We start from the raw sequence: 57671 nt of genomic DNA on the forward strand, positions 1-57671 counted from the left end.
GCCCGTCGTGCGCGGCGAGCGACAGCTCGTCGGCCTTGATCCGGACCTGGCCGGAGGGACCGGCGATCCGCGCACCCTCGGTGCGCAGCACGTCGCCGTCCAGATGCGGCCCGTAGAGCAGCACGGCTGCGTTGTCGTACTCGTCAGGGCCGAGCATGCGCAGTTCGGCGGCGTCCACCAGCAGCAGCGGGCTGCCGGCGGCCACCGCCGTACGGCTGTCGCCTCCCTCACCGCGCCCCGCGTCCCGCTGGTCGATGCTCAGCAGCGGTCCGAGCGCCGGGTCACGCCGGGCGGCGTCCGGCAGCCGGCCCACGACGCGGATGGAGACGGTGCGGCGCCGCAGGACCGTGCTGTACGTGTCGCCGATCGTGCCGCCCGCGAAGTCGGCGCTGGCCAGGGCGGGCAGGACGTAGTGGCCGTCGACCGGCGCGGGCTCGGGCCTGCCCGCCAGGCCGGCTGCGGTGAGCGCGCGGGCGGCGGCGGAATCCGGGGCCTGGGCGGCGAGCACGCCGGCGTCGAGGCCTGCGACGCGGGCCGTGGTGTAGCGGGCGCCGTCCGTCGTGCTGGTGAGCTCGTTGACCAGGCTGCGGACGACGGTGGCCTTGCGGACGCCCTGGACTGTCGCCAGGGCCTTGTCCACGGTGCCGTCCCGGCCCGCGCCGATCACGACCGCGTCGGCGCCCGAACTCCACACCGCCGCGGTCGCACTGCCGTCGGCGACGGTACGGGACACCAGGCCGCCGAAGACCGCCGTGGACAGCGTCATGACCAGCACCAGCAGGGCCAACGCGTGCCCGGGCGCCTCCCGGGCCGCACGCGAGAACGCGATCAGCGGCACGGTCCCGCGGCGGCCGCGCGCGGCACGGGACACCAGCCGCAGCGGCAGCGGGTAGAGCCGCACCAGCAGCACCACGGCGGCGGCCCCCAGCAGGGCGGGCACCACGGCGAGCCGCACGTCCTGCCCGCCCGCCCCGGCGCCGTGGGCACGCACCATCAGCACCCCCGCGACGGCGAGCAGCAGCACCATGCCCTCGACGGCGAGCCGCCGTACCGCCGCGGGGCGGCTCTCCGATCCGCTCCGGTCGCGGGCCGCGGCCAGCGTGAGCAGCGGCAGCGTCAGCCAGGCCACAGCGGCGACCACGAGCGCCGGCAGCAGGCTGCCGTGCCCTGTGCCCCCCGCGGGCGCGAACAGGACGGCGGCGCCGGTGCCGAGCACCGCCCCGAGCAGCGCGGCGGGAGCGGTCTGCAGGAGCCGTACGAGTGCCAGGTCGGTCGCGGAAGCGCCGCGGGCGCGTTGCAGGGCCTGGGCTGCGGCCCTGCGGTGGACCGCCAGGCGTGCGGTGACGACGACGGTGGCGAGGCCGACCGCGATCAGCCCGGCCAGGGCGAAGGACTCCAGGGTGCGGGCCTGGTCGCGGGCCCGTGCGAAAGCCACCAACATGTCGGGCACGTCGTCGTCGGTGGTGAGCGGGGTCGTCGCGAAGAACCCCACAGAGCAGGGGGTGGCCATGTAGTCCTCGGCGGCGGGGCAGTAGACGTCGGCAACGGCTGACGCGAAGCTGTCGGCCTCGTCGCGCAGCGTGCGCAGCCCCGCAGGGGTCGCCATCCGGGTCGCCTGCCCGGGCGTCATCCGGATCGAGTCGCGCCACTGCACGGTGACGCGGGGGTCCTGGCCCCGGCTGCCTTGCAGCAGCGCGTCGATCGAGGCCGCGTCGACCACGGCCTGGGCGCGCCACCGGCCCTCGGTGCGGATCGGCCGGGCGAGCAGCGCCTCCTCGTGCCAGAGCCGCGCGGCGGCGCCGGTCGGCGGCGCGAAGAAGCCGGTGACGACGGCGTCGGTGTCGTTGCCGCCGACGTCCGGCCAGAGGTGGAATCGCTGACCCACTCTCAGGTGCAGGACGTCGCGGGCGGCGATGGAGAAGCCGACCGGGATCGGCGAGGTCGCTGTCGCCGGGCCGGGCATGCTGCCCTGGGTGTAGGCGGAACCCGGCGGTGCGTCGTCCGCGTACAGCAGCCCGAGCTGGAGGGGGCCGGCGGCGGTGACGGCGGCAAGCTGGGGCACCTCGACGCGGGTGGAGCCGTGCACGAGCATCGCCTTCAGCGGCGGCTCGGCCGCGGTGAGCAGCTCCTCCCCGGTCCCCCGGAGGTCGTGCGCGAGGGTGGAGCCGGAGGGATCGCCGGCGGACAGGGCCTCGTTCCCCTTCATCGTGAGGGTGTGCCGGATCTCCGCGTCGTTCTGCTGGGCGACCGCAAGGCGGCTGCGCAGCGCGTCGGCCGCCCACCGGTCGAGCAGTGGCGGCCCGGCGGCTGTGACCAGCGCGAGCAGCGCGACGACCAGGGTCAGGCACGCCAGCAGCGGCGCCTCCGCCCACGCCTCCCGCCGCACCCCCGGATCCCGTACCGCGCTTCCCGGCCGCAGCCACCGCAACACCCCGAGCCTTCTCACGCCCGCCCCCCCGACCCACCTCGACAGAGCGCCTGGACGGCCCCGGCGCCCTCGGCCGGGAAGCCGCACGCCGCTGCCCGCCCCCGGCCGTGCGCACGGCGTATCCGGCCCTCGTCGTCCGTGCGCGCCGCGCGGCGCACCGGCCTCATCCCTCGTCACCCGCGCGCAGGACGCGGACCAGGTCGACGCGGGCGAAGACCCGGGCCAGGGCGGTGACCACGGCGACGATCAGCAGGGCCGTACCGAGGGCGACCGCGCCGACTTCCGGCCAGGGGACGCTCACGGCGAGGCTCGGGACGATCGCGGCGCCGGTGGCGTCCACGCTGACCAGCGGGATGATCGCGGCCGCGAGAAGGGCGCCCAGCGCACTGCCCAGCACGACGGCGAGCAGGGCGAGGCCGAGTTGCTCGGTCCACAGCAGCGCGGCCAGTTGGCGTCTGCGGACACCGATGGCGCGCAGCAGCGCGAACTCGCCGCGCCGTGAGCGGGCCGACATCGCGGTGTGCAAGGTGAAGCCGATGACCGCGAAGGCCGGGGCGAGCACCAGGGCGAGCACCAGGGCGGCGCGGGTGCCCCTCTGCAGGGGGTCGTCGCGGATCTGCCGGGCGGCCTGCCGCACGGTGGTTCCGGCGCCGGCCGCCGGATCGGCGCGCAGGGCGGCCGCGGCGGCCGTCGCGTCGCCATGCCGGGCGGACAGCAGCCAGAAGTCGTCGAGCGGTGGTGCGTTGCCCGACGCGACCTCGGCAGCGGCGAGTGCACGTGAGTCGACGAGCAGCCGGCCCAGGGAGCGGTCGACGCCGGGCACCGCGGTGATCCGGCCGATGATCTTCACTTTGATGGAGACCCCGTCCCCGGCGTCCAGGGCGACCACCGCCCCGGTGTCGAACTCCCCCGTGGCCTGGAGGGTGGCGTCGGCGAGCGCGGGCACGGGCGGCTGGTGGGGCGCTGCGACGGGGCCGAGGGTCATGTCCCACTGCGGCGGGACGGATCCGGGCGCGGGGCCGCGGAAGGTGCCGGAGAAGAGCGCGCCGGGCGTCCCCGCGTTGGCGCACAGGTGCGGATTCGCCGTCGTCTCGGAGTCGACGGTGCGGGGGTCGCACCCGGCGTCGTCGTAGACCGGGTCGGTCAGGTCACGCCACAGGGCGCCGTGCGGCGCCGCTGCGGAGTCGATCCGCAGGTGGTACGTGCGGCGCTCATAGGGAAAGCGGATACTCACGCCGAGCCCGATGACCCGCAGCGGGTAGCGGCGGGCGGCCGGGGCGCGCCCGGTGAAGCCGAGCGGCAGCCGCACCGTGTACGGCGTGCCGTCGGTGACCGGCAGCGAGGTGGCGAGGTGGTCGGGAAGCCCGTCGGCGTCCTCGGTCGTGACGGTCAGCTCCACCGGCACGTACGGCCCCTTGCCGCCTGCGGACAGCCGTACGGTGAGCGTCAGTTCGTTCGGGCGGCCGGGCAGGGTGAATCCGTGGTCGGGGACCGCGGCGCCGAGGCCGGCGAGCAGGTCGGCCGCGGGCCGGTCGGTGAAGTCGGAACGCAGCGCGGGCACGGGTCCCGTGTCGGCGGACGTCTGGGTCGCGAGGACCGCCGCGGTGTTCACGCCTTCCACGGTCAGGGTCTGCTCGCCGCGGCTCACCCCCAGCTCGGTGACCGGGGTGACGGCGGTGGCACCGGGCAGGGCCGCGTAGACGTCGTGCCGCTGGGCGGTGGGCGGAACCTGCCCGAGGGTCTGCAGCGGCGGGGCGACCCGCAGGTCGCCGCCGACGCCGAAGGCGGCCTGGTCACTCGCCCCGCGATCGAGGATCGCCAGCGAGGTCACGCCGAGCGAGCCGACGGCGAGAGCGAGCGTCATGAGAAGCGCGGGCCCGGTGTGCCGGGCCGCCCGGCGGCCGATCTGCCAGCCGCCGAGCGGCAGGACGAAGCCGGCGGCGCGGCGCGCGGCCCGGTCGATGAGCGGCGCGGCGAGCGGCAGCAGCCGCAGGCTCAGCAGCGTGGCGGCCGCGGTCATCAGCACAGGGGTGAGGATCAGTACCGGGTCGACGGAGGTGCCGCTGACGCCGCCGCCGACCACCGGGCTGCGGTAGTGGCGCAGTTCGAGCCAGCCGGAGACGGCGACCGCGGTGAGTGCCACGTCGGTGCCCGCCCGCTGGAAGGCGGCGGCGCGGGCGCCGCGCAGCCGCAGCCGCATCCCCGCCCGGCGGTCGGCGGCCGTGCGCGCGGTGGGGAGCAGTACCGCGGCCCCGTGTACCGCGAGGGCCAGCAGGGCCGCGGTCCAGCCGACGGCGTTCGCGCCGGACGCGGGCAGGGCGCCGTGCAGCAGCCCGGCGCGGTGCAGGCCGGCGAGCAGCGGACCGGCCAGGAAGGGCGCGGCCACCGCGGCGGGTACCGCGGCCACTGCCCACTGTCCGGCAGCCCCGGCGACCAGCCGGCCCGTTCCGGCGCCCCGCGCACCCTTCAGAGCGACCTCCGCGGCCCGCGCCTGGGCGAGTTGACGGGCGGTCAGCACCAGGGCGGCGGCAGCGAGGGCGGCGAGCAGCGCGGCGGGGATGTCGATCCCGGCGCGTGCGACGGCCATCGGCGCGGACAGGGCGGCGAGCGTGTCGGGCAGGCGCGACGAGGTGTAGACGCCGCCCATGGCCGGCGGTTTGCCCTGGAAGACGGAGACGGCGGTGTCGCTGCCGGCGAAGCGCGCAGCGCGGTCGTGGAGCGGGCCGATCGCGCCGAGACTCAGCCGGGAGCTGTCGGGGGCACCGATCCAGGCGGCGAGCGCGTCGGCCGCGAGCGCGGGCTGAGCCGTGAAGGCGCCGGGGGCGATGACGGCGAGGCTGTCAGGGGTGCTGGAGGAACTGCTGAGCCCGGCCAGGACGCCAGGGCCGCCGGGCGCGGGGCGGTAGGTGCCGGTGAGTCGTACAGCGAGGCGATGCGGGCCTGCCTGGAGACTGAACCTGTCGCCGACGCGCAGGCCGACGCGGGCGGCTGCGGGCTGGCTGAGGGCCATCTGGAGGGGGGCTCCGGGCCTGCCCGCGGTGGCCTGTGGCCAGCTGCCTGCGGTGAGCCGGGCGTGCGCGGCGGGGTCGGGCAGGGCGACGACCGCGGACGATGCGCCGCTGAGATTGCCGTCGGCACGGATCAGGGAGTATTCGGCGCCCAACGAGGCGGGAGAGCGCAGCGCGGTGTAGGTGTGGTGCGGCACCTCGCCGAAGACCCGGTCGAGCGCCGCGCGGGCTGCCTTGTCGCCGCCGGCCAGGTCCTGTGGCCGGTAATTGCCGAAGATGTCGACGCCGGTGTCGGTGTCGCCGGCCAGCCGCTGCTGGACGGCGCTCTGCACGGAGCGGTCCGCGAGCGCGGCGAGGGCCGACAGCACGGTGGCGGACAGCAGGATCGCGAGGGCCGCGGCGAGCAGTACGGCGAGGTAGTGGGTACCGCCGCGGACAGGGCCGGGCGCGGCGGGGCCGCCGGTTCTGCGGCGCGCACGCCCCGGCCGTAAGTCCGTTGCCATATGCCGACCCCCCGCGCTGCGGGCGACCGTGCGGGTGCCCGGCGGGGACGCTAGCCCCGGAGGCAGCAATCCTGCAAGGCTTTGCGGAAAAGCGGACGGAATTTTTCCGGTTCATGCAGGGTTTTTGCGCCACCCTTGCGGGAAACGCGAGGCGGCGAACCCGGCACGTATGCCCGGTGGGCCATCGGCGCCTCGCGGGTGCGGGTCCGGATCCGGCAGCTGCCGGATCCGGACCCGCCGGCACCGCTCCTACCGCGCAGCGCCCGGCGTCAGTGCAGCTCGGTGATCTCCGGGCCGCGGCGCATCGGGTCGATGCCGTCACCGAACTTCGACGGCTCCTGCTGCTCGGCCGCACCGTCCGGCACCATCTGGGCGTCGCTCGGCAGCTTGAGCACGATCGGGTCGCGCGGCGCCATCGGGGAGTCGCCGCGGAGCACCACGGTGTCACGGAAGACCGACTCCAGGACACCGGCGGCGGCAGGCTGCACCGCCCCCTGCCCGGAGATCACCCCGCGCAGGAACCAGCGCGGTCCGTCGCACCCGACGAAGCGCACCAGCTGCACCCCGTTGGTGCCGTCCGGCAGCTGCACCGGCACCTGGGCACGCAGCTCCCAGCCCAGCGGTCCCTCGACCTCGTCGACGACACCGCCCTGCTGGGTGATGCCGGAGGCGATCTCCTCGCGCACCTCGCCCCAGATCCCCTCGGACCTGGGTGCGGCGAACGCCTGGAGCTGCACGGCGCTGTCACGCAGCACCACGGTGGCCGCGACGATCGACTCGCCCGCCACCTCCACCCGCAGCTCCATGCCCTCGACCCCGGGCACGAACAGTCCGCCGAGGTCGACCCGGCCGTCGCCGGGCTCCCTGACCTCGCTGATGTCCCACGGCCCGTCGGGCCGCGGCGCGGGCGGGAGGTTGTACCGGTTGGAGTCACCGGAGTCGTCCGACTCCTCAGCGTCCTCGGCCAGCTCTTCTTCGGCCTCGACGGCCTCATCGAGCTCGTCGAGGGCGTCTTCGCGCTCCTTGCGACGACGGAACACGGTCACTGTCCTTCCCGGTCTGCTACGACCGATGCGTATCCGTATCTGGACGTGTCAGCCGACGGCGTCTCCACCGCGGCATGACCCCCCGTGGAGCCGAAGCCCCCCGCGGCCCTGGCAGAGCCGGGCAGCTCCGCCACTTCGTGGAAGCGGACCCGCTCGACCTGCTGGACGACCAGTTGGGCGATCCGGTCGCCCCGCTCGAACCGCACGGACTCGCGCGGGTCCAGATTGACCACGATCACCTTGATCTCTCCACGGTACCCGGCATCCACCGTTCCCGGGGCATTCACCAGTGCTACTCCGCACCGGGCGGCAAGACCGGACCGCGGGTGCACGAAGGCCGCGTAGCCGTCGGGCAGCGCGACGGAGATCCCGGTGGGCAGCACGGCCCGCTCGCCGGGTGCCAGCTCGGCGGCCTGCGTGGTGGTCAGGTCGACGCCGGCGTCCCCTGGATGCCCGTAGGAGGGCACGGGCACCGACCCGTCGAGCCGGCGCAGCAGCACGTCCACCGGGGGCCGGGTCACGGGTTCACCTCGAAGGCGCGGGCGACCTTGACCTGGTCGGGGTCCTCCATGGCGGCCCTGATCTCCTCGGGCCTGCCGTTGGCCGTGAAGTGGTCGAGCTTGACCTCGACGAAGAGCGCGTCGGCGCGGACGGCCACCGGCCCCTCGGGGCCGCCGATCCGGCCCTCGGCGCTGCTGTAGATCTTGCGGCCCGCCACCGCGGTGCAGCGGGCGGTCAGGTGCAGGGTCGCTCCGACCGGCACCGGGCGGACGAAGTCCGACTCCAGGCGCCCGGTGACCGCGATGACCCGCAGCAGCCAGCCCAGCGCGCCCAGCGTCTCGTCCAGCGCCGACACCAGCACCCCGCCGTGCGCGAGCCCGGGAGCCCCCTGGTGGGCGGGCTGCACGGTGAACTCCGCGGTCACGCTGACGCCTTCGCCCGCCCTGGCCGCCAGGTGCAGCCCGTGCGGCTGGGCATCGCCGCAGCCGAAGCACTGGTCGTAGTGGGCGCCCAGCAGTTCGCCCGGCGCGGGGGCGTCGGGGTGCCGTACGGGCGCGGCGGCGTCTGGCGGCGGCTTGAGGCCCTGCCGCCCGTCCCCCGGGGGTGTCGTTGCTGCACTCACGCCCGAGACCCTACCCTCCTGCGCTGTCCCCTCCCGCCGTGCCCGCGGCCCTCTCGGCGGCACATGGCAGTCTGGTGCCATGCAGCCTTACGACGAACGGCTCACCGTCCCGCGTTCCTGGTGGTTCCTGGCCATCGCCGTGGGTGTGGCGGTGGCGCTGATCCTGCTCCCCTTCGGCCCGCTGCCGCTGCTGGCCGGCCTGGTCGGCGGCGCCGCCCTGTCCATGATGGCCGTCAGCTCCTACGGGTCGGCCCGGATCAGGGTGGTGGCCGGTTCGCTGGTCGCCGGCAAGGCGCGGATCCCGGTGGCGGCGCTGGGCGCGGCGACCGTGCTGGACCCGGAGGAGACGGTGGCCTGGCGGTCGCACAAGGCGGACCCGCGGGCCTTCATGCTGATGCGCTCGTACGTACCGACCGCGCTCAAGGTCGAGGTGACCGACCCCGCGGACCCCACGCCTTACGTGTATCTGTCGACGCGTTCGCCGCAGCGGCTCGCGGCGGCACTCGACGCGGTCAGGACCGCGGAAGCCGCCTAGATCCCGGCGTCAGGGGCCGGGTAGGGGCCAGGTCCCGCCTCTTCCACCGGCAGCTCGGGCCAGGGGAACTGCGTCGCGCGCAGGTCGCGGCGAACCCGCTCGGCGAGTTTGCGGGTGTCGCGGCGGTTCATCACCGCGCCGACGGCCGCACCGATCATGAACGGCGTCAGGACGGGCGCATTGCGCAGCGTCCTGCGCAGCAGCCGCTGCCGCATCTCGCGCTTCATGGTGCTGCCCAGCGCGACGTTGACGGTGGACAGCTTCAGCACGTCGATACCGCGCTGCTCGGTCCAGGACCACAGATAGGCGGTGGCCCGCTCGCGGGCACCACCGGGGACGCGCAGTCCGTAGACCTCGTGCAGCTCGGCGATCAGCTTGTACTCGATGGCCGCGACGCCGAAGGTCTCGGTCACCAGCTCCGCCGGCATGGCCGGCGGGGTGGGCAGCATCGCGGCGGCGCCGACACCGGCGCCGACCGTCATCGTGCCCTTGACCGCGGTGGCGATCAGCCGGTCCGCGATCGCTTCCGGGCCGAGCCCGGGGAACTGCCGGCGCAAGGTGGCCAGGTCCCGCACCGGGATGCGGGGTGCCACCTCGATGAGCCGCTCGGCGGCAGAGCCGATACCGGCACGTGCGGCACTGCCGCCCTTGCGGGCGCCGCCGCTCACACCGCTCACACCGTGCCTGACGCCCCGGCCGAGGCCGCGGGCGGTCATGGCCGCGAGCGAGGCCGCACGGCCTCGCTCGGCGCCCTCACGGCCTTCCGGCGTGCCGGTCACCCTGATCAGGCCGCGCAGTCGCGGCAGATCGGGTTGCCGTTCTTCTCCGAGGCGAGCTGGCTCCTGTGGTGCACCAGGAAGCAGCTCATGCAGGTGAACTCGTCCGCCTGCCGCGGCAGCACGCGGACCGACAGCTCCTCGTTGGAGAGGTCGGCGCCGGGCAGCTCCAGGGACTCGGCCTGGTCGAACTCGTCGACGTCGACCGCGGAGGTCGACTTCTCGTTCCTGCGTGCCTTCAGTTCCTCGATGCTGTCCTCGTTGACGTCATCGTCGGTCTTGCGTGGAGTGTCGTAATCCGTTGCCATTTTTCGCTCTCCCCCTGTGGGTGTCTGCGGTGTCTCCAGCGCACGTAACGCGCGGGAGGCCGGACTTGTGCCCGACCTGAGGCGGAGATTTTGCCTCACATCAAGGCCTGTTACTCAATCGACACCCAGCTACACCCCCGAAGGGGTGATCGCACGGGTGGCCGATCATGGTCTCCGATGGCCGGGAACCGTTCCGCCGCGGCCGCCAGTACCTGTACTTCCCGTGATCATGACCTGCGGAAACATGGATTTTCCGGTCTTTTCCCCAATGTCTTGATCACTGAGTGTAGGCGATGGGGAAATCGTGTGTGCGATCGATCACAACACATCCGGGCGCGGCACAGATCGCAGAATTACTCGCAAAGCGAACAGTGGTCGGGCGGGCCGCCACACTCCGTGATCAGCGGCGTGACACGGTTCACACCGCACTTCGGCATCTTGCGGCCCACCTGGTCAGACCGGGATCGCGACCCTCATGACCAGGCCACCGCCCTCGCGGGGCTCCGCGGTGATGACCCCGCCGTGCGCCCTGGCGACCGAGCGGGCGATGGACAGGCCGAGGCCGACGCCCTTGTCGCTCCCGGTGCGCTCGGTGCGCAGCCGCCGGAAGGGCTCGAAGAGGTTGTCGATCTCATATGCCGGGACGACCGGTCCGGTATTCGCCACGACGATGAGCGCGTGGCCGCCCCGCACCTCGGTGCCGACCTCGACCCAGCCGTCCTTGGGCACGTTGTAGCGCACCGCGTTCTGCACCAGATTCAGCGCGATCCGCTCCAGCAGCACACCGCTGCCCTGCACGACCGCCGCCTCCAGGGCGGCGCGCAGCTCCACGCCCTTGGCCTGCGCCTCGCCACGGGTCTGCTCCAGCGCCTGGGAGGCCGCCTCCGCCAGGTCCACCGGCTTGCGGTCGACGATCTCGTTGTCGCTGCGGGCCAGCAGCAGCAGACCCTCCACGAGCTGCTCGCTGCGCTCGTTGGTGGCCAGCAGGGTCTTGCCGAGCTGTTGCAGGTCGGCCGACGCCTCCGGATCGGACAGCTGGACCTCCAGCAGCGTCCGGTTGATCGCCAGCGGGGTGCGCAGCTCGTGCGAGGCGTTCGCGACGAAGCGGCGCTGGGCGTCGAAGGAGCGCTCCAGCCGGTCCAGCATCTCGTCGAAGGTGTCGGCCAGCTCCTTGAGCTCGTCGTCGGGTCCGTCCAGCTCGATCCGGCGCTTGAGGTCGGAGCCGACCACGCTGCGGGCGGTGCGGGTGATCCGCCCCAGCGGGGACAGCACCCGCCCCGCCATCACGTAGCCGAAGGCGAAGGCGACCATGGCCAGGCCGATCAGCGCCAGCAGGGAGCGTTTGAGCAGCGTGTTCAGCGCCAGGTCACGCTGGTGCCGCATGCAGGTGTTGAGCGCGGCGTTGAACTCGTCCTGGCTGGCCTGGCCGGTGGAGGGCAGCGCGGGGCAGCCGTTGTTCTGGATGTTGGCGCTGATGATCTTGAAGGGCAGCTCGCTGCCCTCCTTGATGGCCTGCGCGGCCAGCAGGTAGATGATCCACAGCAGCAGCACGCCGGCGATCAGGAACATGCCGCCGTAGAGCACGGTGAGCCGTATCCGGATGGTCGGCCGCAGCCACGGCGGCTGGCCCTCGGCGGGCTGCGGGTCCCACGGCGGGCGCGGCGGCGCCTGCGGTGCGGGGGGCGGGGGGGACGAGGGGGATGCCACGCGATCAGATCCGGTAACCCGAGCCGGGCACGGTGACGATCACCGGCGGCTCGCCCAGCTTGCGGCGCAGGGTCATCACCGTGACGCGCACCACGTTGGTGAACGGGTCGGTGTTCTCGTCCCAGGCCTTCTCCAGCAGCTGCTCGGCCGAGACCACCGAGCCCTCGCTGCGCATCAGCACCTCGAGCACCGCGAACTCCTTGGGCGCCAGGTGGACCTCTGCGCCGTCCCTGGAGACCTCGCGGCGGTTCGGGTCGAGCCGGATGCCGGAGCGCTCCAGGACCGGAGGCAGGGCCGCGGTCGTACGCCGCCCGAGCGCGCGGACCCTGGCGGTCAGCTCGGTGAAGGCGAAGGGCTTGGGCAGGTAGTCGTCCGCGCCCAGCTCCAGGCCCTCGACCCGGTCGCTGACGTCGCCGGCGGCGGTCAGCATCAGCACCCGGGTCGGCAGGCCGAGGCCGACGATCTGCCGGCACACCTCGTCACCGTGCACGACCGGGAGGTCACGGTCCAGTACGACGACGTCGTAGTCGTTGACCCCGATACGCTCCAGGGCCGCACCGCCGTCGTAGACCACGTCGACGGCCATGGCCTCGCGGCGCAGGCCGGTGGCAACCGCATCGGCGAGCAGTTGCTCGTCCTCGACGACCAGTACGCGCAAGGCGCTGTTCCTTCCGTGAGCTGTGGGAATGCTCCCCCATCCTGCACCGGACCCCGGTAAATCGGCGGTAAGTGCGCGGCCCGAGGAATTTCCCTCGGCCGGATGAGGTTTCCGGTGCTGGCCTGACGGGGAGGACGACTGCACACCCACCCACCACGCCTGTCGCGCGTTGCCGCGCGCGGCATCTGGCTTGACACATCCCCGTGTCAACGGAGACGACGAGGGGGCGCCACATGGACGCGTTCACCACCGGAATCCTGCAGCGCATACACACGACGGAGTCCGACCTGCGCAGGGCGCGGGAGACGGGCGACGAATTCCTCGCCGAGGTCGAACAGGGCGAGCTGGACGACCTGCGCAGGCTCGCAGCGGAGCACGGCGTGGACGTACGGCCCAAGGTCGCCTGACCCCCAAGCCGCACGCCCCGGCCCCAGGAGGGAGCCGGGGCGTTCGCATGCCCGCCGCCGTACCGGCCCGGGGGTCAGTCGTGCCAGGCGCCCAACTCCTCCAGGCACTGCTGCAGCGGCTCGAAGAGCCCCGCGGGCGCGGCCACCGTGAGGTCGCCCGAGGCCCGCTCCCCCGGCCGCCCGCCGGTGAGCGCGCCGGCCTCGCGGGCGAAGAGGTCGCCGGCGGCCAGGTCCCAGGGGTTGAGCCCGCGCTCGTAATACGCGTCGAGCCGCCCGCAGCCCACGTCGACCAGGTCGATCGCCGCAGACCCGGCGCGCCGGATGTCGCGGACCTGCGGCAGCAGGGCGCGCACCACCTCCGCCTGGGCGGCCCGCCGCTCGGCGACGTAGCCGAAGCCGGTGCCGACCAGCGCCTGGGCCAGCTCGGGGGCCGGCCTGCGGCGCGCCTGGACACCGTTGACCAGGGCGCCGCCGCCCAGCACCGCCTGGTAGGTCTCGCCGCGCATCGGCGCCTCCACGACGCCCACCACCACCTCGCCGTCCAGCTCGGCGGCGATGCTGACCGACCAGGACGGCAGGCCGTAGAGGTAGTTCACGGTGCCGTCCAGCGGGTCGATGACCCAGCGCACCCCGCTGCTGCCCGCACGGCTGGCGCCCTCCTCGCCCAGCAGGCCGTCGTCCGGGCGCAGCCGGGCGATGTGGTCGGTGATCAGCTTCTCCGCGGCGATGTCCATCTCGGTGACGACGTCGACCTGGCTGCTCTTGGTGGCGGCGACGCCGAGGTCGGCCGGGCGGCCGTCCCGCAGCAGGGCGCCGGCCCTGCGGGCCGCGTCGAGGGCGACCCCGAGCAGCTCGGCGTACTGCGCGGTGCGGTCGGGCGGTGACGCTTGGGTGCTCACGTGACTCCTCAGTCGGTTCCTGCGGCGGCGGGCAGCGGCTTCCTGGCGGGACAGCAGCCGGCGGGACACACGTCGTGGCTCGGGCCGAGGGCGCCGAGCGCGCAGCGGGCGGGGGCGGCGCCGCGTTCGGCGGCGGCCCGCTCCAGCACCAGGTCGCGCACGGCCGCGGCGAACCGCGGGTCGGCACCTACGGTGGCGGCCCTGCTGACCGGCAGGTCCAGCTCGGCGGCCTTGGCCGCCGCCTCGGTGTCCAGGTCGTACTTCACCTCCATGTGGTCGGAGACGAAGCCGATCGGCACCATGACGACGGCCGGGGCGCCGTCCGCCTGCACCGCTTCCAGGTGGTCGCAGATGTCGGGTTCGAGCCAGGGGATCTGCGGGGCGCCGCTGCGGGACTGGTAGACCAGCTCCCAGGGGCGCTCCACGCCGTCCGCGGCCTGCACGGCGGCGGCGACCAGCCGCGCGGTGTCCAGGTGCTGCGCGACGTAGGCGCCGCCGTCGCCGTGGCCCTCGACCGGCCCCGAGGTGTCGGCGGCGGCGGTCGGGATCGAGTGGGTGGTGAAGGCGAGCCGGGCGCCGGCCCGTACCGCGGGCGGCAGGGCGGCGAGCGCGGCCAGTGTCGCCTCGGCCATCGGCTCGACGAAGCCGGGGTGGTTGAAGTAGTGCCGCAGCTTGTCGACCTGCGGCACCGCCCGGCCCTCGGCGGCGAGCGTGGCGAGGGCGGCGGCCAGGTTCTCGCGGTACTGCCGGCAGCCGGAGTAGGAGGCGTAGGCGCTGGTGGCCAGCACCAGGACGCGGCGGTGGCCGGTGTCGGACATCTCCCGCAGCGTGTCGGTCAGGTAGGGCGCCCAGTTGCGGTTGCCCCAGAAGACCGGCAGGTCCAGGCCGTGCTGGGCGAAGTCCTTGCGCAGCGCGTCGAGCAGGTCGCGGTTCTGCTCGTTGATCGGGCTGACCCCGCCGAAGAGGAAGTAGTGCTGCCCGACCTCCTTGAGGCGCTCGCGCGGGATGCCGCGGCCGCGGGTGACGTTCTCCAGGAAGGGCACCACGTCGTCGGGTCCCTCGGGGCCGCCGAAGGACAGCAGCAGGAGCGCGTCGTAGGGGGCGGGGTCGGTGCCCGGCGCCGCGGTCCCCGGCACACGGGCGTCGGTCTTGGGTGGCTGCTCTGGCATGCCTCCGATCCTGCCACCAGGTCGCGGGTGCCCCCGACCGGCCCCGGCGGCGCATTTAACCGGTTGCCGGCCTTCGTAAGCTGTAGGGACCCACCGGAGTCCTTACGGGAGCGCCCTCGTGACCAGCCCCTACCGCGCGATTTTCGCGGCCCCCGGCACGCGCGCCTTCTCCGCCGCCGGGCTGGTCGGACGGATGCCGCTGTCGATGCTGGGCGTCGGCATCGTGACGATGATCTCGCAGGTCACCGGGCAGTACGGGCTCGCCGGCGCGCTGTCGGCGACCGTCGCGCTGTCGGGGGCGGCGGTCGGCCCGCAGGTGTCGCGGCTGGTGGACAGGTACGGGCAGGCCCGGGTGCTGCGGCCGACCGCGGCGGTCACCGTGGTGTCGGTGCTGACCCTGCTGGCCGCGGTGCGGGGCGGAGCGCCGCACTGGCTGTTCTTCGTGTGCGCGGTAGGCATCGGCGCCACGCCGAGCCTGGGTGCGATGGTGCGGGCGCGCTGGTCGGCCATCCACCGTGGGGCGCCGGAACTTCTGCACACGGCCTATTCGTTCGAATCAGTGGTGGACGAGATCGTCTTCATTCTCGGCCCGATCCTTTCCATCGGACTGTGCACGGTCTGGTTCTCCGAGGCGGGGCCGCTGCTGGCCGCCGCCTTCCTGGGCATCGGTGTGCTGCTGCTGACCGCGCAGCGCGGCACCGAGCCGCAGCCGCATCCGCGCGCCCACCACGCGGGCGGCTCGGCGCTGCGTTCGCCGGGCATGCCGGTGCTCATCGGGGTCTTCGTCGGCACCGGCAGCGTCTTCGGCGCGGTCGACGTGATCACCCTGGCCTTCGCGGACGAGCGCGGACACAAGCCGGCGGCCAGCCTGGTGCTGGCGACATATGCCCTCGGTTCGTGCCTGGCGGGGCTGGCCTTCGGACTGATCCGGCCGCGCGGGACGGCACAAGGCAGGTTCCTGCTGGGCGTGTGCCTGATGGCGGTGAGTATGATCCCGCCACTACTGGTCGGAAACCTGGTGTTCCTGGCCATGGCGCTGTTCTTCTCCGGTCTGACGATCGCACCGACAATGGTGACGTCGATGAACCTGGTCGAACGGCTGGTACCGCGGGCGAAACTGACCGAGGGCATCACGTGGACCTCCACGGGGCTCGCGATCGGCGTCGCCCTGGGAGCCGCGCTCGCCGGCCGGGTGACCGACGCGCACGGCGCCTCTGCGGCGTTCGCGGTGCCCGCCTGCGCGGCGCTGCTCGCCGCGACGGTGGCAGGACTCGGGTATCGCCGGCTGCATCCGGCGCCGGAGCGGGAGGAGCCGCGCGGTGGGTACGACGACGGGCACGGCACGATCGGCGCGCACGACGCGGTCGACGGACACGGGGGTGTGGCGTAACTGGGCGGGCAACGTCGCCGCGCGCCCGGTACGCAGCGTCGCACCCGCATCCACCGGGGAACTGGCCGAGGCGCTGCGGGCGGCGGCCGAGGACGGCCTGACGGCCAAGGCGGTCGGCTCGGGGCACTCCTTCACCTCCACCGCCGCCACCGGCGGGGTGCTGATCAGGCCCGAGCGGCTCACCGCGATCCGCTCCATCGACAAGGCCGCGGGCACCGTCACCGCCGAGGCCGGCGTGCAGCTCAAGCACCTCAACGCGGCGCTGGCCGCCGAAGGCCTGTCGCTGACCAACATGGGCGACATCATGGAGCAGACGGTGGCCGGCGCCACCAGCACCGGCACCCACGGCACCGGACGCGACTCGGGCTCCATCGCCGCGCAGATCACCGCCCTGGAGATCGTCACCGCCGACGGCTCGGTGCTCACCTGCTCCGCCGACGAGCGGCCCGAGGTCTTCGCCGCCGCCCGGATCGGCCTCGGCGCGCTCGGCGTGATCAGCGCGGTCACCTTCGCCGTCGAGCCGGTCTTCCTGCTGACGGCCCGTGAGGAGCCGATGCCCTTCGACCGGGTGATGGCCGAGTTCGACGCACTGGCCGCGGAGAACGAGCACTTCGAGTTCTACTGGTTCCCGCACACCGACAGCTGCAACACCAAGCGGAACAACCGCAGCCAGGGGCCTGCGGCGCCACTCCCCGCGGTCCGCGGCTGGATCGACGACGAACTGCTGTCCAACGGGGTCTTCAAGGCCGCCTGCGCGGTCGGCAGGGCCGCCCCGGCCGCCATCCCGGGCATCGCCAGGATCTCCAGCCGCGCGCTGTCCGCCCGCACCTACACCGACATCCCCTACAAGGTCTTCACCAGCCCGCGCCGGGTGCGCTTCGTGGAGATGGAGTACGCGCTGCCGCGGGAGGCCGCGGTCGAGGCGATCCGGGAGCTCAAGGCGACGGTGGAGCGGTCCTCACTGCGGATCAGCTTCCCCGTGGAGGTACGGGTCGCGCCGGCCGACGACATCGCGCTGTCGACCGCGTCCGGACGCGACAGCGCGTACGTGGCGGTGCACATGTACCGCGGCAGCCGGTACCAGGAGTACTTCACCGCGGTCGAGAAGATCATGACCGAGCGGGGCGGCCGGCCGCACTGGGGCAAGATGCACACCCGGGACGCGGACTATTTCCGGACGGTCTATCCGCGCTTCACCGAGTTCACACAACTACGCGATCAGTTGGACCCGGCGCGGCTTTTCGCCAACGACTACCTCCGGCGGGTGCTTGGTTCGTAGCCCTTCGCCCTTTTTGCCCCCGGCGCACGCCACGAACGAGTGAGCCGGGTCACTCAACTCCCGCTCCGCGCACCACATTCGGCGGCGCGGCAGCCGCCCCCGACTGGCCCAAATGGAGTACCGTGACGATTCCGTGCTCCCGGTTGCCCGTCCGGTCGCCCGGACGAAGGGGAGGGAGCCTCGACGGCGCTCGCCCCGGTGCGCGGTCATTGGTCACACTGAGTGGCCAATCGACCACCGTCCCATAACGGCGTGTCACCAGCCAGTGCCGACACGCCGGGCAACTCTGCAAGGTTGTGGCACGCTGCACCCGGGCAGGCCACACTCGTCCAACGGGAGCAGCGACGCAACTGACGTCGGCAGGCACCACCCGGGAGGTAACCGTGCCCGAACTGCGCGTCGTGGCCGTCAGCAACGACGGCACACGACTGGTGCTCAAGGCTGCCGACAGCACGGAATACACACTCCCGATCGACGAGCGGCTGCGCGCCGCGGTACGCAACGACCGGGCCAGGCTCGGCCAGATCGAGATCGAGGTCGAGAGCCATCTGCGGCCCCGCGACATCCAGGCGCGGATACGCGCGGGTGCCTCGGCGGAAGAAGTCGCGCAGATGGCCGGGATCCCCGTGGAGCGGGTACGCCGCTTCGAGGGCCCCGTGCTGGCCGAACGCGCCTTCATGGCCGAGCGGGCCAGGAAGACCCCCGTCAGGCGGCAGGGCGAGAGCACCGGCCCGCAACTGGGCGAGGCGGTCGCAGAACGGCTGCTGCTGCGCGGCGCCGAGAAGGAGACCGTCCTGTGGGACTCCTGGCGGCGCGACGACGGCACCTGGGAGGTGCTGCTCGTCTACCGGGTGGCCGGTGAGCCGCACTCGGCGAGCTGGACCTACGACCCGCCGCGGCGCCTCGTGCAGGCCGTCGACGACGAGGCCAGGTCGCTGATCGGCGAGACCACCCAGGCGCAGACGCAGGCGCAGGAGCCGAGCTTTCCCTTCGTGCCGCGCATCGCACGGCTGCCGCGCGACCGCCCGCTGGACCGGGCGCTCGACCGGCAACTGGACCGCGACTCCAGCCGGGAGGCGCGGGAAGCCCGCGAGGCCCGGGCGGAGGAGCGGGCCGCCGCGACCGCGGAGCCGGAGGAGCGCGACTCGCTGACCAGCCTGCTGGAAGCGGTGCCGAGCTTCCGCGGCGACATGGTCGTGCCCGCGCCGCCGGCGGCCCCGCCGGAGCCGGTGCCGGCCGAGCCCGCCGCCGAGGCCGAGCAGGAGACGGCCGCGCCCGCGGCCAGTGCGGGGTCGGCCTACGCCGACGTGCTCATGCCGCGGGCGGTCGCGGGCCACCGCGACCGCCTGGTCGGTACGACCGACCGCCAGGCCGAGGCGGACGGCGTCCGCCCGGGCCGGCGGGCGACCGTGCCGAGCTGGGACGAGATCGTCTTCGGCAGCCGCCGCAAGAAGCAGGAATAACCCCCTGCCTTGCCCCCTCCCCGGTTCCCCCGGGCGGAGGGTGCCCCTCCACTCCCGAGCGCGCCTCCCACGCCACGACGCGCCCTCCCCGTCCGCGGAGGCTGAGGGGGGCGCCCTTGCGCAGGGCGGTGAGCGTTTTTCAGGGGCGCCCCTGCGGTCGGCGGTGCTTTTCAGGGGCGCGGGGAACTGCGCGACCAGCCCCCACCGGGCGCGCAGGTCGTCACCGACCGAAAGGGGTGGTTCGGACCGTACCGGACCACCGGCGGGCGAGCGAAGCGAGTCGGGGCACCCCCAGGCGAAGCGCTGGGGGAGGCTGAGCGCACAGTTCCCCGCGCCCCTGGGGTGGTGGCCGCCCGTCGTCACGTGCGCGCCCACACGGCGGAGGCCGCAGATCAGGTGCAGCCCCGCGCCCCTGGGGGGTGGCCGCCCGTCGTCACGTGCGCGCCCACGCGGCGGAAGCCGCAGAACGGAGGCAGCCCCGCGCCCCCTGGGGGGGGCGGGGTCAGGTGGGGGAAGGGCCGGTGGTGATGGGGCGGGTGGGGGTGGTGATCCATTCGCTCCAGGAGCCGGGGTAGAGCGTCGCGGGGATGCCGGCTTCCGCGAGGGCGAGGATCTGGTGGGCGGCGGAGACGCCGGAGCCGCAGTAGACGCCGACCTCGGGGGCGGTCGTGGCGCCCAGGGCCGCGAAACGCGCCGCCAGCTCGCCGGCGGGCAGATACGTACCGTCGGGGGCGGTGTTGGCCGTGGTGGGGGCGCTGACGGCGCCGGGGATGTGGCCGGCGACCGGGTCGACGGGCTCGACCTCGCCGCGGTAGCGCTCGCCGGCCCGGGCGTCCAGGAGCAGACCGCGGCGGGCCAGCTCGGCGGCGCCGTCGGCGTCGACCACCGGCATGCCGCCGGGGCGCGGCGCGAAGTCGCCCTCCCCCGGCGGCGGTTCCTCCGTGCTGAGCGGCCCTCCCGCGGCCTTCCAGGCGGCCAGGCCGCCGTCCAGGACCTTGACCCGGTGGTGGCCGGCCCAGCGCAGCAGCCACCAGGCGCGGGCGGGACCCCAGCCGTTGGCGTCGTCGTAGACGACGACGTCGGTGTCGGCGCCGACCCCGGCGCGGCGCATGGCCGCGCCGAAAGCGTCGGCGTCGGGCAGCGGGTGCCGCCCGCCCGCGCCGGGCGGCGCGGCCAGTTCCGCGTCCAGGTCGACGTAACGCGCCCCGGGGATGTGGCCCTTGGCGTATTCGCCGTGTCCGGGCGGGCCGCCCATCCGGTAGCGCACGTCCAGCAGGACGGGCGGCACGGGGGCGGCCAGCTCGCCGGCCAGTTCGCGGGCGGTGATGAGGAATTCCATGCACCTATTGTGGAGGCGCGGCAGTTGTACCCGGCGCGGCCGACAGCGCACCGGCGCCGTCGGTGCGACGATCGGCAGTGCCAACCCCCGCGGAAGCCGGGCAGGCAGCGGGCTGCCCATGAGGAGAGCGTTCGCATGACCACCGAGGTACCGTCCCGGCGTCTTCCCGGCACACCCTGCTGGGCCAGCCTGATGGCGCACCGGGCCGACCTGGCCCGGGACTTCTACGGGACGTTGTTCGGCTGGGAGTTCACCCCCGGCCCGCCGCAGCTCGGCTCGTACTCCTTCGCGCAGGTCGGCGGCCTGCGGGTGGCGGGGATCGGCGAGGGCGCCCCCGAGCCGCACCGGCCGGTGTCGTGGACCACGATGCTGGCCGTGGACGACGTGGACCATGCCGCCGAGTCGGTGCGGGAGTGCGGCGGCACGGTCGGCATCGGGCCGCTCAACATCGGCGAGGACGGCCGGCTCGCTGTCGCCGTGGACCCGTCGGGCGCCGTCTTCGGCATCTGGCAGAGCGGTCTGTTCGCCGGCTCCGACGTCACCGGCGTGCCGGGGAGCGTGGCCCGCAGTGAACTCGTCACCAACGACGCGACGTTGGTCGGCAAGTTCTACGAGGCCGTCTTCGGCTTCGGCTCGCAGCGCGCGGGCGGTGACGAGGAGGACCTGACGGTGCTGACGCTGGGCGGGCAGCCGGTGGCCGACGTCCGCGGTGTCGGCAGGAACCTGCCGCGGGACCGGGGCGCCCACTGGGTGACGGCCTTCGCCGTCGAGGACGTGCAGGCGGCCGCCGACCAGGCCGTACGGCTGGGCGGCCGGGTGCTGGCCCCGCCGCACGAGGACCCGCTCGGCACCGCGGCGACGGTGGCCGACCCGGAGGGCGCCGCCTTCGGCCTGCTGGCCCGGGGCTGACCCGGCGTCAGGCCGCCTCGCCCGGGGGCGTCGTGGAGAGCAGGTGCGGGGCGCCGGCGAGGACCAGGCCGGCGGCGCCGCGTACCTCCGCGCCGTCGCCGAGGCCGCCGGTGACGATCTCGACGCCCCGGGCGGCCGAGGGCAGGGTGTGCCGCCGCACTCCCGCGCGCAGCGGCTCCAGCAGGTCCTCGCCGGCTCCTGCCAGGTCGCCGCCGACCACGATCAGCCGCGGGTTGAGCAGGGTGACCAGCGTGGACAGCGCGCGCCCGACGGCGTCGCCCGCGTCGCGTACGGCCCGCAGCGCCCCGGTGTTGCGCTGCCTGATCAGTGCGGGCAGGTCCCGTGCGGCGACCTGGCGGCCCCAGCTCTGGGTGAGCAGCCGGGCGATCGCGACGGGGCTGGCCACGGTCTCCAGGCAGCCGCGGTTGCCGCAGCGGCAGATGAGTCCGTCGGTGATGAGCGGCAGGTGGCCGATCTCGCCCGCCAGTCCCCGTGCGCCGAGCAGCAGCTGCCCGTTGCTGACGATGCCGGCGCCGATGCCGGCCGACAGCCGTACGTAGACCATGTCGCCGACCTGCCGGCCGGCCCCGTACATCAGCTCGGCCAGTGCGCCGGCGTTGGCGTCGTTGGTGACGCGGACCGGGAGGGCGGTGCGCCGCTGCAGTTCTTCGGTGATGTGCAGGCCGACCCAGCCGGGCATGATGCCCTCGGCGCCGAGTTCGCCGCTGCCCTTCTCCACCGGTGAGGCGATGCCCGCGCCGATGCCGAGCACCCGGGCGCGGGCGACGCCGGTCTCCTGGAGGGCGCGGCCGACCAGGACGGCGACCAGGTCGAGGGTCTCCTCGGGCGCGCGGTCGACGTCCTTGGCGACCCAGTGCTCCCACAGCACGGTGCCGAACAGGTCGCACAGGTTGACCCGTACGTGCTGGTGGCCGATGTCCGCGCCGATGGCGTAGCCGGCGGTGGGCACCAGGGACAGCGACTGGGCGGGGCGCCCGGTGCGGCGCGGCTCCGGGTCGTCGGTGTCGGGTTCCTCCTCGGTGACCAGGCCGACCGCGATGAGGTCGGCGACGAGCGAGGAGACGGTGGCCCGGGACAGGCCGGTGACCCGTACCAGTTCGGGGCGGCTGCTGCGCGGTGTGGCGTGCAGGGCTTCGAGGACCCGCAGCCTTCCGACCTCGCGCAGGTTCACTGGTGTGTCGATCGTTACCCCCGGGGGTGTGTGCATGTCGGTTTGCGGGTACTGGTCCGCGCACCGTGCCCTCTTGCGTCCGGGCCGGTCAAGAGCCTTGACTTATGACGAAGTTCAGGCAGAAACTCGCGAACTGTTCTATCCAATCCCGCGAGTTTCAGTCGATGCCGGATGAATAACGATTCACGGCCCAGTGCCGCCCGAGGAGGACGCACGTGACGACGACAGCTCCGCAGGCCCTGCGGATCGGCATGGTGGGCCATGCCTTCATGGGAGCCGCGCACTCGCATGCGTGGCGCACCGCCGGGCGCTTCTTCGAGCTGCCGCTGCGGGTCGAGCTCACCGCGGTGTGCGGCCGCTCGGCGGAGCGCGTGCGGCAGGCCGCAGAGCAGTACGGCTGGCAGTCCGCCGAGACCGACTGGCGGGAGCTGGTCGCCCGGCCCGACATCGACGTGGTGGACATCTGCACCCCCGGTGACAGCCACGCCGAGATCGCGCTTGCCGCACTGGCCGCGGGCAAGCACGTACTGTGCGAGAAGCCGCTGGCCAACTCGGTGCGCGAGGCCGAGGAGATGGCAGCGGCGGCGCAGAAGGCCGCGGCGGACGGCGTGCGCTCCATGGTGGCCTTCAACTACCGCAGGGTGCCGGCGCTCGCGCTGGCCCGGCAGCTGGTGGAGCAGGGCAGGCTGGGCAGGATCCACCAGGTGCGGGCGCAGTATCTGCAGGACTGGCTGGTGGACCCGGAGTTCCCGCTGGCCTGGCGGCTGCGCAAGGACCGGGCGGGCTCGGGGGCGCTCGGCGACCTGGGCGCGCACAGCATCGACGTGGCGCAGTACCTGACCGGGCAGCGGATCTCCTCGGTGGGCGCGGTGCTGGAGACGTTCGTGACCGAGCGCCCGCTGCCCGCCAGCTCCAGCGGCCTGTCGGGCACGGCGAGCACCGAGCGCGGCGCGGTCACGGTGGACGACGCGGCGCTCTTCACGGCGCGTTTCGACGGCGGCGCGATCGGGGTGTTCGAGGCGACGCGGTTCGCCACCGGGCACAAGAACGCGATGCGGATCGAGATCAGCGGCTCGGCGGGCTCGCTGGCCTTCGACGCCGAGTCGATGAACGAACTGGCCTTCCACGACCGCTCGGAGGACTCCTCGACCGCCGGTTTCCGGCGCATCCTGGTGACCGAGCCGACCCACCCGTACCTGGACGCCTGGTGGCCGCCCGGCCACCTGATCGGCTACGAGCACACCTTCACCCACCAGGTGCGGGACTTCGTCACGGCGGTCGCGGAGGGTACGGACCCGCGCCCGTCGTTCGGCGACGGCCTGCAGGTGCAGAAGGTGCTCGCGGCCGTCGAGTCCAGTGCGGCGGCGCTCGGCGTGCACATCCCGGTGCAGGGCGCGCCCGCCAAGCCCTGACCCACCGGCCCGCTCCCGTACCCCCCGACACCGCCCGCCCGCTGCTCCAGGAGGACGCACATGGCACGACCCGTCACGCTGTTCACCGGCCAGTTCGCCGACCTGCCCTTCACCGAGGTGTGCCGGCTGGCCTCGCAGTGGGGCTACGACGGCCTGGAGATCGCCTGCTGGGGCGACCACTTCGACGTCGAGGCGGCGCTCGCCGACGACGGCTACCTGCCGCGGCTGCACGACACCCTGGGCAAGCACGGGCTGAAGTGCTGGACGATCTCCTGCCACCTGACCGGGCAGGCGGTCTGCGACCACCCCATCGACGAGCGGCACAAGGGCATCCTGCCGTCCAGGATCTGGGGCGACGGCGAGCCCGAGGGGGTGCGCACGCGGGCCGCGGAGGAGATCAAGAACACCGCGCGGGCGGCGGCGGCCTTCGGCGTGGACACCGTGGTGGGCTTCACCGGTTCGTCGATCTGGCACACGGTGGCGATGTTCCCGCCGGTGCCGCAGGACATGATCGACCGCGGCTACCAGGACTTCGCCGACCGCTGGAACCCGATCCTGGACGTCTTCGACGAGGTCGGGGTGCGCTTCGCGCACGAGGTGCACCCCAGCGAGATCGCGTACGACTACTGGACGACGGTGCGCACGCTTGAGGCGATCGGCCACCGGCCCGCCTTCGGGCTGAACTTCGACCCGAGCCACTTCGTGTGGCAGGACCTGGACCCGGTCGGCTTCCTCTACGACTTCAGGGACCGCATCTACCACGTCGACTGCAAGGAGTCGGTCAAGCAGCTGAACGGGCGAAACGGGCGGCTGGGCTCGCACCTGCCGTGGGGCGACCCGCGGCGCGGCTGGGACTTCGTCTCGACCGGGCACGGCGACGTGCCGTGGGAGCCGGTCTTCCGGATGCTCAACAGCATCGGCTATGCGGGGCCGATCTCGGTGGAGTGGGAGGACGCCGGCATGGACCGGCTGCTGGGCGCACCGCAGGCGCTGGCGCACGTACGGGCGCTGGCCGCGATCGAGCCGCCCGCCGCGTCCTTCGACTCGGCCTTCAGTTCCTCCTCCTGAGCCGACAGGCCACGGCGGACGGCCGCGCCGCCCGGGGTCACCGGGCGGCGCGGCCGTCTGCCGTGCGCGGGGCCTGCCGGCGGTTCAGCCGCCGACGGCGATCGAGAACAGGTGCATGCCCACCTGGTGGTCGATCTGGCCCTTGCTGACGTCGGGAAGGGTGATCGCCTGCACGGTCTTGCCGGGCAGCAGGTCCACGGTCGCCGCGGACATGTGGACAGTCTGCGTCTGCTGACCTCCGCCGTTGTTCAGGTACGGCGTGGAGGCGGCGAAGTCGCTGCCCTGCGCGGGTGATCCGGCCCACCAGTCAGACAGGGCCAGTGCGTAGGTCTGCACGGTCCCGTCGGTGTAGAGGATCACGCCGCTGCCCGAGGTGCTGCCGAAGGTGCTGGTGCCGACGAAGCCGAGCTTGCCGCCGGTGCCGGTGATCCGGACGGCCTGGCCGCCGGCCACCACGTTGTCGGGCTTCCCGGTGCCCGCGGTGGCGGGCCAGGGGAAGGACACCCCGTCGTGGTCGGTGCTCTGGCCGGCCTTCCAGCCCAGTGCCGCGAGCGCCTGCAGGGAGAAGCTGGCGCCCTCGGCGTCGATGCTGCCGGTCTTGGTGTCGGCGTCGTCGCTGATGCCGGAGTTGTCGAAGGCGGCGATCACCGAGGCGTAGGGCACGGTGACCGGGGCCTGCGCCGTATAGCTGCCGCCCGGGGTGGTGACGGTGGCGCCGAGCGCGAGGCCGGCGGGCGCGGCGCCGTCGGGGACGGTGACCGACCAGGTGGTGGTGACCGACTGGCCGGGGGCGACCTCGCCGAAGACGTCGGGGGTGTCCGCGGTGGCGGTCCAGCCGTCGGGGGCGGCCAGCGCGACGGCGATGTCCCGCACCGGCTGCGGGCTGCCGTTGGTGAAGGTGGTGGTCGCCTTCACGGTGCTGCCCGCGTCGGCGATGGGCACCGCCGTGAGGGTGAGGGTGTTGCGGACCACGACCGGTGCGGATCCGGTGACGCCGCCGACGGTGGCCGACAGGGTCGCGACGCCGTCGGCGACGGCGTGGACGGTGCCGTCCTTGTCGACCGAGGCGACCGCGGGGTTGCTGCTGGCGTAGGTCACCGCGGCCTTCGACAGGTCCACGAAGGACTGGTCGTTGTTGACCGCCTCGACGACACCGTCGGCGGTGATGGAGGTGTCGCGCTGCTCCTTGGCGTGGTCGGTGTCGTCCTCGATCCAGCGGTTCCTGCCCGCGAGGCTGAAGGTGTCGCCGGCGTCCAGGACGACGTCCTCCGGCTGGACGGTGACGGTCTGCACCTTCGGGGTGAGGGTGCCGGTGACCGTGACCTTGGCGGTGCCCGCCGGGTGCGCGGAGTCCGGGCCGACGGAGAAGCGGTAGCCGCCGGCCGGCACGGTCTGCCGGGAGCGGGCGGCGTCCCACACGGCCAGGTCGGCGGCCTTCACGGTGAAGCTGAGGTGCTGGGACCTGCCTGGCCCCAGCACCGCGGTCTTGGCGAAGCCCGCGAGGCGCTGCTGCGGCATGGTGATGCCGGGCACGGCGAAGGGGGTGGCCGCGTAGAGCTGGGCGACGGCGGCGCCCGCGGCCTTGCCGGTGTTGGTGACGTCGACGCCGATCCTGACGGTGCCGTCGGCGGTGATCCTGGACTTGTCGGCGCTGATGCCGCGGTAGGAGAACGTGGTGTAGCTCAGGCCGTAGCCGAAGGGGTAGTCGGGGGTGCCGGTGAAGTACTGGTAGGTGCGGCCGAGTCCGCCGGTCTCGGCGGGGGTCAGGCCGTAGTTCTGCTTGTCGGGGAGTTGCGAGTCGTCCTTGTACCAGGTGAAGTTGAGGTGCGCCGAGGGGTTCTGCGCGCCGAAGAGGACGTCGGCCAGCGCGGTTCCCTGGTCCTGGCCGTTGTAGCCGCTGAAGAGGATCGAGGAGACCTTGCCCGGGGCGTCGCCGAGTGCGACCGGGCCGTCGGACTGGATGACCAGCGCGGTCCTGTCGTTGCCGAGGGCGGCGGTCTGGTCGATGAGCGAGCCGTAGTTGCCGGGCATGGCCAGGCTGTCGCGGTCGTTGCCCTCGTCGCCGTCGGCCTTGGTGGTGCCGACGAAGACCACGACGAGGTCGGCGGCCTTGACCGCGGCCTTGGTCGCGTCGCTGAGCGTGGCGGGGGTGGTGGCGGTCGACGACGTGCCGGCCGCGTCGTAGAGCACGGAGGCGTACGGGTCGACCGCGTGCACGGCGTTCTGCACGCCCCGCAGCGGGGAGGTGGTGTGGGTGGGCTCGCCCGAGTACAGCCCGAGCGAGGTGGTGGCGGCGAGGTCGCCGAGGACGACGACCTTCTTGGCCTTGGCCACGTCGACGGGCAGCAGCGGTGCCTTGGCGCCGGCCGGCTTCCCGTTCTGCAGCAGCACCAGCGAGTTGTCGGCGACCTTGGTGGCCAGCGCCTGGTGGGCGGGGCTCTCGACCTGGTCGGCGGTCAGCGCGGTGTAGGCCACGGAGCCGGGCGGGTCGAACTCGCCGGTGGCCATCCGGACGGTGAAGACCTTGACCAGCGCGGTGTCGATGACACCCTCGCTCAGGGCGCCGGCGGCGATGGCCTGGTCGATGTTGGCGGTGGTGGCCTCGTCGCCGGTGCAGTTGAGGTCGGTGCCGGCCCGCAGCGCGTACGCCTGGCCGCCCGCCTGGCCGGACAGGGTCGTGCCGGTGGCGGTCTGCGTCCAGGTCGGGTTGTCCTTGTGGTCGGTGGTCCAGCCGGGCGGCGCCCAGTCGTGGCCGCCGGGAAAGAGCCGCCAGTTGGTGCCGACGGCGCCGCAGTCGGAGGTGATGTAGCCGTCGAAGCCGTAGGTGCGCCGGGCGAGTTCGTCGGTGGTGTAGGTGTCGGACACCGACGGCGTGCCGTTGATCGCGTTGTACGACGTCATCAGGCCCGCGACGTGCGCCTGCTCGATGAGGTCGCGGAACTGGGCGGTGTAGTAGTCGCGCAGGTCGGTGTCGGTGACGTCGGAGCTGATGCCGGTGCGGTTGTCCTCGACGTTGTTCAGCGCGTAGTGCTTGGCGGTCGCGGCGACCTTCAGGTAGCCGGTCTGCGGACTGCCGTCCTGGTTGTTGCCCTGGTAGCCGTTCACGAACTGCCCGGCCATCTGGCCCACCAAGTACGGGTCCTCGCCGAAGGCCTCGTCGGTGCGGCCCCACCGCGGGTCGCGGTCGAGGTTGACGGTGGGCGCCCAGTAGGTGAGCGAGCCGTAGTCGTCGGCGGACGGGCCGAGGTTGTTCTGCCCCTTGTCGAAGAGCGACTTGTCGAGGAAGCCGCGCACCTCGTCGGAGATCGCGGTGGTCTCCTGGTACATCAGGTCGCGGTCCCAGGACATCGACGAGGCGAGGTTGACGGGGAAGCTGGTGGCGTGGACGCCGCCCTGGGCACCGCCGTTGTGCTGGTCGGCGCCGAGCTGGTTGACGCCGTGCTGGCCCTCGCTCCAGTACGTGTACTGCTGCACGCCGAGCCGCGGGATGGCAGGTCCGCTGTTCGTGCTGAGCTGCTGGACCTTCTCCTGCAGGGTCATCCGGGACACCAGGTCCGCGGCGCGCTCCTGGAAGGAGTAGTGGGTGTCCAGGTAGATCGGGGTGGCCGCGGCCGTCGCGCGCGGGGTGTCGGCCGCGGCCGTACCCGCGCCGCCCGCGCTCATCGCGGCGGCGCACGCCATGGCGCACACGGCCGCCACTCCCGCGCGCCGGCGCCTTCGCTGGTCCATCCTGCCTCCGTCGTCGAACAGGGATCAGGGAGCCGGACCTCCGGCGGACTTCCGCGCAACTTCCGAAGAAAAGTCCGAAGAAAGTTCCGGGATTGCGGTAATAACTCGGCAGTGTGTGGCCAGCTTTGACACATGGTCAAGGCCGACGGCGGAATCCACAGGACCTGTTGCGTGCGATGACGGCGGAAGTCAGGACCTTTCCCTGCCGCGCAGCCGCGGGGTGAAGGTCGCGTGGAAGATGGTCGAGGCGGCGCCGACGGCCGCCGCCTCCGCGCTGAGCACCGAGGGCTCCACCTCGACCCTGCGCAGCCGGCGGGCCAGCGGGAAGTCGTTGACGACCCGGCCGATCTCCTCCAGGTAGAAGGGCGCCGCGTCGTCGGTGAAGAAGGGGCCGCCCAGCACGATCAGGTCGATGTCCAGCAGGTCGACCAGGCCCAGCGCGCCCTGCCCGATCGCCCCCGCGACCTCGCGCAGCGCGCCGGCCGCCGCCGGGTCGCCGGCCGCCGCGGCCCGGCCCACCGCCCGGTAGGCGGCCGTGCTGCCGCCGGCGGCGGCGCCCGCCGCCAGGCCCCTGCGGGCCGCGAAGTCGGGTACGGACACCGGCGGATTGCATTCGGGCAGCACCTCGGGCCTGCCGTCCGCGCCGACCCGGCCGAGCGCGATCGCGCACAGCTGGCCGAACTCGCCCGCGTTGGCGCTCACCCCGCGGTAGAGGTCGCCGTTGAGGTAGAGGCCCGAGCCGACGCCGGTGCCGAGGTAGAGGTAGGCGAAGTCGCGCGCCCTGCGGTCGCGGCCGATCCACCGCTCCCCCGCGGCCGCGGCCAGCGAGTCCTTCTCGATGATCACCGGGCAGGGGAAGTGGTCCTGGAGCAGGTACAGCAGCGGCAGGTCGTTCCAGGCCGACATCAGGGGCGGGTCGAGCACCGTGCCGGAGGCGATGTCGACAGGTCCCGGCACCGCGACGCCGATCCCGAGGAACCCGTCCTCGCGGACCGCGCCGCGCGCCTTCTCCAGCGCCTCGCGGCCCAGCGCGACCACCTGGGCGACGAATTCGCCCGGGTCGGTGTCGGCGCTGACCGGCCGGGTGCAGGTGCACACGATCGCGCCGTCCAGGTCGATGACGACCGCGGTCAGCACCTCGGGGTCGATGTGCAGCCCGAGCGCGTGCGCCGCGGTGCCGCACAGCCGGACCGGGGTGCGCGGCTTGCCGGACGTCGCCCGGCGCTGGGCGTCCTCGACCAGGATGCCGCGGTCCAGCAGCGACCTGGCGATACGCGACACCGACTGCTGGGTGAGACCGGTGCGGTGGGCGATCTCGCCCCGGGTGATGGTGCCGGACAGCCGCACCGACTCGATGACGACGCACTCGTTGAAGGAGCCCAGGTCGATCTGGTTGACCCCGCTCGACGAGGGCGGGTGCGGTGCCGCGCCCGCGGTGCCCCCCTCCGGCACCGCGCCGCGCGGCGACCGCTGATGACCCGCCACGCTCTCCCGCAGCCAGCCGACCGGCCCTTCCGCCTGCTGGAGTGCGGCGATCAGGTCCAGGTAGACGCGGCGGGAGGACTCGGGGTGGCTGGTGCTGTCCAGCGCGACCATCGCCCGCAGGAAGCCGCGCCAGGACGACTTGGCCGGCAGCAGGTGCACGCTGGGTCCGCCGCCGGTGCCGGCGTCGCTGCCGTAGGAGTCGTCCCCGTCGTCCCACAGGGTGATCGCGTGCAGCGCGATGTCCGGGTGGTGCTCGGCGGCCCCGGCCAGGAAGCCGTCGAGCCCGCCGGCGCCCGTGGGTCGGGCCGTCCCGGACGCAAGGGCGTCCCGCCGGGCGGGTGTCCGCGCCGGGTGCGGTACGCCGGACCCGCCGGTGGGCGGCCGCCCGGCCGGTCCGCCCGCGGGGAGCGCCGCCGGGTGCGGCGGGACGTGCGCTGCCGCCCGCGGGTGCGCGGCCGTCCTGCCCGGCGGGCGCAGCGCGTCGAGGGCGCGGCCGAGGCTGGTCAGGACGTCCTCGCCGATGACGGTCGCGGCCGGTGCCGCGGCGGCCGCGGTGCGCGGCCGGGTGCCGGCCAGCAGGACGGCGCGGCGGGCGTCGGCGTAGAGGCCGAGGACCCACACGTCGGGGCCGGGGAGCGGCGGCACGGTCGGCACGAAGGGCCCGGGTCCCGCGTCCGGGGTGAGCTGCCAGCGGCGGCGGATGGCGGCCACCGTGGCGTGGGACAGGCCGAGTTCGCGGGCGATGGCCCGCCCGGCGCCGCTGCCGCCGGGGGCGAGAAGGGCGCGGGTGACCACCTCGGCCTCGTCCACAGTCGCCGGTCTGCCGGTGCGCGGGCGCTGCCGGAGCCCCGTCAGGCCCGCGCTCTGCCAGCGGTGCCGCCAGGTGCCCACGGTCTGCCGGGATATGCCGAGCCGCCGGGCGATCTCGGCGTCCCGGACCCCTTCGTCGGCGAGCAGCACGACCTGGGCGCGTACGGCCATCGGGCCGCCGCCTGCCGCCCAGCCGCGCAGCACCTCACGGCTGTCGGCGGCCTGCGCGCGCCCCGGGTCCTGCGTGAGGCGGGTGTCAGCCACGGCTCACCCCGCCGCCCGGAACCGCGGCCGGTGTCAGGCGCAGGGTGAGGATCTGGAAGGGGCGCAGCGTCAGGGTGATGCGGCCGGCGTCGTGCGGGTGGGCGGTCAGCGGGGACTCCAGCAGGTCGGTCTCGTGGACGGCGGAGAGGGGGAAGCCGGCCGCCAGGGTGGCGCGGGCGCGGCCGCCGCGGGACTCGTACAGCCTGACGACGACGTCGCCGCCGCGGTCGTCGGCGAGTTTCACCGTCTCGACCAGGACGTCCGGGTGGTCGACGGCAACCAGCGGGGCCGGGGAGGGGGCGGCCGGGCCGGGCCGCAGCGGCAGGCCCAGCGCGTAGCCCTCGGCGACGGCGGCGCCGACGTCCGCGCCGGGCCGCAGGGTGTGCCGGAAGCGCTGGACACCGCGGTCGGCGTGCGGGTCGGGGCTGTGCGGGGCGCGCAGCAGGGTGCTGCGGACCACGGTGGTGGTCCCGCCGTCGGTGCGGGTGTGCCGGGTGACGTCGTAGCCGTAGGTCGCGTCGCAGGCCAGGGCCACGCCGAAGCCGTGCTCTCCGACGTGGATCCAGCGGTGGGCGGCGGCCTCCTGGTGGGCGGCGTCCGCCGCGGTGTTCTCGTGGGTGGGGCGTGCGACATGCCCGAACTGGACCTCGGCGCGGCTGTTCTCGGCGTGCACGTCGAGCGGCCAGGCGGCCTTGAGCACGGTGTCCTGCTCGCGCCAGTCGACCTCGGTGTCGACGGTCAGCGCCCGGCTGCCCGCGCTGAGCGCCAGGTCCTGGACGACGGTTGAGCGGCCGGTGCCGCGGATCACCCGGACCGCGGCGAGCAGCGGGCCGCGGGCACGGACCTCGACGCGCTGGGCGGTGTCCAGGTCGCGGCGGGTGCTGCGGTAGCCGGGGTCCAGGTGCAGGGCGCTCCAGGCGGCGGGCTCGTCGCGGTGCAGCTGCAGCAGGTTGCCCGCCTCGCCGGGGGCCACCGCGTCGCGCCCGGTGGCCAGGTCCACGGCGGCGCGCACCAGGCCCTGCGGGTCGATGTGCACCCGCAGCAGGCCGTTGTCCAGCAGGTGCCCGCCGTCGGCCGCGGGCGTCACGGTGACCGGCGCGGTGTCCTGGAGCGGCAGCCCCGCGGTTCCGCCGCCGAGTGCGGGCGCCTGCGCCATGACGGCGATCCGGCCGTCGGGCAGCGGCTGGCCGTGCGGGTGCGGCAGCCCCGCGCCGGCTTCGGGGGCCGGCAGCACGACGACCTCGCGGCGGTCGCGGGGGCCGGAGTTGAGTACGGTCGCGCCCTCGGGGTCGCCCGCGGCCCTGCGGATCAGCCGCTCCAGCCGGCGCTGCACGTCGCGGTGGGTCAGCTCGGCCTCGCCGTGCACCCAGGCGATCGAGGTGCCGGGCAGGATGTCGTGGCACTGCTGGAGCAGCACCTTCTTCCACAGCCGCTCCAGCTCCTGGTAGGGGTAGGGGATGCCGTGGCGTACCGCCGCGGTCGCCGACCACAGTTCGGCCTCGTGCAGCAGCGCCTCGCTGCGCCGGTTGCCGCGTTTGGTGCGGGCCTGGCTGGTGTAGGAGCCGCCGTGCGGTGTCAGGTCGAACTCGCCGCGCCAGACGGGTGCCGCCTCGTACTCGGCCTCGGCGTCGCGGAAGAAGTGTGCGGGGCTGCGCAGGGCGACCCTCGGGGCGCCTTCGAGGTCGGCGAGGCGGCGGGCGCGTTCCATCATGTCCCGGTCGGGGCCGCCGTCGCTGCGGCCGAAAGGCAGCAGGGAGCGGGTGGCGGCGCCCATCTCGGCGAAGTCGGCGACCGCCGCGGTGAGGTCGCCGCCGGTCAGGGTGCTGCCCTCGGGGCCGCCGGGTGCCAGGTGGGTGAACAGCCGGGTGCCGTCGATGCCCTCCCAGCGGAAGGTGTGGTGCGCGGGTCCCGTGCCGGGGTCGGGGCGCCGGCTGAGGAACCACTTGGCGCCGGACAGCGCGGCGAGCTGCGGGAAGGCCGCGCAGGCCCCGGACGCGTCGGGCAGCCACACCCCGTCGCCGTCCACGCCCAGCTCGTCGCGGAAGAACCGCCGCCCGTAGACGAACTGGCGTACCAGGGCCTCGCCGCCTGGCATCTCCGCGTCGGCCTCGACCCACATGCCGCCGACCGGCGCCCAGTTGCCGTGCGCGACGGCCTTGCGTATCCGCTCGAAGACGTGCGGCTGGTGGTCCTTCATCCAGGCGTAGTGCTGCGCTGCCGAGGCGGCGACGATCAGTTCCGGGTACTCGTCGGCGAGCGCGGCCATGGTGCTGAAGGTGCGGGCGCACTTGCGTACGGTCTCGCGGACCGGCCACAGCCAGGCCGAGTCGATGTGCGCGTGGCCGACGGCGTCGATGCGGTGCGCGGAGTCGTGGGCGCGGCGGGCCAGCAGCGGGGCGAGCACCGTACGGGCGCGGGCCGCGGTCCTGCCGACGGCCCGCGGGTCGACGGCGGCGACGGCCCGCTCCAGTGCCAGGCGTATCTCGTGCCGGCGCGGGGTGTCGGCGGGCAGTGCCCGCATCAGGCCGCCGAGCGTCTCGAAGTCGTGGATGAGCTGCCAGACGGTGTCGTCGCGTACGGCCAGGTCGGCGCGGCGCAGCCGGTAGAGCGGGGTGTCGCCCGCGGTGGCGGGGTCGCCGTAGCGGGTGCCGGCGCCCGTGCCGCCCTCGATACGCGGGTTGGCCGCGGCCTCGACCAGCAGCCGGACGCTCTCGCCGCCGGCGGCGGAGCCGTGCAGCAGGACCGCGCTCAGCTGCGGGTGCAGCCCCTGCAGCGGGATGCCGTGCTCGTCGTGGACCAGGCCTTCCGCCCGGCCGCCAGGACCGTCGGCGCCGTCGGCGGAGCCGAGGTCGATGAGCGCCTCGACGCGGCGGCCGGCCCACCGCTCGGGCACGGTCGCACGGACGTCGAACCAGCTGGTCGCCCAGGGGCGCCCCCATGGCTCGCCCACGGTGAAGGGGGCGTAGTCGGCGCGCAGCGCCACCTCGGCGGGCACCGGTTCGCCCGCGATGTGCCAGGCGCCGACGTCCATGGGGAGCCGCTGCGGATAGAGCGCGGGGCGCAGCCGTTCAGCGAGGAAGGCAGCGGTGCGCTCTTCCCCCGACGTGATCCGGTCATGCATGGCAGCCCTTCCTGTCCAGCCAGTAACCGCCATGTAAAACCATGTGTGTTATCAAGTCAACGATTCCGCAGAACTCGGCTTATCCGCTGGTCGTGACCTGCGAGAACGTATTTGTCAGGCGAATTTACCGCCGCAACGGGCATTATCCGTCCGTTAATTGACATGACAAAAGGAACGCGAAAAGGCGGGGGCGGGAACCACCCCCATGGCCGGTTCCCGCCCCCGCCTGCGCTGCGCGATGTCAGCCGCTGAGCGGCACCGCCGCGGGCCGCTCACAGCTGCTCTGCACCGGCAGCGACCTGCCCTCGTGGGCCGCGTCCAGCAGCGTGAGCATCACGTCGAGCACGTGCTCGGCCAGTTCGGCCGACGCCAGGTGCGGGCGGTCCTCCGCCACCGCGGCGGCCAGGTCGGCGAGCCCGGTGCCGCGGCCGGCGCCGCGGTAGCCCGCCGAGACCGGCAGCGGCTGCCAGGAGCCGCCGCCGAACAGCTCGACCGGCCCCTCGAAGCCGTTCGGGTCGGGCACCCCGAGCGATCCCGCGGTGCCGTGCACCTCGATCCGCGGCAGGTGGGCGGCGTGGATGTCGAAGCTCATGATCAGCGTGGACAGGGCGCCGCCGGCGTGCTGGAGCACCCCGGTCACATGGGTGTCGACCTCGACGGCGAAGCGCTGCCCGGCCCGCGGCCCGCTGCCGATCTCCCGCTCGGCGCGCGGGGTCGCGGCCGCCCCGGTGACCTTGACGACCGGGCCGAGCAGGTGCACCAGCGCGGACAGGTAGTAGGGACCCATGTCGAGCAGCGGCCCGCCGCCAGGCCGGTAGTAGAACTCCGGGTCGGGGTGCCAGGCCTCGTGGCCCGCGGTGGTCATGAAGGCGGTGGCCGCCACCGGGGTGCCGATCAGCCCGTCGTCCACCGCCTTGCGCGCGGTCTGGGTGCCGGTGCCCAGGACCGTGTCGGGCGCGCTGCCGACGCGTACGCCCGCGGTGCGCGCGGCGGCCAGGATGGCGGCGGCCTCCGCACGGGTGGTGCCGAGCGGCTTCTCGCCGTAGACGTGCTTGCCCGCGGCGATCGCGGCCAGCGCGACCTCGGCGTGCACGGCGGGAATGGTCAGGTTGAGCACCGCGTCCACGTCGTCCCTGGCGACCAGCTCCGCGACGCTGCCCGCGACGTCGGCACCCGACCCTTCCGCGGCCTCCTTGGCGCGGTCCGGGTCCAGGTCGGTCACCGCGGTCAGCCGAAGGCCTTCCAGCCGTGCGACGGTGTCCAGGTACTGGCCGCTGATCTTGCCCGCGCCCACCATGCCGACCCTCAGCGGCTCGCCCACAGCAGCCCCCTCTCGGTGACGGCCCGCACCTCGGGCACGTCGAAGTCGTCGGCCTTGTGGCCTATCGCGGAGACGAAGACCCGCCCCGCCCCGTGTGTCCTGGTCCAGATCTGCGGCATCACCACGTCCTGCGCCCGGTCGCCGCCGGCCGGGAAGACCGAGGTGGCCAGCACCTCGTTCGCCGGGTCGGTGGCCACCCAGTAGTGCTCGGTGTGCACCGCGAAGTCCGCGAGGCCCGCGGTGACCGGGTGCTGCGACGGCGCCAGGTTGACGGTGTAGTCCACGAAGCCCGGCGGGTGCATCAGGAACTGGCCGCCGGTCAGGCGCAGGTAGTCGATGTCGCCGCGGAAGGAGTCGACGATCCCGCCGTGCCAGCCGGCGAAGCCGGTGCCGGCGCGGACCGCGTCGGCCAGGCCGCGGCTCTGCTCTGCGGTGATCGCGCCCATGGTCCAGCACTGCACGATCAGGTCGGTCGCGGCCAGCAGCTCCGCGTCGGTGTAGACGTCGAGATCCGGCGAGGTCTCGACGGTGAAGCCCTGGTCCTTGAGGAAGGGCAGGAAGAGGTCGGTGATCTCCACCGGCGCATGCCCCTCCCAGCCGCCGCGGACGACGAGGGCCTTGCGTGTCGGGTCGGTCACGGGCGTTGCACGCTCCCATCGGTGTTGCGCAGCAGAGCCCACCGGTCGTGGGCCAGCGGTTCCGGCACGGGGTATCTGCCCGCGGCGGCCTCGTCGAAGTCGACGCCGTGGCCGGGGGCCTGGTTGGGCCGCAGCCCGCCGTCCCTGGCGACGACGGTCCCGGGGAAGACCTCGTGCACGGCCGGCTTGAAGACCGCGGCCTCCTGCACCCCGAAGGCGTGGCTGGAGACGTCCATCGCCAGTGTCGCAGCCTGCGCGACCGGGCTGACGTCCGCGGGTCCGTGCGGCGCCAGGCGCACGCCCTGCAGCTCGCACAGCGCCGCGACCTTCCGCGCCGGGGTCAGCCCGCCCAGGGTGGGCACCCTGATGCGGGCGAAGTCGATGTCGGGGCGGGCCAGCAGGGCGGCGAACTGCGCCGGGTCGTGGAAGAGTTCGCCGACCGCGAGCGGTACGGGCGAGGCGTCGTGCAGCCGCCGGAAGTGGCCGGCGTCCTCGGGCGCGAGCAGGTCCTCGACGAAGTACAGCCCGGCGTCCTCGATCCGCCGCAGGAAGTCCCTGGCCTGCCGGGGGTCGAGGCGCTCGTGGACGTCGTGCAGCAGCTCGACGTCGCCGCCGACCAGTTCGCGTACCCGGGTGAGGACCGCGGGCACGTGCCGCAGGTAGCCGGCGCTGTCCCAGGGCGCGCGCCGGGTGCGTACCGCCTCGGGGTCGGCGGTGCCGCCGCCCGCGGCGCCGTAGGTGTCGGCGCCGGGGACCGCGGCCTGGATGCGGACGTGCCGGTAGCCGCGTTCGCAAGCGGCCAGCACCTTGTCGGCGATCTCCGCGGCGTCGCGCCCGTCGACGTGGGTGTAGGCCTCGGCGAAGGCGCGGACCCGGCCGCCGAACAGCGAGTGCAGCGGCACCCCGAGGCGTTTGGCCTTGAGGTCCCACAAGGCGACGTCGACACCGCCGAGTGCGTTGCCGGTGATCGAACCGCCGCGCCAGTAGGCGCTGTTGAGCAGCAGCCGGTGGATGTCCTCGATGTCGTCGGGGTCCCGTCCCGCCAGCAGCGGGGCGACGTAGTCGTCGAGGACCGAGCGGACGGCGAGCGTACGCTGGGGGTCGCTCGCGCAGCCGAGGCCGTAGAGTCCCGGGTCGTTGGTCTCGACGCGGACGATGAGGTGGGGACAGCCGTGCGGGGCTGTCAGGAACGTGCGGACGGCCGTGATGCGGAGGGTGGCACCACGCTCCTCGACCCAGGGTGCGGGCGCGAGCGGCGCGAGGCCGGCATCAGGCAAAGCCATGCGTGACTCCCACGTACAGATAGCAGAATAACGTACCGACTCCTGAACGTAAGGAGGCCGGTCCGAGTTTGTCAACGCACATGACAAACCGGGACCGGCCGGGGAACGGGGCGTCAGGTCAGTGCTGTCCGAGGCGTTTGAGCAGGGTGCTCAGGCTGTGGGCGGCCTCGGTGACGGCCTGTGCGACCTCTTCGAGCCGGGCGTCGTCCATCCGGCTCTTGGGCGCCGAGCAGCTGATCGCGTCCATGCCCTGCCCACCGCCGAGCGCGACCGCCACGCAGCGGATGTCGACGGAGTTCTCGCCGTCGTCCACCGCCCAGCCGCGCAGCCGGGTCTCGGCCAGCTGGGCGAGGAAGGCGTCGGGGTCTGTGACGGTGCTCGGGGTCAGCCGCTCCAGCGGCCAGTCCAGCCGGCGCTGCACCTCGGCGTGGTCGAACTGCGACAGCACCGCCTTGCCCAGCCCCGTGGCGTGCGCCGGGAGTCTGCGGCCCACCGCCGAGTACATCCGCAGCGCATGCCGTGACTCGCGTTTTGCCAGGTAGACCACGTGTGTACCGTCCAGCCTGCCCAGGTGGACCGCCTCGCCCGTCTCCTCCGCGAGCGCGTCGAGGACCGGTCCGGCCAGGCTCGTGACGTCGTCGCCCTCCAGGTAGGCGGTACCCGTCAGCAGGGCCTTGAGCCCGATGCCGTAGCGGGTGCCCGAGGGGTCGAGATCGACCCATTTGCGGGCCTCCATGGTCCGCAGGATCGCATGCAGGCTGCTCTTGGGCACGGACATGGCCGCGGCCATCTCCGCGAGCGAGAGCCGGGCGCCCTGCACGCCCAGCAGTTCGAGCACCTCCAGGACACGAGCCGCGGACTTCACCTCTTCGGGCTTGCGCCCACGTGCCGCTTCTACCACCGATTCCACCGATCCTCCGGTCCCCGCGCCTCGCCCACACGGCCGCGCTGAGCCCATCTCACCTCAACCCGTGTCTTGACGCTATACCAAACACGACCCTAAGTTCAGTCACTCCAACGTCATTCGGTCTTCTGAACGGCCGAAGCCTAGGTAGGGGCCCATGCGCACACCATTCGCACGTTTTACCCCGAAAACCAGATTTGCCGCCGTGACCGTGGCGACCGTCCTGTCGCTGACCCCGCTGGCCGCCTGCGGAGGCGGCTCCTCGGGGTCGGGCGACGCCAAGTCGCTGACGATGTGGACCTTCAAGCAGTCCCACGTGGCAGCGCTGAAGAACGCCGCGGCCCAGTTCAAGAAGCAGACCGGCATCACCGTCACCGTGCAGGCCTACGGACCCGACGACGCCTACACCACCAAGGTGCAGGCCGCGGCCAAGACCCACGACCTGCCCGACGTGCTCGAAGTCCACGCCGACGGCGAGGACTTCGCGCTGGGCGCCACCGGCATCGCGCGCGACATATCCAAGGAGGTCGGCGCCGACTGGAGCGGCCTGTACCAGAAGGGCGTCCAGACCTCGGGCACCGTGACCCCCGCGCACTACAAGGAGTCCATCCCCTCCGACTCCAAGACCCACGGCGTCAAGGAGGGCCAGCGCTTCAGCGTGCCCCTGACCTCGGGAACCTTCGGCATCGTCATGGGCAACAAGAAGATGCTGGCCGCCGCCGGCATCACCGCTCCCCCCGCCAGCTACGAGGAGTTCCTCGCCGACCTCAAGGCGACCACCGCCAAGGACCCCGGGAACGGCGGGGTCAGCCTCGGCCTCAAGGTCAAGGCCACCGGTCTGACCTGGGGCCTGCAGCCGCTGGCCTTCGGTGAGCTGGGCAAGGAGAAGTACCAGGCGCTGTGGGGCCAGGACGCCTCCGCCGACTTCGCCTCACCCGACGGGCAGAAGGTGCTCGGCCTGTACGCGCAGATGCAGCCGTACTGGATGCCGGGCACCCAGACCCTCGACATCGACGCGGCCGACCAGGCCTTCGCCCAGGGCAAGTCCGCCTGGGACATCGGCGGCACCTTCACGCTGGCCTTCCTCCAGCAGAACGGCATGAATCCCGAGGACGTCATGGCCTTCGGCTTCCCCGGCCCCCAGGCCGGCGCGGTGCCCAAGCCCGCCCTCGCCCCGCTGGCGCTCACCGGCCTGTCGGTCTCGGCGACCAGCAGCCACCCGGAGAACGCCGAGAAGTGGATGAAGTTCCTGGCGCAGCCCGCCGTCGCCTCGCAGTTCGCCAAGGACGCCACCGAGGTGCCCTCCACCGAACTCGGCGCCGACGCCGCCTCCGTGATGGGCGCGACCCTCGCCGACATGACCAAGGCCTTCGAGGGCGCCCCGGAGAACACCTACGACCCGAACGTCAACGACTTCCGGCCGCCGGGATACGACCAGGACTCGATGGCGGAGATCCTCGCCGACCTCACCCCGCTGAAGCAGAAGAGCCCCGAGGCCACCGGCAAGGCCATGGCCAAGCTGAACAACAACTTCTGGGCGACGGCGAACAAGTGACGACCGCACCCCGTCCCGCGCTCACGGAGACGGCCGCGGCCGGCCGGGGAGCACCTCCCCGGCCGGCAGGTGCGGCCGGCCCCGGCGGCGGCCGGCGCGTGCTGCGCCGCCGCACCTACGAGGCAGTCTCCGGTTACCTCTTCGTCGCCCCGGCCGTGGTCCTCTTCGCGGTCATGGGCCTGTACACCGTCGGCTACGGCTTCCTGCTGAGCTTCGCCCGGTGGAACGGCTTCGCGCCGCACTGGGACTGGGTGGGCCTGCAGAACTACAAGGACCTGCTCTGGCAGAACCCGGCCTACGCCCCGCGGCTGCACCACGCGGCGATCCACACGCTGTACGTGATGGTCGCCGTCCCGCTGCTGACCGTGCTGGTGTCCTTCCCGCTCGCGGTGCTGCTCAACTCGGCCAAGCGGATGCAGGGCGTGCTGCGCTCGGTCTACTTCGTGCCGTACGTGACCAGCGGCATCGCGGTCTTCTTCGCCTGGCAGTACATCCTGCAGCCGGACGGCGCGGTCAACAGCGTGCTCAGCACCCTCGGGATGGGCTCGCTCGCCCAGCCGCAGGGCTGGCTCGGCAATCCGGACACCGCGCTGCCCACCATGATCGTGGTCACCGTGTGGGGCGCCGTGCCGGTCGCGATGCTGCTGTACCTGACGGGCCTGCAGGGCATCGACCGCAGCGTGCTGGAAGCCTCACAGCTGGACGGCGCCGGCTGGTGGCGCACCAACGTCTCGGTGGTGTGGCCGCTGGTACGGCCGATCACCTCGATCGTGGTGCTGCTGAACCTGCGCGACTCGCTGCAGGGCTTCCAGACCTTCCTGGTGATGACCAACGGCGGCCCCGGCGACCACACCAACGTGCTCGGCCTTGAGGCCTACCGGCTGGCCTTCCTCAAGGACCTCGCGCCGACCCTCGGGCTCGCCAGTGCGCTCGGCTGGATCCTCTTCGCCGCCGCGCTGGTCATCGCGCTGGTCAACCTGCGAGTCATGCGGAGCAAGACATGACAACGATTCCCCTCGCCTCCCGGCCGGGCCGCGCCCCCGGCGCCGGCGGAGCGGCCCGCGCCCGCAGGATCAGCGCCCGGGTGCTGGTCGGCGCGCTGCTCGCGCTGTACGGCGTGATCAGCGTCTACCCCTTCCTGTGGATGGTCTCGGCGGCCTTCAAGAACCAGGTCGAAGTGGTCCGCGGCGGCCATCTGATCCCGCACCACCCGACCGTCCACACGCTCGTGGACACCTGGAACCAGCTGCACTTCTTCCGCTACTTCATGAACAGCCTGGAGGTCACCGCGCTGACCGTGGTATTGACCCTGGCGGTCTACGCGGCCGCCGGGTACGCCTTCGCGGTGCTGGACTTCCCCGGCCGCGGTGCGCTGCAGAAGCTGTTCGTGGCGCTGCTGTTCGTGCCCGGTGTCACGGTGATGCTGCCGATCGTGCTGCTGGAGAACAAGATGGGTATCCTCGGCACCCACATGGGCCTGGTGCTGCCCTTCGTCAACGGCGGAGCGCCCCTGTCGGTGCTGCTGATGACCGGCGCCTTCGCCACCGTGCCCAAGGAGCTGCGGGAGTCCGCACGGGTCGACGGGGCGAACGAGTTCCACATCTTCACCCGCATCTACCTGCCGCTGACCCGCCCCGCGCTGATCACGGTGGCGCTGATCACCGCGATCCCCACCTGGAACGAGTACCTGCTGACCCGGGTCTCGCTCAACGACGAGAGCACGTACACGCTGCCGCTGGGCCTGCAGACGCTCGCCGCGCAGAACGTGCCGCACTACAACAACCTGATGGCCGGTGCGCTCATCGTGGTGGTGCCGGTGATCCTGCTCTTCCTGAGCCTGCAGCGCTACTTCGTCAACGGCCTGGTCGGGGCGGTGAAGGGCTGATGCGCATCCTGGTGACGGGGGCCGCAGGCCACATCGGCGGCCATGTCACGGACGAACTGCTGGCTGCCGGGCACGAACTGGTGCTGACCGACCTGCTGCCGCTGGACGAACCGCGGGCGGCCCGCGTCCACACCGGCGACCTCCAGGACCCCGACCTGGTGCGCATGGCGGTGGACGGCGTCGAGGCGGTGGTGCACCTGGGAGCGATACCGCACCCCAACGTGCCCGACCCCAGCGCCATGTTCGCCGCCAACTGCCACACCGCGCACCGGGTCTTCCAGGAGGCGGGCGCGGCCGGGGTGCGCCGGGTGGTGGCCGCCTCCAGCATGGCGGCGGCCGGCCTCGCGTGGTCCCCCGTGCCGGTCTCACCGGCGTACGTACCACTGGACGAGGCGCACCCCAGCCTGGTCCGCGACCCCTACGGGCTGTCCAAGACGGTGCTCGAAGAGGTCGCCGCCGCCGCCCACCGGCGCTTCGGGCTCGACGCGGTGTGCATGCGCTTCCCCTTCACCGGCACCGGCGAGCGCCTCGACCACTTCCTGGCCGCCTGCGCCGCCGACCCCGCCGGCCAGCGGCACGACCTGTGGGGCTGGCTGCACACGCTGGATGCCGCGCGTGCGGTGCGGCTGGCCGTCGAGGGCGACATACGCGGCTGCCACGTCGTCAACGTCACCGCGGCCGACACCACCTCGGCCGTACCGTCCGCGGAACTGATGGCCGCCCACCATCCCGGCGTGCCCGTACCGCCGTCGGTCACCGGGCACGGCAGCCTTTTCGACACGACCGCCTGTACCGATCTGCTGGGGTTCGTCCCCCGGCGCACCTGGCGCACCGCCTAGCACCGGCGAACCGACCCGGCAGACCATCCAGCAGAAAGAGCACACCTGTGCATGACGACCGGCACATCGTCGAAGAGCGGATCACCAAGTTCCTGGCGCAGGCGGTCAGACCCGCACTCCACGGGGACCCCGTGCCGTGCGGACTGGCCGTCTGGCACGTCCCCGGCGAACCCGTACCGGTGGCCGACGCCCTGGCCGCCGACTACGAACCCATGGCCGTCGGCGACACCTGGGGCGGCCCCTGGTCGACCAGCTGGCTCAAGGTCACCGGCCGCATCCCGCACGAGTGGGCGGGCAAGCGGGTCGAGGCCGTCTTCGACCTGGGCTTCGACCTGTCCATGGGTCCCGGCGGCCAGGCCGAGGGCTTCGTGCACGACGCCGACGGGTCGCCGCTGCAGGGGCTGCACCCGCACCACCGCAGCGTGCTGCTGGCGGAACCCGCCGCCGGCGGCGAGCCGGTGGACCTGCTGGTGGAGCTGGCGGCCAACCCGATGATCGAGGGCGCCAAGTCCGTCGGCACCCGTTTCGGCTCCAAGGAGACCGCGGGCACCGCCCACCTCTACCGGCTCAAGGAGGCGCACCTGGCGGTCCGCGAGGACGCGGTGTGGCACCTGATGCACGACATGGAGGTGCTCGACGAGCTGATGCGGCAGCTGCCGGTGGGCGGTTCGCGACGGCACGAGATCCTGCGGGCGCTGGCCCACGCGATCGACGCGGTCGACGTCACCGACGTCCCCGGAACCGCGCAGGCCGCCCGCGACCGGCTCGCCGACGTCCTGTCCCGGCCCGCGTACGCCTCGGCGCACACCGTCACCGCGGTCGGCCACGCGCACATCGACTCCGCCTGGCTGTGGCCGATCCGGGAGACCGTGCGCAAGTGCGCCCGCACCTTCACCAACATGACGACGCTGGCGCAGGAGTACCCGGAGCTGGTCTTCGCGTGCTCCTCCGCGCAGCAGTACGCCTGGATGAAGGAGCGGCGCCCGGAGATCTTCGAGCGCATCAAGAAGGCGGTGACCGACGGCACCTGGGCGCCGGTCGGCGGCATGTGGGTGGAGGCCGACGGCAACCTGCCCGGCGGCGAGGCGCTGGCCAGGCAGCTGGTCTTCGGCCGGCGCTTCTTCACCGAGGAGTTCGGCATCGCGCAGGAGGGGGTGTGGCTGCCGGACTCCTTCGGCTACACCGCCGCCTACCCGCAACTGGCGAAGCTGGCGGGGGCGAGCTGGTTCCTCACCCAGAAGCTGTCGTGGAACGAGACCAACCGGCTGCCGCACCACACCTTCGAGTGGGAGGGCATCGACGGCACCCGGATCTTCACCCACTTCCCGCCGGTCGACACCTACAACGCGAGCTTGACCGGCGCGGAACTGGCGCACGCCGAGAGCAACTTCGCCGACAAGGGCGCGGCCACCCGCTCGCTGGCCCCGTTCGGCTTCGGCGACGGCGGCGGCGGCCCCACCCGGGAGATGCTGGAGAAGGCCCGCAGGCTGCGCAACCTGGAGGGCTCCACCCGGGTCGAGGTCGCGGGCCCCGCGGACTTCTTCGCCGCCGCCCGCGCCGAGTACGACCACCTGCCGGTGTGGCGCGGCGAGCTGTACCTGGAGAACCACCGCGGCACCTACACCAGCCAGGCCCGCACCAAACGCGGCAACCGGCGGGCCGAGGCGCTGCTGCGCGAGGCCGAGCTGTGGTCGGTGGCCGCGGCGGTGCGCTGCGGTGCGCCCTACCCGTACGAGCGCCTGGAGTCGATCTGGCAGCGGGTGCTGCTGCACCAGTTCCACGACATCCTGCCCGGCTCCTCGATCGCCTGGGTGCACCAGGAGGCCGAGGCGGTGCACGCCCAGCTGCAGGCCGAGCTGGCCGAGGTGATCGGTACGGCGCTGGCCGGCGGCGAGGGCCTGGCCTTCTTCAACGCGGGACCCTACGCCCGGCGCGAGGTTGTCGTACTGCCGCAGGACACACCGGCCGAAGGCGGCCAGCTGCTGTCCGACGGGCGGCGGGCCGTCCTGGTGGAGGCCCCGCCGCTGGGCACCGGCGCCGCCGTGGCCGGCACCGCGTCCCCGGTCGCCGCGAGCGCCGAGGACGGCACGACCGTGCTGGACAACGGGGTGCTGCGGGTACGGATCGACGCCGCGGGGCTGGTGCGCTCGGTGTACGACCTGCGGGCACGCCGCGAGGCCGTCGCGCCCGGGGGCGCGGGCAACCTGCTGCAGCTGCACCCCGACGACCCGAACCTGTGGAGCGCCTGGAACATCGACGGCTACTACCGCGACACCGTCAGGAACCTCGACGAGGCGGTGTCGGTCGAACTGGCCGAGTCCGGGCCGCTGCTGGCCTCGGTGCGGGTGGAGCGCGCCTTCGGCGCCTCGCACCTGGTGCAGCACCTGGAGCTGACCGCGGGCAGCGACCGGCTCACCGTCAGGACCGACATCGACTGGCAGGAGCGCGACACCCTGCTCAAGGCCGCGTGGCCGGTCAACGTGCACGCCGACACCGAGAGCGCGGAGATCCAGTTCGGGCACGTGCGCCGCCCCACCCACGAGAACACCAGCTGGGACGCGGCCCGTTTCGAGCTGTGGGCGCACCGCTGGGTGCACATCGGCGAGCACGGCTGGGGCGCCGCGGTCGTCAACGACTCCACCTACGGCCACGACGTGTCCCGGCAGACCCGCGAGGACGGCGGCACCACGACCACCCTGCGGCTCTCGCTGCTGCGCTCCCCGCACAGCCCCGACCCGCAGGCCGACCGGGGACGGCACAGCTTCAGCTACGCCCTGGTCGTCGGCGCCGGCATCGAGGACGCCATCGCGGCCGGTTACGCGCTCAACCTGCCGCTGCGCCCCGCCACCGCGTCCCCCGCAGGCGGCGCCGCACTGGTCACCGTCGACAACCCGGACATCACCGTGGAGACCGTCAAGCTCGCCGACGACCGCTCGGGCGACGTCGTGGTGCGGCTCTACGAGTCGCGCGGCGGCACCGCCCGCGGCGCCCTGCGCGCCGACTTCGCGGTGGCCGGCGCCGAGGTCACCGACCTGCTGGAGAACCCGGTGGAGCGGCTCGACCCGGAGCCGGGCGGCGGACTGCCGCTGGAGCTGCGGCCCTTCCAGATCCTCACGCTCCGGCTGCGCAGGCCCTGACCCCGCGCGGCCGGAACCGCGCCGCACCCGCCGCACCCGCGGCGGGGGCGGCGCGGCCCGCACGCCTGCCGCCGTCCGGCGGGCGCCGCTTCCGCACGACCGCTGACCCGCACGTCCCATCGTGACCACCGGAGGTTGTCCGTGCCACCCAGACGCATACGACTCGGGGCGCTGCTGCGTGCGCCCGCACTGCTGCTGCTCGCCGCCGTGGCGCTGCTGCTGCCGGCGTCGCTGCCCGCGGCGGCAGCCGCGCCCTCGCTCTACCCGCTGGGCGTCGGCGCCGACCTCGGCCCGCAGCCCTTCACGCTCGGCCTGACCGCGACCGCGGGCGACGACGCCGGCGGCCTGCGCACCGGTACGCAGGCCGGCACGCCGTACTGGCGTACCGACGTCGCGGCCGGCACCGGCTACCTCGCCTTCGACCTCGACAGCGACTACACCGGCTCGGTGACGGCCGGTCAGCTGACCGTCGCCGTCACCTACCAGGACACCGGCAGCGGCACCCTGCGGCTGACCCGCGGCGGCGGCGAGCTGCTGGGCAGCGCGGACCTCGGCGACTCGGGCACCTTCACCACCCGGGCGTTCGTCGTCCCCGCGGACTTCTCCGCCGGGCGGCAGCTGCGGATCTCCGCCGTCCGGGGCGACGCGCCGGCCGACGTGACCGTCGCCGCGATCCGGGTGGCCGCCGGCCTGTCGGTGGACCTCGGCACCGCCGTCGCCACCCACGGGGTCACCCCCAGAGCCGGCGACAACGACACCCACCTGGTGACCGGCGTCCAGGACGGGCGCGGCTACTGGGGCACCGACCAGAGCCACCCGGGCGCCGAGACCGGCTTCTTCTACATGAACGCCGACGACGGCACCTACTACGACAACCGCGACCCGGTGGCCGTCAGCATCGACTACCTCGACAAGGGCAGCGGCTCGATCCAGCTCGAGTACGACTCCCCCGGCGACACCATCCCGCAGATGTTCAAGAAGTCGCCGCTGTTCACCTACGGCGACTCGGGGACCTGGAAGACCCACACCTTCCTGCTGGACGACGCGATCCTCACCAACCGATCCAACGGCTCCGACTTCCGCATCACCACCGGTGGCGGCGCGGCGGAACTCAAGGTCGCCCGGGTCTCGGTGACCGCGCTGCCGGCCGTGCTCGACCCGACGACCGGCCTGAAGCAGCTGGTCGCGCAGGCCGACACCGCCTATGCCGCGGCCCGCGAGGGCACCCGTGACGGGCAGTTCCCCGCGGGCGCCAAGGACACCCTCAAGCAGGCGGCCGACGCGGCCCGTTCCGTTGCCGCAGGCACCGGGGTGACCGACGAGCAGGCGCGTACCGCCTTCCACACGCTGTCCGCCGCGCTCGACGCCTTCCGCGCCTCCGCGGTCAACACCGACCTGGCCCACCTGGGCACCGCCACCGCCTCGTCCTCCGCCGCGGGCTCCACTCCGGGCGCGGCGATCGACGGCGACGGCGGCACCGCCTGGGTCAGCGGGGACGCGGGGCAGGGCGAGACCTTCACCGCGGACCTCGGCGGCGCCCGGCGCATCTCGCAGGTCAAGGCGGTCTGGGGCGGCGCCTTCGCCCCCGACTACACTGTCCGGGTCTCCAGCGACGGCACACACTTCACCGACGCGGGCCGCACCGGCGCCACCGGCTCGGGCGACGTCTTCGCCACCGCCTTCCCCACGACGACGGCACGTTACGTCCAGCTCGCGGTCCACGGCTACGCGGCAGGCGTGACCAGGGTCGAGCTGGCGGACCTGAGGGTCTACGACAGGCCCGCGGCCACCGGGCACCCGCGGCTGGTGGACACCCGCTACCCGGCGGCGAGCCCGGTCGTCGCGGACTTCGACGTGCGCGACCACGGCGCCGACCCCACCGGGCGCAAGGACGCGACCGCCGCCGTTCAGGCCTCGCTCTACGACTGCCAGGACGCGGGCGGCGGCACCGTGTGGATGGGCGCCGGCACCTACCGGATCACCGGCACCGTGGAGGTCCCGGCCTTCTGCTCGCTGCGCGGCGACCGCCGCGACCCCGACCGCGGCAAGGGCGACTACGGCACGGTGATCCGCGCCGACCTGCCGCCCGGCGCGGACGGCCCGGTGCTCTTCCGGGTCGGCGGCAGCGCCTCGGTGCAGGGCCTGACCACCTACTACCCGCACCAGAGCGCCACCGACCCGGTGCCGTACAACTACACCTTCGAGATCCCCGGTTCCGCCTGGCACAGCGACGAGAACTTCATGATGAGCACCGTGGAGCACGTCACGATGCTCAACTCCTACAAAGGCGTGGGCGTCTCCACGATGCCCGACGAGCGGGGCCGTCCCGCGGTGCAGGGCCAGGTCCACGAGTCGGCGACGCTCGCCGACATCAAGGGCACCGTGCTGTCCGAAGGCGCCGTCGCCTACAACGGCTCCGACGTCGGCACCTGGGACGACATCACCTTCTCCAACGCCTACTGGGCGGCCGCCCCTGCCGCCTACCGGCCGCCGCAGCGCGCCGCGCTCGACGCCTGGACCCGGGCCAACGGCACCGGGCTCGTGCTCGGTGACCTGGAGTGGGACCAGTTCTCCCGGATCGCCCTGTCCGACTACCGCACCGGCATCCACGTGGTGAAGGGCCAGCGGGCCACCTTCACCGGCTCCTTCGCGCAGGTCCGGGTGCTGCGCACCGACGTCGCCCTGCAACTGGACGACCTCGACTCCCGCTGGGGCATGACGCTCGCCGGCAGCACCCTGCAGGGCAGCACCGCCTCGGTCCGCAACACCACCGCGGGCTATGTGAAGGCCACCGCCAGCACCCTGGCCGGCCCGACCAGCGGCACCGTCATCACCATGCCGGGCACTGCACCGGCCTTCCGCGCCCCCGCGGCCGACCCCCGGCCGAAGCGGAACGTGCTGTACGTGGCGAGCAGCGTGCCGCACGGCGTCGGCTACCAGCCGGCCGCCGACGCGACCGCGGCGATCCAGCAGGTGCTGGACCGGGCGGGCGCCCAGGGCGGCGGCCTGGTCTACCTGCCGGCCGGGTGGTACCGCCTGGACGGCCACCTGCGCGTCCCGGCGGGGGTGGAGCTGCGCGGCGCCGCCGCCTCGCCGAACCGCGACGAGAGCCAGAACAGCGGCGGCACCGTACTGATGGCCCACGCCGGACGCGACAGCTCCGACACGGCGACGGCCACCGCCGCCGTCACCCTGGACGGCACCGGCGCCGGGGTGCGCGGGCTGCGGGTCTTCCACCCGGAGAACAACCCGGCCACCGGCTACGTCCCCTACCCCTACGACATCAGGGGCGCGGGGCGCGGCACTTACGTCGTCGACGTCGGCCTGACCAACGCCTGGAACGGCGTCGACATGTCCTCGCCGCGCGACGACGGCTTCGTGGTGCACAAGCTGACCGGCGTCTTCCTCAACCGCGGTGTCAACGTCGGCGCGGCCGACGGCGGCAGCATCGACGGCGTCCTCAGCAACGGCAACGGCGTGGCCCGCGTCGGCTACGGCGTCCCCAACTGGGGCCTGGGCAGCAACCTCTTCCCCCAGACCATCGACGGCGTCACCCGCAAGAACACCGACCTGGTGCACGTCGACGGGGCCCGCGGTCTGACCGTCCTGGACGTCTTCGGCTACGGCATGCACAACGGCCTGGTCGTCGACTCCGGTGACGTCCACGCCTACAACCTGGGCACCGACAACCTCGGCGACGGCGGCTACACCGTCAAGGCGGAAGCGGGCGCCCAGGTCAGCGCGGTCAACGTGATGCGCTACAACGGCACGACGTCGACCGGCCCCGCGAAGCTCTACGGCATCATGGTGATCAACATGGTGCAGCAGTCCGTGACGGCGAGCGCCGAGCCGGCGACCGGCGGCACGGTCCGCATCACCGGAAACGCGACCGAGCCCGGCCGCTACGAGAAGGGCGACACGGTCACCGCGACCGCCGTGCCCGCACCCGGCTTCCGGCTGACCGGCTGGACACTGGACGGCGCGGACCTCGGGAGCACCGCGCAGACGGTCGGCGTCCCGGTGACGGCGGACCGCACGGTCGTCGCCGAGTTCGGCCCCGCCTCGGCGGGCTGACGGGCCGTGGGACCGGGCGGCCGCACCTCGCCGCCCGGTCCCGCGTCAGCCCTGCACGACCGGGAGCACGTCCGGCGACAGCGCCCCGGCGCCCGCGGTCGCACTGGTCATCCGGCGCCGGTGGTGGCGGCGGCACAGCACCTCGTAGCCGACCTCGGCCGACTTGCCGTCGACGTCGCCGACGACGACCTGCGCGCCCTCCACGACCATCACCCCGCCGACCGTACGGGCGTTGTGGGTGGCCCGCACACCGCACCAGCACAGCGCCTCGACCTGCAGCGCCTCGATGCGGTCGGCCAGTTCGATCAGCCGCTGCGAACCCGGGAAGAGCCGGGTGCGGAAGTCGGTGGTGATGCCGAAGGCGTAGACGTCCAGGTCGAGTTCGTCCACCGCTCGGGCCAGCTGGTCGATCTGGTCGGGCGCCAGGAACTGCGCCTCGTCCACCACCGCGTAGTCCACCCGGCCGCCGCGGCTTATCAGCCCGACCAGATGCGCGTACAGGTCCATGCCGTCGACGACCTCGACCGCGTCGGTGACCAGGCCGAGCCGCGACGACAGCTTGCCCTCGCCCGCCCGGTCGTCCTTGGTGAAGATCACCGCCTGCAGTCCGCGGGAGGTGCGGTTGTGGACGATCTGCAGGGCGAGCGTGCTTTTACCGCAGTCCATCGTTCCTGAGAAGAAGACCAGCTCGGGCATGGGCGGGACGGCGGCCTTTCGATCGGAGACGGGGGGCGTACGAGGTCAGGAGCGTACTTCGAGCAGCGGCACGAGCTGCTCGACGGGGGTCATGGAACCGTGCAGACCGGTCATCCTGGACTCCCCCGGCTCGGTCCTGGACGCGGTGATCGCGACGTCGTCGCACGCGGCGGCGACCACGTCGCCGATCCTGGCCAGCACCCGCGGTTCCGGGTGGGGGCCGAACCAGCCGGCCTGCACCGCCTCGTCCCTGGTCGCCACCCACATGCGGTCCCCCAGCACCTCGCTCCAGACCGCGTACACGTCGGCCGCGGCGCCCGGCACCGCGTAGACATGCCGGGCCCGGCCCTCGCCGCCGAGCACCGCGACCCCGGCGCGCAGCTCCCAGTCCTCGTCGAAGTCGATCCGCGAGTCCTCGTCGAAGGGGATGTCGATCATGCCGTGGTCGGCGGTCACATAGAGCACCGCCCGCGGCGGCAGCTGCTCGGCCAACCGCTGCGCCAGCCGGTCCACCATCATCAGCTGGCCGCGCCACGCGTCGGAGTCCACGCCGTGCCGGTGGCCCATCGCGTCCAGCTCGCTGTAGTACGTGTAGACCAGCGTCCGGTCCGCAGCGGCCAGCCGGTCCGCGGCCAGGTCCATGCGCTCCTCGCCGGTCAGCCGCCCGTGGAAGTCCCCGCCGGACAGCGCGACCTTCGTCAGCGGGGTGTGCTGGAAGGTCGGCGACGACACCTGGCAGGTCGCGATCCCGGCCGCGTCGGCCAGCTGGAAGACCGTCGGATACGGCTGCCAGGCCGACGGCTGCGTCCAGGGCTGCCAGCGCAGCTGGTTCATCAGCTCGCCGGTGTCCGGGTTCAGCGTGGTGTAGCCGGCCAGGCCGTGCGCCCCCGGCGGCAGCCCGGTGCCGACCGAGGCCAGCGAGGTCGCGGTGGTCGCGGGGAAGCCGGCGGTCAGCGGCCGGCCGCTGCCCCCCAGCGACGAGCCCAGCAGCGAGCACAGGTACGGCGCCTCCTGCGGGTGCCGCCCGATCAGCTCCCAGCCCAGCCCGTCCACCAGGAAGACGCACACCCGGTCGGCCGGCGCCAGGGTGAGCCCGGTCGCGGGCATCCCCGGAACACCGAAGCCCGCCACCGCGGCGGGGATCACGTCGCACAGCGCGGCACTCCCGTAGCCGGGCACGGGAGCCTTGCGCGGGTCGAGCGGCACAGGATCTGCGGGGAACGGACGGCCCATCAGTCGACGGCCGCGGTCGCCTCGGAGAGCGCCTGAGCGAAGGCCAGCGTCTGCCGTACGGTGTCGGGCCCGTCACCCGCCTCGCTCACCCGCAGCGACAGGTCGTCGGCGGTCGACGAGCCGGTGTAGCCGTGGTCGGCCTCGCAGTTCGGGTCCCCGCACGCGGCCGGCTCCAGGTCCAGCCGCGACACCGCGCCCCAGCCGATCGTCAGCACGACCTCGCGCGGCAGGGTGCCCGGCGTGTACGACTCGGGGTTCGCCACCACCCGGCTGACCACGACCGACGAGATCCGGCCGATCTTGACCGACTCCGTCGAGGTCGTCGCGTACGGCGTCGGCGACGTGTCGTCCGCGGCCTGCTCGTCGGTGTGGCTCACGATGAAGCGGCCCTCGGTGAGCACCAGCACGGTGACGTGCCGCCGCACCTCGTTCGCGTCGAACGTCGTCTCCTGGTGCACCAGATACGACGCGACCGGCTCCTGCCCGACCGCCGCCTCCACGGCCTCCGACACGAGCGTCGGATAATAGCCACTGCGCTCGATCGCCGTCCGCAGCCCCTGCGACGTGGTCCCGGTCTTCGCCATGCGCCCATCCTAGTCGCCACCGCCCCCCTCCCCCTCTACGCCAGAAGCCAACCACCTGGGGCAGGTCCACCGCACGGGGCAACCACCAGGGGCGCGGGGAACTGCGCGCCCAGCCGAGACGGCGGGTCAGGCGAAGAGCCCACCGCAGGAGGCACGCACCCAGGGGCGCGGGGCTGCACCTGATCTGCGGCTGCCGCCGCGCGGGCGCGACAAGCCACGACGGCGGGCAGGCGAGGAGCCCACCGCGAGGGGCAACCACCCAGGGGCGCGGGGAACTGCGCGCCCAGCCGAGACGGCGGGTCAGGTCCCGAAGGGATGCCGGCCCGGCAGGGCGGAGGGCAAACCGGGACCCGGAGGGTCAGAAGGAGGACAGGGCGCGCGGCCCCAGGTCGGTTCGGGCGGGTGGCGGAGCCACCCGCACGGTGGCGCTGAGAACCGCCACCCCCTCCGCCGCCACCACCACCGGGTCCAGCGAGACCCCGACGACCTCGGGAAGGTCGTCGGCCAGCAGCGACACGCGCAGCAGCAGCTCTTCGAGCGCCTGCGTGTCGACCGGCTCCGCCCCGCGCCAGCCGAAGAGCAGCGGCGCCGCCTTGATGGAGCGGACCAGTTCCGCGACGTCCCGGTCGGTGGCCGGGACGAGCCGGTGGGCGATGTCGCCGAGCAGCTCGGAGGGCGGCCCGGCGAGGCCGAAGGACAGGACGGACCCGGCGCCGGGGTCCACCCCGGCCCGCACCACGGTGTCGACGCCGCGCGGCGCCATGGCCTGGACGACGGGTCCCGCCTCCGCGGGTCCGCCGAGCCGGGCGGTCAGTTCGTCGTAGGCCCGCCGCAGGTCGCCCTCGTCGGCGAGGTCGAGCCGTACCCCGCCGAGGTCGGCGCGGTGCCGCAGGTGCGGGGCGGTGGTCTTGAGCGCGACCGGGTAGCCGAGCGCGGCTGCCGCGGCGACGGCGGCGTCCGGGTCGGGCGCGGGCAGGGCGCGGCGGACCTCGATGCCGTAGCGGCCGAGCAGCGTCGTCGCGTCCTGGTCGGACAGGGTGACGCCCTCGGGCGGGGAGCCGGCGGGCAGCATGCGCCGTACGTCGTCGGCGGCTGCGGCCTCCTGGATGTCGTCGAACTGCGGCACCCTGCCGGGTTCCGCCGCCCCCGCGCGCCATGCGGCGTACCCGGCGGCCTCGGCGAGCGCGCGGACGGCCCGGTCGGGCGCGCGGTAGGCGGGGATGCGCGGGGCGCCGTCCCCGCCCGGCCCGGCCAGCCGGTCGGCGAGCCCGTCGAGGGCCAGGTGCACGACGACGACCGGCTTGTCCCCGGCGGCTGCGGCCCGCAGCGCCTCGCCGAGTGCGGGGTCGTCCCCGCCTTCCCCTTCGCCGCCGAGCGTGGCAGCGGCGTCCGGGCCGCCGGGGCCTGCCGCGAGGCCGGAGTCGTCGGAGAGCAGGTCCGCCGGCTCCTCCCTCCCGACGCGGGGGATCGCGGTGACCACGACCGCGTCCGTTTCCGGGTCGGCGAGCGCGGCGGCGAGTGCGGCGGCGAAGTCGGCGGGCGTGGCGGCCGTGGTGAGGTCGAGCGGCGGGGTGGAGCGCAGACCCGCGGTGAGGGCGGCGTCGTAGGTGAGCAGCCCGAGCGACTCGGAATTGCCGAGGATCGCGATGCGGTCGCCCGCGGGCAGCGGCTGGAGGGCGAGGAAGAGCCCGGCGTCGAGGAGTTCCGTGACGGTGTCGACCCGGATGACCCCGGCCTGCCGGAAGAGCGCGTTGACGGTGCTGTCGGGGATGCGGGCCACCGGCACCTGGTGCCCTGCGGGCACCGCCCCGGTGTGCAGCGCACCCTTGACCACCACGACGGGCTTGGCCGCGGCGGTGCGCCGGGCGAGCCGGGTGAATTTGCGGGGGTTGCCGAAGGACTCCAGGTACATCAGCACCGCGTCGGTGTCGGGGTCGTCCTGCCAGAACTGGAGCAGGTCGTTGCCGGAGACGTCGGCGCGGTTGCCCGCCGAGACGAAGGTGGACGGTCCCGCGCCGCGCCGGTGCAGCCCGGACAGCAGGGCGATGCCGATGGAGCCGGACTGGGTGAACAGCCCGAGCCGGCCGCTGCGCGGCATCTCGGGGGAAAGCGAGGCGTTCAGCCGGACGCCGGGTGCGGTGTTGAGCACGCCGAAGGCGTTCGGCCCGATGACCCGCATGCCGTGGCTTCGGGCCTGCCGTACGAGTTCGCGCTGGCGTTCCCTGCCCTCGGGTCCGCTCTCGGAGTAGCCGGCCGCGACGACGACCAGGCCTCGTACCCCGGCCTCGCCGCAGTCGGCGACCGCCTCGGGCACCCGCTCCGCGGGGACGGCGATCACCGCGAGGTCGACGGTGCCGCCGCCCTGTGCGATCTCGCGCACCGAGCGGTGTCCGGGGACGCCGTCGATCTCGGCGCCGGGCGGGAAGGAGTGGTTGACGGCGTAGAGGCGCCCGGTGAAGCCGCCGGCGACGATGTTGCGCAGCAGGGTGCGGCCGACCCCGCCGGGGCGGCGCCCGGTGCCGATGACCGCGACCGACTCCGGGCGCAGCAGCCGCTGCACGGACCTGGCTTCCGCCCGGTGCTCCCTGGACCGCATGACCTGCACCGACTCGGTCGTGGGCTCCAGGTCGAGGTCGAGGTGGACGACGCCGTCGGTGAAGCTGCGCTGCTGGGTGTAACCGGCGTCGGTGAAGACCTTGACCATCTTGCGGTTGGCCGGCAGGACCTCGGCGGTGAAGTGCAGGATGCCGCGTTCGCGGGCGACGGCCGCGATGTGTTCGAGCAGCGCGGAGGCCACCCCGCGGCCCTGGTGGGCGTCCTGCACCAGGAAGGCGACCTCGGCGCGGGTGCCGCCGCGCCCCGCGGCCGACCGCCCGTTGTCGTCGGTGCGGTCGTAGCGGACGGTGGCGATGAACTCGCCGCCGACGGTGGCGGCCAGGCCGACCCGGTCGTCGTAGTCGTGGTGCGTGAAGCGGTGGACGTCCCGGTCGGACAGCCGCGGGTAGGGCGCGAAGAAGCGGTAGTACTTCGACTCGTCCGAGACCTGCTCGTAGAAGTCGACCAGCCGCCCCGCGTCGTCGGGGCCGATCGGCCTGATGTGCGCGATGCCACCGTCCCGCAGGACGACGTCGGCCTCCCAGTGGACGGGGTAGGGCCGTCGCACGGGGTCCTGCGGGTCCTGCTGGTCGGTCATGGCCCCAGCGTATGCGGCGTGCCCGGCTCGCGGCGGGCAGGCGCAGGGGGCAGTCTTGGGCATGCGCACCGGCGTGCCTGAGCAGCACTCCCGGCGTGCAAAAATGGTCTAGACAACTTGGAAGACCTGACACACATTGAGGGGCAGACACCATGGTTGAGCGCCGCGTCAACATCGGCTGGGCGGAGGGCCTGCACGCCCGCCCCGCGTCCATCTTCGTCCGTGCGGCGACCGCGGCCGGGGTGCCGGTGACCATCGCCAAGGCCGACGGCGGCCCGGTGAACGCCGCCTCGATGCTCGCGGTGCTGAGCCTGGGCGCGCAGGGCGGCGAGGAGGTCGTACTGGCCTCCGATGCCGAGGACGCCGAGCAGGCCGCCACCGCGCTCGACCGGCTGGCGAAGCTGGTCGCGGAAGGCCTGGAAGAACTCCCCGAGACCGTCTGAGAGCTTCCCGCGTGGCCGCGCCGCACGCGAGCATGCGGAATTCCAGCGGGTCCCGGCAGTCCCCCCGGATTGCCGGGACCCGCTTTTCCGCAATTGCACGGCGCGATAGTGCGCCGACAATTCACGACTCTTGTATACGGTGCGTTTGTTAATTGCGGCGGCGCACTGCGTTTACGCGGTGTTTCAGGGTCCTCACCGCTGCCGCGTGCTCGACATGGACGGCGGCGAGCCGGCGCGCCCGCTCCGCGTCACCGCGGGCGACCGCGTCCACGATCGCCGCGTGCTCCTCCCACGCCTCCGCGGCCCTGGCCGAGCCGGCGTCGGCGTAGACCCAGGAGATCTTGTGCCGCAGCTGGATCAGCAGCGCGGCCAGCGTCGGGCTGCCCGAAGCCTGCGCCAGCGTCTCGTGGAACCAGCCGCTCAGCGACGGCAGGTCGGACAACTGCCCCTGCACCGCCCGCTCCTGGCCGAGCCTGACCAGACCGCGCAGCACCTTCAGATGCGCGTCGGTACGCCGCTGCGCCGCCCGGGCCGTCCCCAGCGGCTCCAGCAGCCCGCGTATGTCCAGCAGGTCGGCGGCCTCCTGCTCGGTCGGCTCGGCGACCGAGGCGCCCGCGTGCTTGCGGGTGCGGACGAAGCCCTCGGACTCCAGGGTGCGCAGCGCCTCGCGCACCGGCACCCGGGAGACCCCGTAGCGCTGTGCGAGCAGTTCCTCGGTCAGCCGGCTGCCCGGCGGGAAGTAACCGCCGACGATGTCGTCGCGGATGGCCGTACACACCACCTCGGCCGAGATACGCCGGGCCGTGCCTTCCGTCCCGTTCACATCCGATTCCGCATCGCAGGACTCCGTTCTTTCCCCGTTATTCTGCAGCGACTCTATTCCAGCACCGCAGGAAAAGGGAATGCGGCCCCTGAATTGCGCCGGTACGCGGCGAACCCCGGCGCCGTGGCGGGCGCCGGGGTTCGCGGGGCTGCGCTGCTGCCGCTCGGGGCTCAGCTGCCCGGGACTCAGCTGATGACGCGCACCGGGCCGATATCCAGCGCGCGCACCGGCTCGGCGATCACCGAGGCGTCGCCGACCAGCACCACCACGAGGCGGTCCAGCGGGAAGGCGCTCACCACGGCGGCGGTGGCCTCCACGGTCCCGGTGGCCGCCAGCCGCGCGTACATCCGGCTCTGGAAGTCGTCGGGCAGCTCCTGCTCGACCTGGTCGGTGAGCGTGCCCGCCACCGCGGCGGCCGTCTCGTAGCGCAGCGGCGCCACGCCGACCAGGTTCTGCACCGCCACGTCGCGCTCGTCGTCGGTCAGGCCGCCCTCGGCGAGGGTGCGGATGACCTGCCGCAGGTCGGCCAGCGCCTCCCCTGTGACCTCGGTGGCCACCGAGCCGCTGATCGCCAGCAGCGCCGCGCCCGTACCGTCGGCAGAGCCCAGCAGCACCTGGCCGAAGGCCCGCACCCCGTAGGTGTAGCCCTTCTCCTCGCGCAGCACCCGGTCGAGCCGGGAGGTCAGGGTGCCGCCCAGGCAGTAGGTGCCGAGGACCTGCGCCGCCCACACCGGGTCGTGCCGGTCGGCACCGCTGCGCCCGATGAGCAGCTGGGTCTGCACCGCGCCCGGCCGGTCCACGATGACCACCCGGGCGGTGTCGTCCGAGGTGATCGCCGGGCGGGGCCGCGGCTCGGCCCTGGAGCCGGTCCAGCGGCCCAGCGTGTCGTCCAGCAGCGCGGGCAGGTCGATGCCCGTCAGGTCGCCGACCACGACCGCGGTGGACGTCGCGGGCCGCACATGGGCGGTGTAGAAGGCGCGCACCGCGTCCGCGTCGATCCTGCGGACCGTCTCCTCCGTGCCCTGCCGGGGCCGG

The 57671-nt window shown here is 73.5% G+C and carries 41 protein-coding genes (2 of these 41 only partly in view); 15 read left to right on the plus strand and 26 right to left on the minus strand.

Annotation, left to right across the window (positions count from 1 at the left end):
- The 5 genes from JT723_RS12990 to JT723_RS13010 all read right to left on the minus strand — a co-directional run.
- Positions 1-2386 carry the 5' portion of an FtsX-like permease family protein gene (locus JT723_RS12990; protein ID WP_205044720.1) on the minus strand. 434 nt of this gene lie to the left of the window's left edge, so 2386 of the gene's 2820 nt are visible here — the first part of the coding sequence; it begins with the start codon at positions 2384-2386; its stop codon lies off the left edge, out of view.
- Between the two features lie 205 nt (positions 2387-2591).
- Positions 2592-5939, minus strand: a complete 3348-nt coding sequence (locus JT723_RS12995; protein ID WP_205044721.1) for an FtsX-like permease family protein — start codon at positions 5937-5939, stop codon at positions 2592-2594.
- Between the two features lie 269 nt (positions 5940-6208).
- Positions 6209-6979 (minus strand): DUF3710 domain-containing protein, encoded by a 771-nt coding sequence (locus JT723_RS13000; RefSeq protein WP_205044722.1) that lies wholly within the window; start codon positions 6977-6979, stop codon positions 6209-6211.
- Positions 6980-6981: 2 nt separating this feature from the next.
- Complete coding sequence (dut, locus tag JT723_RS13005) at positions 6982-7506, minus strand: dUTP diphosphatase (RefSeq protein ID WP_205044723.1); 525 nt, start codon at positions 7504-7506, stop codon at positions 6982-6984.
- Complete coding sequence (locus JT723_RS13010; protein WP_251513553.1) at positions 7503-8108, minus strand: PaaI family thioesterase; 606 nt, start codon at positions 8106-8108, stop codon at positions 7503-7505. The genes dut and JT723_RS13010 overlap by 4 nt, the downstream gene beginning before the upstream one ends.
- 79 nt (positions 8109-8187) lie before the next feature.
- Here JT723_RS13010 and JT723_RS13015 point away from each other — a divergent pair, with 79 nt between their 5' ends.
- On the plus strand, positions 8188-8643 hold the full coding sequence (locus JT723_RS13015) for a DUF3093 domain-containing protein (protein WP_205044725.1): 456 nt from the start codon (positions 8188-8190) through the stop codon (positions 8641-8643).
- Here JT723_RS13015 and JT723_RS13020 read toward each other — a convergent pair.
- The 4 genes from JT723_RS13020 to JT723_RS13035 all read right to left on the minus strand — a co-directional run bounded on the left by JT723_RS13020 (position 8640) and on the right by JT723_RS13035 (position 12092).
- Entirely contained in the window at positions 8640-9431 is a 792-nt protein-coding gene (locus JT723_RS13020) for a hypothetical protein (RefSeq protein WP_372441302.1), read from the minus strand. The two genes, JT723_RS13015 and JT723_RS13020, sit on opposite strands and share 4 nt — an antisense overlap.
- On the minus strand, positions 9428-9727 hold the full coding sequence (locus JT723_RS13025) for a DUF4193 domain-containing protein (protein ID WP_033173914.1): 300 nt from the start codon (positions 9725-9727) through the stop codon (positions 9428-9430). Before JT723_RS13025 ends, JT723_RS13020 begins: the two co-directional genes overlap by 4 nt.
- 453 nt (positions 9728-10180) lie before the next feature.
- Positions 10181-11434: a sensor histidine kinase gene (locus JT723_RS13030; protein ID WP_205044726.1), complete on the minus strand. Its 1254-nt coding sequence runs from the start codon at positions 11432-11434 to the stop codon at positions 10181-10183.
- Between the two features lie 4 nt (positions 11435-11438).
- Complete coding sequence (locus JT723_RS13035; RefSeq protein WP_205044727.1) at positions 11439-12092, minus strand: response regulator transcription factor; 654 nt, start codon at positions 12090-12092, stop codon at positions 11439-11441.
- 233 nt (positions 12093-12325) lie between these two features.
- On the opposite strand from JT723_RS13035, the gene JT723_RS13040 reads away from it, so the two are divergent.
- The gene (locus JT723_RS13040) at positions 12326-12499 is read left to right on the plus strand and encodes a hypothetical protein (RefSeq protein WP_205044728.1); all 174 of its coding nucleotides are present in this window, start codon (positions 12326-12328) and stop codon (positions 12497-12499) included.
- Positions 12500-12573: 74 nt separating this feature from the next.
- Here JT723_RS13040 and JT723_RS13045 read toward each other — a convergent pair whose 3' ends face one another.
- Both JT723_RS13045 and JT723_RS13050 read right to left on the minus strand, forming a co-directional pair.
- Positions 12574-13398: an inositol monophosphatase family protein gene (locus tag JT723_RS13045; protein ID WP_205044729.1), complete on the minus strand. Its 825-nt coding sequence runs from the start codon at positions 13396-13398 to the stop codon at positions 12574-12576.
- An 8-nt stretch (positions 13399-13406) separates the two neighbouring features.
- Positions 13407-14567: a ferrochelatase gene (locus JT723_RS13050; protein ID WP_205044730.1), complete on the minus strand. Its 1161-nt coding sequence runs from the start codon at positions 14565-14567 to the stop codon at positions 13407-13409.
- A gap of 118 nt (positions 14568-14685) precedes the next feature.
- Here JT723_RS13050 and JT723_RS13055 point away from each other — a divergent pair, with 118 nt between their 5' ends.
- The 3 genes from JT723_RS13055 (at position 14686) to sepH (ending at position 18699) form a co-directional block, all read left to right on the plus strand.
- Entirely contained in the window at positions 14686-15957 is a 1272-nt protein-coding gene (locus JT723_RS13055) for an MFS transporter (protein ID WP_205044731.1), read from the plus strand.
- Positions 15887-17236 carry a D-arabinono-1,4-lactone oxidase gene (locus tag JT723_RS13060; RefSeq protein WP_205044732.1) on the plus strand — a complete coding sequence of 450 codons (1350 nt, stop codon included), beginning with the start codon at positions 15887-15889 and terminating at the stop codon, positions 17234-17236. Before JT723_RS13055 ends, JT723_RS13060 begins: the two co-directional genes overlap by 71 nt.
- A 350-nt stretch (positions 17237-17586) precedes the next feature.
- Complete coding sequence (gene sepH, locus JT723_RS13065; protein WP_205044868.1) at positions 17587-18699, plus strand: septation protein SepH; 1113 nt, start codon at positions 17587-17589, stop codon at positions 18697-18699.
- A 502-nt stretch (positions 18700-19201) separates the two neighbouring features.
- Here the strand turns inward: sepH and JT723_RS13070 are convergent.
- A complete protein-coding gene (locus tag JT723_RS13070) occupies positions 19202-20038 on the minus strand; it encodes a sulfurtransferase (RefSeq protein ID WP_205044733.1) in 837 nt (278 codons plus the stop codon).
- Between the two features lie 135 nt (positions 20039-20173).
- Here JT723_RS13070 and JT723_RS13075 point away from each other — a divergent pair, with 135 nt between their 5' ends.
- Positions 20174-20947: a VOC family protein gene (locus JT723_RS13075; protein ID WP_205044734.1), complete on the plus strand. Its 774-nt coding sequence runs from the start codon at positions 20174-20176 to the stop codon at positions 20945-20947.
- Positions 20948-20954: 7 nt separating this feature from the next.
- Here the strand turns inward: JT723_RS13075 and JT723_RS13080 are convergent, their stop codons facing one another.
- The gene (locus JT723_RS13080; RefSeq protein ID WP_205044735.1) at positions 20955-22139 is read right to left on the minus strand and encodes an ROK family transcriptional regulator; all 1185 of its coding nucleotides are present in this window, start codon (positions 22137-22139) and stop codon (positions 20955-20957) included.
- 251 nt (positions 22140-22390) lie between these two features.
- On the opposite strand from JT723_RS13080, the gene JT723_RS13085 reads away from it, so the two are divergent.
- The gene (locus tag JT723_RS13085) at positions 22391-23551 is read left to right on the plus strand and encodes a Gfo/Idh/MocA family protein (protein ID WP_205044869.1); all 1161 of its coding nucleotides are present in this window, start codon (positions 22391-22393) and stop codon (positions 23549-23551) included.
- Positions 23552-23611: 60 nt separating this feature from the next.
- Positions 23612-24619, plus strand: coding sequence for a sugar phosphate isomerase/epimerase family protein (locus JT723_RS13090; RefSeq protein WP_205044736.1), 1008 nt, complete (start codon positions 23612-23614; stop codon positions 24617-24619).
- A gap of 84 nt (positions 24620-24703) precedes the next feature.
- On the opposite strand, the gene JT723_RS13095 is transcribed toward JT723_RS13090, so the two are convergent.
- From JT723_RS13095 to JT723_RS13125, 7 genes are all read right to left on the minus strand, one after another.
- Complete coding sequence (locus tag JT723_RS13095) at positions 24704-28348, minus strand: glycoside hydrolase family 3 C-terminal domain-containing protein (RefSeq protein ID WP_205044737.1); 3645 nt, start codon at positions 28346-28348, stop codon at positions 24704-24706.
- Positions 28349-28537: 189 nt separating this feature from the next.
- Complete coding sequence (locus JT723_RS13100) at positions 28538-30907, minus strand: ROK family protein (protein WP_251513555.1); 2370 nt, start codon at positions 30905-30907, stop codon at positions 28538-28540.
- The gene (locus JT723_RS13105; protein WP_205044738.1) at positions 30900-34028 is read right to left on the minus strand and encodes an alpha-mannosidase; all 3129 of its coding nucleotides are present in this window, start codon (positions 34026-34028) and stop codon (positions 30900-30902) included. Before JT723_RS13105 ends, JT723_RS13100 begins: the two co-directional genes overlap by 8 nt.
- Before the next feature lie 241 nt (positions 34029-34269).
- Entirely contained in the window at positions 34270-35349 is a 1080-nt protein-coding gene (locus JT723_RS13110; RefSeq protein ID WP_205044739.1) for a Gfo/Idh/MocA family protein, read from the minus strand.
- Positions 35334-35987: a ThuA domain-containing protein gene (locus JT723_RS13115; protein ID WP_205044740.1), complete on the minus strand. Its 654-nt coding sequence runs from the start codon at positions 35985-35987 to the stop codon at positions 35334-35336. Before JT723_RS13115 ends, JT723_RS13110 begins: the two co-directional genes overlap by 16 nt.
- Positions 35984-37270: an enolase C-terminal domain-like protein gene (locus tag JT723_RS13120; RefSeq protein WP_205044741.1), complete on the minus strand. Its 1287-nt coding sequence runs from the start codon at positions 37268-37270 to the stop codon at positions 35984-35986. The genes JT723_RS13115 and JT723_RS13120 overlap by 4 nt, the downstream gene beginning before the upstream one ends.
- 118 nt (positions 37271-37388) lie before the next feature.
- Positions 37389-38180, minus strand: a complete 792-nt coding sequence (locus JT723_RS13125) for an IclR family transcriptional regulator (protein WP_205044742.1) — start codon at positions 38178-38180, stop codon at positions 37389-37391.
- Positions 38181-38379: 199 nt separating this feature from the next.
- Here JT723_RS13125 and JT723_RS13130 point away from each other — a divergent pair, with 199 nt between their 5' ends.
- From JT723_RS13130 to JT723_RS13155, 6 genes are all read left to right on the plus strand, one after another.
- Positions 38380-39729, plus strand: coding sequence for an ABC transporter substrate-binding protein (locus tag JT723_RS13130; protein ID WP_205044743.1), 1350 nt, complete (start codon positions 38380-38382; stop codon positions 39727-39729).
- Entirely contained in the window at positions 39726-40733 is a 1008-nt protein-coding gene (locus JT723_RS13135) for a carbohydrate ABC transporter permease (protein ID WP_251513558.1), read from the plus strand. The genes JT723_RS13130 and JT723_RS13135 overlap by 4 nt, the downstream gene beginning before the upstream one ends.
- The gene (locus JT723_RS13140; RefSeq protein WP_205044744.1) at positions 40730-41614 is read left to right on the plus strand and encodes a carbohydrate ABC transporter permease; all 885 of its coding nucleotides are present in this window, start codon (positions 40730-40732) and stop codon (positions 41612-41614) included. Before JT723_RS13135 ends, JT723_RS13140 begins: the two co-directional genes overlap by 4 nt.
- Positions 41614-42453: an NAD-dependent epimerase/dehydratase family protein gene (locus tag JT723_RS13145; RefSeq protein WP_205044745.1), complete on the plus strand. Its 840-nt coding sequence runs from the start codon at positions 41614-41616 to the stop codon at positions 42451-42453. Before JT723_RS13140 ends, JT723_RS13145 begins: the two co-directional genes overlap by 1 nt.
- Positions 42454-42500: 47 nt before the next feature.
- A complete protein-coding gene (locus tag JT723_RS13150; RefSeq protein ID WP_205044746.1) occupies positions 42501-45590 on the plus strand; it encodes an alpha-mannosidase in 3090 nt (1029 codons plus the stop codon).
- Between the two features lie 141 nt (positions 45591-45731).
- Entirely contained in the window at positions 45732-49664 is a 3933-nt protein-coding gene (locus JT723_RS13155; protein WP_205044747.1) for a discoidin domain-containing protein, read from the plus strand.
- A 45-nt stretch (positions 49665-49709) separates the two neighbouring features.
- Here the strand turns inward: JT723_RS13155 and JT723_RS13160 are convergent, their stop codons facing one another.
- The 4 genes from JT723_RS13160 to JT723_RS13175 all read right to left on the minus strand — a co-directional run bounded on the left by JT723_RS13160 (position 49710) and on the right by JT723_RS13175 (position 55370).
- Positions 49710-50360, minus strand: a complete 651-nt coding sequence (locus tag JT723_RS13160) for a thymidine kinase (RefSeq protein WP_205044748.1) — start codon at positions 50358-50360, stop codon at positions 49710-49712.
- Between the two features lie 45 nt (positions 50361-50405).
- Complete coding sequence (locus tag JT723_RS13165; RefSeq protein ID WP_205044749.1) at positions 50406-51593, minus strand: alkaline phosphatase family protein; 1188 nt, start codon at positions 51591-51593, stop codon at positions 50406-50408.
- Positions 51593-52177, minus strand: a complete 585-nt coding sequence (locus tag JT723_RS13170; RefSeq protein ID WP_205044750.1) for a DUF5998 family protein — start codon at positions 52175-52177, stop codon at positions 51593-51595. The genes JT723_RS13165 and JT723_RS13170 overlap by 1 nt, the downstream gene beginning before the upstream one ends.
- A gap of 358 nt (positions 52178-52535) precedes the next feature.
- Positions 52536-55370, minus strand: coding sequence for a bifunctional acetate--CoA ligase family protein/GNAT family N-acetyltransferase (locus tag JT723_RS13175; RefSeq protein ID WP_205044751.1), 2835 nt, complete (start codon positions 55368-55370; stop codon positions 52536-52538).
- 152 nt (positions 55371-55522) lie between these two features.
- On the opposite strand from JT723_RS13175, the gene JT723_RS13180 reads away from it, so the two are divergent.
- Positions 55523-55813, plus strand: coding sequence for an HPr family phosphocarrier protein (locus JT723_RS13180; protein ID WP_205044752.1), 291 nt, complete (start codon positions 55523-55525; stop codon positions 55811-55813).
- 148 nt (positions 55814-55961) lie between these two features.
- Here the strand turns inward: JT723_RS13180 and JT723_RS13185 are convergent, their stop codons facing one another.
- A complete protein-coding gene (locus JT723_RS13185) occupies positions 55962-56636 on the minus strand; it encodes a GntR family transcriptional regulator (protein ID WP_205044753.1) in 675 nt (224 codons plus the stop codon).
- Between the two features lie 185 nt (positions 56637-56821).
- A protein-coding gene (locus tag JT723_RS13190) for a M16 family metallopeptidase (RefSeq protein ID WP_205044872.1) crosses the window boundary here: on the minus strand, positions 56822-57671 show its 3' portion. It continues 515 nt past the right edge of the window; only the last 850 of its 1365 coding nucleotides appear in the window; the start codon falls outside the window, past its right edge; it ends in the stop codon at positions 56822-56824.

The sequence above is a fragment of the Actinacidiphila bryophytorum genome (assembly GCF_016916835.1).
Lineage (GTDB): Bacteria > Actinomycetota > Actinomycetes > Streptomycetales > Streptomycetaceae > Actinacidiphila > Actinacidiphila bryophytorum.

What these genes read in the sequence shown, in the direction of transcription:
- JT723_RS12995 (WP_205044721.1), bottom strand. Translation starts at nt 5,939, where the DNA reads ATGGCAACGGACTTACGGCCGGGGCGTGCGCGCCGCAGAACCGGCGGC.
- JT723_RS13015 (WP_205044725.1), top strand. Translation starts at nt 8,188, where the DNA reads ATGCAGCCTTACGACGAACGGCTCACCGTCCCGCGTTCCTGGTGGTTC.
- JT723_RS13025 (WP_033173914.1), bottom strand. Translation starts at nt 9,727, where the DNA reads ATGGCAACGGATTACGACACTCCACGCAAGACCGACGATGACGTCAAC.
- JT723_RS13040 (WP_205044728.1), top strand. Translation starts at nt 12,326, where the DNA reads ATGGACGCGTTCACCACCGGAATCCTGCAGCGCATACACACGACGGAG.
- JT723_RS13050 (WP_205044730.1), bottom strand. Translation starts at nt 14,567, where the DNA reads ATGCCAGAGCAGCCACCCAAGACCGACGCCCGTGTGCCGGGGACCGCG.
- JT723_RS13070 (WP_205044733.1), bottom strand. Translation starts at nt 20,038, where the DNA reads ATGGAATTCCTCATCACCGCCCGCGAACTGGCCGGCGAGCTGGCCGCC.
- JT723_RS13075 (WP_205044734.1), top strand. Translation starts at nt 20,174, where the DNA reads ATGACCACCGAGGTACCGTCCCGGCGTCTTCCCGGCACACCCTGCTGG.
- JT723_RS13085 (WP_205044869.1), top strand. Translation starts at nt 22,391, where the DNA reads ATGGTGGGCCATGCCTTCATGGGAGCCGCGCACTCGCATGCGTGGCGC.
- JT723_RS13090 (WP_205044736.1), top strand. Translation starts at nt 23,612, where the DNA reads ATGGCACGACCCGTCACGCTGTTCACCGGCCAGTTCGCCGACCTGCCC.
- JT723_RS13095 (WP_205044737.1), bottom strand. Translation starts at nt 28,348, where the DNA reads ATGGACCAGCGAAGGCGCCGGCGCGCGGGAGTGGCGGCCGTGTGCGCC.
- JT723_RS13105 (WP_205044738.1), bottom strand. Translation starts at nt 34,028, where the DNA reads ATGCATGACCGGATCACGTCGGGGGAAGAGCGCACCGCTGCCTTCCTC.
- JT723_RS13120 (WP_205044741.1), bottom strand. Translation starts at nt 37,270, where the DNA reads ATGGCTTTGCCTGATGCCGGCCTCGCGCCGCTCGCGCCCGCACCCTGG.
- JT723_RS13140 (WP_205044744.1), top strand. Translation starts at nt 40,730, where the DNA reads ATGACAACGATTCCCCTCGCCTCCCGGCCGGGCCGCGCCCCCGGCGCC.
- JT723_RS13145 (WP_205044745.1), top strand. Translation starts at nt 41,614, where the DNA reads ATGCGCATCCTGGTGACGGGGGCCGCAGGCCACATCGGCGGCCATGTC.
- JT723_RS13160 (WP_205044748.1), bottom strand. Translation starts at nt 50,360, where the DNA reads ATGCCCGAGCTGGTCTTCTTCTCAGGAACGATGGACTGCGGTAAAAGC.
- JT723_RS13165 (WP_205044749.1), bottom strand. Translation starts at nt 51,593, where the DNA reads ATGGGCCGTCCGTTCCCCGCAGATCCTGTGCCGCTCGACCCGCGCAAG.
- JT723_RS13170 (WP_205044750.1), bottom strand. Translation starts at nt 52,177, where the DNA reads ATGGCGAAGACCGGGACCACGTCGCAGGGGCTGCGGACGGCGATCGAG.
- JT723_RS13175 (WP_205044751.1), bottom strand. Translation starts at nt 55,370, where the DNA reads ATGACCGACCAGCAGGACCCGCAGGACCCCGTGCGACGGCCCTACCCC.
- JT723_RS13180 (WP_205044752.1), top strand. Translation starts at nt 55,523, where the DNA reads ATGGTTGAGCGCCGCGTCAACATCGGCTGGGCGGAGGGCCTGCACGCC.